Source organism: Streptomyces chattanoogensis (genome assembly GCF_001294335.1).
GTDB classification, from domain to species: Bacteria; Actinomycetota; Actinomycetes; order Streptomycetales; family Streptomycetaceae; genus Streptomyces; species Streptomyces chattanoogensis.
Genome location: NZ_LGKG01000001.1, coordinates 56,666 through 113,327, shown reverse-complemented (window position 1 = coordinate 113,327; position 56,662 = coordinate 56,666). Strand labels below are relative to the sequence as shown.

General features: G+C 71.2%; 48 protein-coding genes (2 of these 48 cut by a window edge). 9 read left to right on the top strand and 39 right to left on the bottom strand.

What is annotated here, in order from left to right; genetic code table 11:
• The 3 genes from ADL29_RS00475 to ADL29_RS00465 all read right to left on the bottom strand — a co-directional run.
• Window positions 1-1,355, bottom strand: the 5' portion of a protein-coding gene (locus ADL29_RS00475) for a CpaE/TadZ family protein (protein WP_053921826.1). It extends 85 nt beyond the left edge of the window; 1,355 of the gene's 1,440 nt are visible here — the first part of the coding sequence; its start codon is at window positions 1,353-1,355; its stop codon lies off the left edge, out of view.
• Between the two features lie 13 nt (window positions 1,356-1,368).
• The gene (gene cpaB / locus ADL29_RS00470) at window positions 1,369-2,085 is read right to left on the bottom strand and encodes a Flp pilus assembly protein CpaB (protein ID WP_211274223.1); all 717 of its coding nucleotides are present in this window, start codon (window positions 2,083-2,085) and stop codon (window positions 1,369-1,371) included.
• A 63-nt stretch (window positions 2,086-2,148) separates the two neighbouring features.
• Window positions 2,149-3,378: a hypothetical protein gene (locus ADL29_RS00465; protein WP_053921824.1), complete on the bottom strand. Its 1,230-nt coding sequence runs from the start codon at window positions 3,376-3,378 to the stop codon at window positions 2,149-2,151.
• 336 nt (window positions 3,379-3,714) lie between these two features.
• Here ADL29_RS00465 and ADL29_RS00460 point away from each other — a divergent pair, with 336 nt between their 5' ends.
• Window positions 3,715-4,731: a chitinase gene (locus tag ADL29_RS00460; protein WP_053921823.1), complete on the top strand. Its 1,017-nt coding sequence runs from the start codon at window positions 3,715-3,717 to the stop codon at window positions 4,729-4,731.
• 88 nt (window positions 4,732-4,819) lie between these two features.
• Here ADL29_RS00460 and ADL29_RS00455 read toward each other — a convergent pair whose 3' ends face one another.
• Window positions 4,820-5,716, bottom strand: coding sequence for a S1 family peptidase (locus ADL29_RS00455; protein WP_053921822.1), 897 nt, complete (start codon window positions 5,714-5,716; stop codon window positions 4,820-4,822).
• 247 nt (window positions 5,717-5,963) lie between these two features.
• Here ADL29_RS00455 and ADL29_RS00450 point away from each other — a divergent pair, with 247 nt between their 5' ends.
• On the top strand, window positions 5,964-7,307 hold the full coding sequence (locus ADL29_RS00450; protein ID WP_053921821.1) for a M14 family metallopeptidase: 1,344 nt from the start codon (window positions 5,964-5,966) through the stop codon (window positions 7,305-7,307).
• A gap of 73 nt (window positions 7,308-7,380) precedes the next feature.
• Here the strand turns inward: ADL29_RS00450 and ADL29_RS00445 are convergent, their stop codons facing one another.
• The 4 genes from ADL29_RS00445 to ADL29_RS00430 all read right to left on the bottom strand — a co-directional run bounded on the left by ADL29_RS00445 (window position 7,381) and on the right by ADL29_RS00430 (window position 11,324).
• Window positions 7,381-8,844, bottom strand: a complete 1,464-nt coding sequence (locus ADL29_RS00445) for a GntP family permease (protein ID WP_053921820.1) — start codon at window positions 8,842-8,844, stop codon at window positions 7,381-7,383.
• Window positions 8,845-8,983: 139 nt separating this feature from the next.
• Window positions 8,984-9,394, bottom strand: coding sequence for a RidA family protein (locus tag ADL29_RS00440; protein WP_053921819.1), 411 nt, complete (start codon window positions 9,392-9,394; stop codon window positions 8,984-8,986).
• On the bottom strand, window positions 9,391-10,152 hold the full coding sequence (locus tag ADL29_RS00435; protein ID WP_053921818.1) for an IclR family transcriptional regulator: 762 nt from the start codon (window positions 10,150-10,152) through the stop codon (window positions 9,391-9,393). Before ADL29_RS00435 ends, ADL29_RS00440 begins: the two co-directional genes overlap by 4 nt.
• Window positions 10,149-11,324, bottom strand: a complete 1,176-nt coding sequence (locus tag ADL29_RS00430) for a sugar kinase (protein WP_078970630.1) — start codon at window positions 11,322-11,324, stop codon at window positions 10,149-10,151. Before ADL29_RS00430 ends, ADL29_RS00435 begins: the two co-directional genes overlap by 4 nt.
• A 163-nt stretch (window positions 11,325-11,487) precedes the next feature.
• On the opposite strand from ADL29_RS00430, the gene ADL29_RS00425 reads away from it, so the two are divergent.
• Entirely contained in the window at window positions 11,488-12,777 is a 1,290-nt protein-coding gene (locus tag ADL29_RS00425) for an amino acid deaminase (RefSeq protein WP_053921817.1), read from the top strand.
• A gap of 119 nt (window positions 12,778-12,896) precedes the next feature.
• Window positions 12,897-14,528, top strand: coding sequence for an N-acyl-D-amino-acid deacylase family protein (locus ADL29_RS00420; protein ID WP_053921816.1), 1,632 nt, complete (start codon window positions 12,897-12,899; stop codon window positions 14,526-14,528).
• Here the strand turns inward: ADL29_RS00420 and ADL29_RS00415 are convergent.
• Complete coding sequence (locus ADL29_RS00415) at window positions 14,525-16,615, bottom strand: P-loop NTPase fold protein (RefSeq protein ID WP_078970689.1); 2,091 nt, start codon at window positions 16,613-16,615, stop codon at window positions 14,525-14,527. The two genes, ADL29_RS00420 and ADL29_RS00415, sit on opposite strands and share 4 nt — an antisense overlap.
• 190 nt (window positions 16,616-16,805) lie before the next feature.
• Here ADL29_RS00415 and ADL29_RS00410 point away from each other — a divergent pair, with 190 nt between their 5' ends.
• On the top strand, window positions 16,806-18,017 hold the full coding sequence (locus ADL29_RS00410) for a pyridoxal phosphate-dependent aminotransferase (RefSeq protein ID WP_046930828.1): 1,212 nt from the start codon (window positions 16,806-16,808) through the stop codon (window positions 18,015-18,017).
• Window positions 18,018-18,159: 142 nt separating this feature from the next.
• Window positions 18,160-18,597 carry an SCO4983 family protein gene (locus ADL29_RS00405; protein ID WP_053921815.1) on the top strand — a complete coding sequence of 146 codons (438 nt, stop codon included), beginning with the start codon at window positions 18,160-18,162 and terminating at the stop codon, window positions 18,595-18,597.
• A 66-nt stretch (window positions 18,598-18,663) separates the two neighbouring features.
• On the opposite strand, the gene ADL29_RS00400 is transcribed toward ADL29_RS00405, so the two are convergent.
• Entirely contained in the window at window positions 18,664-20,496 is a 1,833-nt protein-coding gene (locus tag ADL29_RS00400) for a phosphoenolpyruvate carboxykinase (GTP) (RefSeq protein WP_053921814.1), read from the bottom strand.
• Between the two features lie 251 nt (window positions 20,497-20,747).
• On the opposite strand from ADL29_RS00400, the gene trhA reads away from it, so the two are divergent.
• The gene (gene trhA, locus ADL29_RS00395) at window positions 20,748-21,449 is read left to right on the top strand and encodes a PAQR family membrane homeostasis protein TrhA (protein ID WP_078970688.1); all 702 of its coding nucleotides are present in this window, start codon (window positions 20,748-20,750) and stop codon (window positions 21,447-21,449) included.
• A gap of 346 nt (window positions 21,450-21,795) precedes the next feature.
• Window positions 21,796-22,437, top strand: coding sequence for a TetR/AcrR family transcriptional regulator (locus ADL29_RS00390; protein WP_053921813.1), 642 nt, complete (start codon window positions 21,796-21,798; stop codon window positions 22,435-22,437).
• Here the strand turns inward: ADL29_RS00390 and ADL29_RS00385 are convergent.
• The 18 genes from ADL29_RS00385 to ADL29_RS00300 all read right to left on the bottom strand — a co-directional run bounded on the left by ADL29_RS00385 (window position 22,427) and on the right by ADL29_RS00300 (window position 44,183).
• Entirely contained in the window at window positions 22,427-22,975 is a 549-nt protein-coding gene (locus ADL29_RS00385; protein ID WP_078970628.1) for a MerR family transcriptional regulator, read from the bottom strand. The two genes, ADL29_RS00390 and ADL29_RS00385, sit on opposite strands and share 11 nt — an antisense overlap.
• On the bottom strand, window positions 22,962-23,561 hold the full coding sequence (locus ADL29_RS00380) for an amidase family protein (RefSeq protein ID WP_053921812.1): 600 nt from the start codon (window positions 23,559-23,561) through the stop codon (window positions 22,962-22,964). The genes ADL29_RS00385 and ADL29_RS00380 overlap by 14 nt, the downstream gene beginning before the upstream one ends.
• A gap of 73 nt (window positions 23,562-23,634) precedes the next feature.
• Window positions 23,635-24,639 (bottom strand): MDR family NADP-dependent oxidoreductase, encoded by a 1,005-nt coding sequence (locus ADL29_RS00375; protein WP_053921811.1) that lies wholly within the window; start codon window positions 24,637-24,639, stop codon window positions 23,635-23,637.
• Between the two features lie 82 nt (window positions 24,640-24,721).
• Window positions 24,722-26,797: a thioredoxin domain-containing protein gene (locus tag ADL29_RS00370; RefSeq protein WP_053921810.1), complete on the bottom strand. Its 2,076-nt coding sequence runs from the start codon at window positions 26,795-26,797 to the stop codon at window positions 24,722-24,724.
• Window positions 26,798-27,013: 216 nt separating this feature from the next.
• The gene (locus ADL29_RS00365; RefSeq protein ID WP_053921809.1) at window positions 27,014-28,264 is read right to left on the bottom strand and encodes an activator-dependent family glycosyltransferase; all 1,251 of its coding nucleotides are present in this window, start codon (window positions 28,262-28,264) and stop codon (window positions 27,014-27,016) included.
• A gap of 162 nt (window positions 28,265-28,426) precedes the next feature.
• Window positions 28,427-29,365: an NAD-dependent epimerase/dehydratase family protein gene (locus tag ADL29_RS00360; protein ID WP_053921808.1), complete on the bottom strand. Its 939-nt coding sequence runs from the start codon at window positions 29,363-29,365 to the stop codon at window positions 28,427-28,429.
• Between the two features lie 697 nt (window positions 29,366-30,062).
• Window positions 30,063-30,824 (bottom strand): NAD-dependent epimerase/dehydratase family protein, encoded by a 762-nt coding sequence (locus ADL29_RS00355; RefSeq protein WP_063788364.1) that lies wholly within the window; start codon window positions 30,822-30,824, stop codon window positions 30,063-30,065.
• Window positions 30,825-31,002: 178 nt separating this feature from the next.
• The gene (gene rfbB / locus ADL29_RS00350; protein ID WP_053921807.1) at window positions 31,003-31,989 is read right to left on the bottom strand and encodes a dTDP-glucose 4,6-dehydratase; all 987 of its coding nucleotides are present in this window, start codon (window positions 31,987-31,989) and stop codon (window positions 31,003-31,005) included.
• Between the two features lie 75 nt (window positions 31,990-32,064).
• Window positions 32,065-32,841, bottom strand: coding sequence for a class I SAM-dependent methyltransferase (locus ADL29_RS00345; RefSeq protein WP_053921806.1), 777 nt, complete (start codon window positions 32,839-32,841; stop codon window positions 32,065-32,067).
• A gap of 195 nt (window positions 32,842-33,036) precedes the next feature.
• A complete protein-coding gene (locus tag ADL29_RS00340) occupies window positions 33,037-33,657 on the bottom strand; it encodes a dTDP-4-dehydrorhamnose 3,5-epimerase family protein (protein WP_053921805.1) in 621 nt (206 codons plus the stop codon).
• Between the two features lie 281 nt (window positions 33,658-33,938).
• A complete protein-coding gene (locus tag ADL29_RS00335) occupies window positions 33,939-35,087 on the bottom strand; it encodes a nucleotide disphospho-sugar-binding domain-containing protein (RefSeq protein ID WP_053922199.1) in 1,149 nt (382 codons plus the stop codon).
• Window positions 35,088-35,099: 12 nt separating this feature from the next.
• Window positions 35,100-36,245, bottom strand: coding sequence for a nucleotide disphospho-sugar-binding domain-containing protein (locus ADL29_RS00330; RefSeq protein ID WP_053921804.1), 1,146 nt, complete (start codon window positions 36,243-36,245; stop codon window positions 35,100-35,102).
• 88 nt (window positions 36,246-36,333) lie between these two features.
• Window positions 36,334-37,512, bottom strand: coding sequence for a nucleotide disphospho-sugar-binding domain-containing protein (locus tag ADL29_RS00325; protein ID WP_053921803.1), 1,179 nt, complete (start codon window positions 37,510-37,512; stop codon window positions 36,334-36,336).
• Between the two features lie 13 nt (window positions 37,513-37,525).
• Entirely contained in the window at window positions 37,526-38,599 is a 1,074-nt protein-coding gene (locus ADL29_RS00320; RefSeq protein WP_245689081.1) for a glycosyltransferase, read from the bottom strand.
• Between the two features lie 898 nt (window positions 38,600-39,497).
• Entirely contained in the window at window positions 39,498-40,493 is a 996-nt protein-coding gene (locus ADL29_RS00315) for an NAD-dependent epimerase/dehydratase family protein (RefSeq protein WP_053921802.1), read from the bottom strand.
• 71 nt (window positions 40,494-40,564) lie between these two features.
• Window positions 40,565-41,476, bottom strand: coding sequence for a glucose-1-phosphate thymidylyltransferase RfbA (rfbA, locus tag ADL29_RS00310; RefSeq protein ID WP_053921801.1), 912 nt, complete (start codon window positions 41,474-41,476; stop codon window positions 40,565-40,567).
• Window positions 41,477-41,712: 236 nt separating this feature from the next.
• The gene (locus ADL29_RS00305) at window positions 41,713-42,861 is read right to left on the bottom strand and encodes a nucleotide disphospho-sugar-binding domain-containing protein (RefSeq protein ID WP_053921800.1); all 1,149 of its coding nucleotides are present in this window, start codon (window positions 42,859-42,861) and stop codon (window positions 41,713-41,715) included.
• Between the two features lie 140 nt (window positions 42,862-43,001).
• Window positions 43,002-44,183, bottom strand: a complete 1,182-nt coding sequence (locus ADL29_RS00300; RefSeq protein WP_053921799.1) for a cytochrome P450 — start codon at window positions 44,181-44,183, stop codon at window positions 43,002-43,004.
• A 230-nt stretch (window positions 44,184-44,413) separates the two neighbouring features.
• Between ADL29_RS00300 and ADL29_RS00295 the strand changes: the two genes are divergently transcribed.
• Entirely contained in the window at window positions 44,414-44,995 is a 582-nt protein-coding gene (locus ADL29_RS00295; protein WP_053921798.1) for a TetR/AcrR family transcriptional regulator, read from the top strand.
• Between the two features lie 47 nt (window positions 44,996-45,042).
• Here the strand turns inward: ADL29_RS00295 and ADL29_RS00290 are convergent, their stop codons facing one another.
• The 11 genes from ADL29_RS00290 to ADL29_RS00240 form a co-directional block, all read right to left on the bottom strand.
• Window positions 45,043-45,846, bottom strand: coding sequence for an SAM-dependent methyltransferase (locus ADL29_RS00290; protein WP_053921797.1), 804 nt, complete (start codon window positions 45,844-45,846; stop codon window positions 45,043-45,045).
• Window positions 45,843-46,874 (bottom strand): Gfo/Idh/MocA family protein, encoded by a 1,032-nt coding sequence (locus tag ADL29_RS00285; protein WP_078970625.1) that lies wholly within the window; start codon window positions 46,872-46,874, stop codon window positions 45,843-45,845. Before ADL29_RS00285 ends, ADL29_RS00290 begins: the two co-directional genes overlap by 4 nt.
• Window positions 46,844-48,250, bottom strand: a complete 1,407-nt coding sequence (locus tag ADL29_RS00280) for an NDP-hexose 2,3-dehydratase family protein (RefSeq protein ID WP_053921795.1) — start codon at window positions 48,248-48,250, stop codon at window positions 46,844-46,846. The genes ADL29_RS00285 and ADL29_RS00280 overlap by 31 nt, the downstream gene beginning before the upstream one ends.
• 45 nt (window positions 48,251-48,295) lie before the next feature.
• On the bottom strand, window positions 48,296-49,270 hold the full coding sequence (gene rfbB / locus ADL29_RS00275) for a dTDP-glucose 4,6-dehydratase (RefSeq protein ID WP_053921794.1): 975 nt from the start codon (window positions 49,268-49,270) through the stop codon (window positions 48,296-48,298).
• 160 nt (window positions 49,271-49,430) lie between these two features.
• Complete coding sequence (locus tag ADL29_RS00270; protein ID WP_053921793.1) at window positions 49,431-50,483, bottom strand: aldo/keto reductase; 1,053 nt, start codon at window positions 50,481-50,483, stop codon at window positions 49,431-49,433.
• 52 nt (window positions 50,484-50,535) lie between these two features.
• A complete protein-coding gene (locus tag ADL29_RS00265; protein WP_053921792.1) occupies window positions 50,536-51,123 on the bottom strand; it encodes an NADPH-dependent FMN reductase in 588 nt (195 codons plus the stop codon).
• Window positions 51,124-51,186: 63 nt separating this feature from the next.
• Window positions 51,187-52,359, bottom strand: a complete 1,173-nt coding sequence (locus ADL29_RS00260; protein ID WP_245689080.1) for an acyltransferase family protein — start codon at window positions 52,357-52,359, stop codon at window positions 51,187-51,189.
• Window positions 52,360-52,392: 33 nt separating this feature from the next.
• Entirely contained in the window at window positions 52,393-53,688 is a 1,296-nt protein-coding gene (locus ADL29_RS00255) for an MFS transporter (RefSeq protein WP_078970685.1), read from the bottom strand.
• Window positions 53,689-53,798: 110 nt separating this feature from the next.
• Window positions 53,799-54,560 (bottom strand): SDR family oxidoreductase, encoded by a 762-nt coding sequence (locus ADL29_RS46435; protein ID WP_046929085.1) that lies wholly within the window; start codon window positions 54,558-54,560, stop codon window positions 53,799-53,801.
• Between the two features lie 75 nt (window positions 54,561-54,635).
• Window positions 54,636-56,174, bottom strand: coding sequence for an FAD-dependent monooxygenase (locus tag ADL29_RS46430; protein ID WP_053921790.1), 1,539 nt, complete (start codon window positions 56,172-56,174; stop codon window positions 54,636-54,638).
• A protein-coding gene (locus ADL29_RS00240) for an aromatase/cyclase (protein ID WP_053921789.1) crosses the window boundary here: on the bottom strand, window positions 56,171-56,662 show its 3' portion. 459 nt of this gene lie beyond the right edge of the window; only the last 492 of its 951 coding nucleotides appear in the window; its start codon lies beyond the right edge, outside the window; it ends in the stop codon at window positions 56,171-56,173. The genes ADL29_RS46430 and ADL29_RS00240 overlap by 4 nt, the downstream gene beginning before the upstream one ends.

The following is a 56,662-nucleotide window of genomic DNA, read 5'->3' as shown; positions in this document are numbered from 1 at the left end:
GGGCCCGGGCCGAACCCCGCTGCGGGGCCCTGGTGCGTCCCCGGTCCGGGAGGCGCCCCCGCCGTGATCGCCTTGCGTTTGCGTCCCGTCAGGGCCGTACGCGCCCGGGGGCCGCCCCGTCCCTGGCGGTCGGTGGGCGAGTCGACCAGGCCCAGCTCGCCGGCCAGCGCCCACAGGGCCTGCTTGACCGTCGAGCGGGAGTCCAGGTCCTGCATCCGGCCCGCGTCGACGCAGGGCTGGAGCTCCTTGAAGGCGGCCGGGACCGGGGTCCTGGCCATCCGGGTGCCGGTGGCCTTGGCGACCAGCGGCGGCTGGATCTCAGTACTGCGGGTGAGCCGGTTGACCAGCGTCGTGGTGTCCGCCGCCTTGCGGATCTGGAGCCGGTCCCACAGCCGCACCTGCCGTTTGGCGGCGCGTACGGCCACCACGTCCGGGGTGGTCACCAGCAGTGCCACATCGGCGAGTTCGACGGCCGCGGCGTTCGCGGACTGCATCTGCGAGCCGCAGTCGACGACCACCACTTCGTAGCGGGAGCGCAGCGCGGCGACGATGTGCCGGGCGGCCCGGTCGTCGACCTCCTCGCCCCGCTCGCCCTCCTCCGGGGCCAGCAGCAGCGCCAGCCCGGTGTGGTGCTCGTGCACCGCGTCCTGGAGGACCCGTACGGAGATGTCCTCGATCCCGGCGAGGTCCACGAGGGAGCGGCGGAACTGCACGTCCAGATAGGAGGCGACATCGCCGGACTGGAGGTCCATGTCCACCAGGGCGACGCTGCGGCCCGCGGCGAGCGCGGCGAGCGCCAGTTGGACGGCCGTGACGGTAGTCCCGACGCCGCCCTTGGCGCCCGTCACCGTCACCAGCGTCCCGGCGGGCCCGGGGGCCGCGTCCGGGCCTCCCCCGAGGTGGACCCGTACCCCCGCCGACCACTGTGCGGCGGCCTGCACCCGGGCGGCCAGTTCGTCGTAGCCGAGCGGCAGTCCGACGATGCCGCGGGCACCCGCGTCCATCGCCGCGGAGAACAGCGCGGGTCCCGCGTCCGTCGTCATCAGGACGACGCCGACGGCCGGGAAGCGCAGCGCCACCTCGCGGATCAGCTCCAGCGCCGGCATCGGGCCGATCCGCTCATGGACGAGGACGACCTCGGGCAGCCCCTCGACGGCGGGGGCCGGGCCGCGGCCGCCGGTGGGGCCCGCGGGCGGCTGGGCGGCCGGTTGGGCGGCCTGGGCCAGGGCGCCGAGCAGCGCGGCGGAGTCGGCGACCACCGGCTCGGGCTCGGCGTCCGGCAACTGGCTGAGCAGCGAGGACACGATGCGCGCGGCGTCCGGGTCGCCGACTGCGGGGAGGATGCGGATGGTCACCTGGGCCTCCGGGTCACTTGTCGCCGTCGAGGGTGTAGGTGCGCTGGCCGGGCGGGATGGTGGCCTCGCTGCCGGGGGCGAGCAGGGCGAGCCGGACGTGGGAGGCGAAGGACTCGGCGTAGGCGACCCGCTGGGCGTCCTGGGTGTCCAGGGCGAAGGTGATCGGCACGGCCTCGCTCGCCCGCCGGCTCGCGGTCGTGTCGCCCGGGTCCCTGGCCTCCAGGGGCGTCAGTTTGCCGACGTCGATGACCTGGGCACCGGCGACGATGACCTTGGAGACGGGCTTGTCCTCGGGGCGTTTGCCCTCGAAGGTGGCGTAGATGTTCACCCGGGAACCGGGGTTGATCTTTCCGGCCACACCGGTGGCGGCGTCGATCATGATGGCGATCTCCTGCTGCCCGGCCTTCAGCGCGGGCCGCTCGACGACCATGTCCTCCTGGAGCAGCGAGCCCTTCTTCAGCGGCGTGACCGCGATCTTGCCGCTGACCCGGTCGAGGTCGGTCACGGCGGTGGGCGGCAGCCACCGCTGAGGCATCTTCACCTTCTCGAACTGCCCCGGATCCAGCGCTTTATAGGCCGCGACATCCGCCTTCAGCCGGTACGCCGTCCTCTCCGGCCCGACCTTGGACTCGACGTTCTTGATCACCGACAGGACGCCGATGAACGCGCCGACCGCGCAGAGGGCCGACAGGAGCAGCAGGATCACTCCGCGGCGCTGGCGTGAGTTCATGGGGGTGGGACCTCGATCGGGGGACGGGGGGACGGGCAGGCGGTCGGAGGCGGCACGGTCGGGTCAGCGCACGCGGGCCACCGTCCGTGCGGTACCGGGGAAATCGGGGTGGCCGGGGAGGTCCCGGCGGCCCGGGGCGGCCGGTTCTGCGGTGACGCCCGGCCCTCGTACGTCCAACTGGCCGGGAGCGCCGCCCCGTACGTCCGGCATACCGGACGGGGACACCGGGGACAGGCCGCGCCGGCGGAGCGCGGACGGGGGTGGCGGCGGGTCGGCCGAGGGAGGAGCGGGGTCCCCCGGGTCGGGCGCCGGGGCGGGCGCGGGAGCCGGGTGGGGCTCGGGAGCCGGGGCCGCGCACGGTGTCGTACCGGGATCCGCCGCCGTACCGGATGGGGCGGCCGTACCGGGTGCCGCTGCCTGCGGCCCCGCTATCGCCGCAGGTGAGCGCCCCGCGCCGGCCGCCGTCCGGTCCCGCGCCACCGGCGTCGCACAGAACGCGCAGCGGTCGCCGAGGAGTTCCAGGCCGCACCAGCCGCACTCCTCGCGCCGTACGGACGACACCAGTTGGTGCAGCACCGACGGATCCGGAATGGCGGCCGCGAACTCGATCAGCTTCTGGGTGCCCCACCACCGGGCGGACTCGGCCGGCAGCCGGGCCTCGTAGGCGCCCTGCACCTGCCAGGCCGGGGCCAGCACACCGCCCACCCACTCGCCGGTGAGCTGCCCGCGGGCGACCGCGAGCTGAGTGGCGAACCCGGGCGCGGGCAGCCCGGCCCCGGTGCTGTGCCGGTCCAGATGCAGCAGCTGCGGTTCGGGATTGGCGAGCACCGCGAAATGCGCCCCCGGCAGCCAGGACTTCACATGGGACCGCAGATCCACCGCCACCCGGTCCAGGCCGCTGACGCTGCCCAGGAGCGCGCCCGCATGGACGTAGTGCGCCAGCAGCCGCGCCGCACAGGCCAGCACCCCCGGGCTGAAGCCGCACAGCGACAGCTGCCGCAGCTGGTGGGCGAGCACCGCGACGCCGAGCGGCGGCAGGGACAGCGGCAGGATGGCGATCCGGTCGCTCTCGAGGACGGCGCGCAGGGTGTGCAGCCGGCGGATGTGTTCCGGCGGACAGGCGGAGGTGTAGAGCACGACGAGATGGCCGTGGTGCTCCAGTACGGCAGCGGTCTCCGTCAACGCCTCGTCCAGCGGCTGCAGATGCGGGGCCTGCAGGACGACCGCGGCGGGGGTCTGCCGGTCGGCGGGCAGCGCGAGGTCAGGGCTGGTGACTGCAATCGCGGTCGGCACGTCGCTCCCCCACTCCTAGCGGCCGCCGGGGGTCCGGGACCGCGGATCGGCACAGCTCTGCGCCATCGGCGCCATACGCTCAGCACTTTATCCACGAGATACGCCCCAGAGAACACGTTCTGGGCTACTCGTCATGACGGCGGGCCCGCAGGGAAACGGCACATACCGGCCGGGCGGCCGATGCGGGAACTTCCGCTTCCGTCCGGCCCCTCGACCAACCCATGACCAACCTCTTGACAGGCGCAATGGTCTGGACCACGTTGTACGACAAGCCCAGGGGCCCCTGAGCGCGTACCGGCACCACTCCCCTCAACTACCCCCCACACGGAGGCAGTCGTGGTTCGCGCATCTTCAGGAACGGCGAAGCGAAGACTGACGGCAAGACTGGTGAAAGGGCTGCTGGCGGGGGTGTCCGCGGCGGCCCTGCTCTCGGCGGGGACCGTCGCGGACGCCCACGCGGCGGATGCCGCCGCCGTCCCCAAGCACGCCGTCACCGGCTACTGGCAGAACTTCAACAACGGCGCCACGGTCCAGAAACTCAAGGACGTCGACGACGCCTACGACATCATCGCGGTCTCCTTCGCCGACGCGACCGGTCAGCCAGGAGCCGTCACCTTCAACCTCGACCCGGCCGTCGGCTACGGCTCCGTGGACGACTTCAAGGCGGACATCAAGGCCAAACAGGCGGCCGGGAAGGCGGTCGTCCTCTCCGTGGGCGGCGAAAAGGGCTCCGTCTCGGTCAGTGACGAAGCCTCCGCCAAGAACTTCGCCGACTCCGTCAACAAGCTGATGGACGACTACGGCTTCAACGGTGTCGACATCGACCTCGAAAACGGCCTCAATTCGACGTACATGACCCAGGCCCTCAAGGCCGTCCACGCCGCGCACGGCGATGTCGTGGTGACGATGGCCCCGCAGACCATCGATATGCAGTCACCGCAGAACGAGTACTTCAAGACGGCGCTCGGCATCAAGGACTTCCTGACCGCCGTCAACATGCAGTACTACAACAGCGGTTCGATGAACGGCTGCGACGGCAAGGTCTACGCCCAGGGCTCGGTGGACTTCCTGACCTCGCTGGCCTGTATCCAGCTGGAGGGCGGACTCGATCCGTCCCAGGTCGGCATCGGCGTACCGGCCTCCTCCAGCGCGGCCGGCAGCGGCTATGTGTCCCCGTCCGTCGTCAATGCCGCGCTCGACTGCCTCACCCAGGGCAGCAACTGCGGCTCCTTCAAGCCGTCCAGGACCTATCCGGGGCTGCGCGGCGCGATGACCTGGTCCACCAACTGGGACGCGTCGAACGGGAACGCCTTCGCGAGCCAGGTGGGCGGGCACGTCCACGGGCTTCCGTAGCCCGTCCCTCGCGCCACCCCCACAGCCGGGGCCCGTGCACCGGGTGCACGGGCCCTGGCCGCTGGTGGCTTCTAGCTCACCCGGTACCTCAGCTGCGGACACCCGCCGGCTTGGGCAGCTCGCAGCCCTCCGCGTTCAGGTCCAGCTTGTTGCCGGTGCCGAAGCACTTGGGTATCCCGTACGTCTCCTGGGCGTAGTTGATGCCCTTGTGCACGGTGACATTGCCGTTCTCGTCGACCTCGCACGGGTTGTTCTCGGTGCACTTCTCACCGTTCTCATTGCCCGTGTTGTTGATCGCCGCGACCTTGCCGCTGCCGGTGTCGATCACCGGGGAACCGGAGGTCCCGCCGATGGTGTGGCAGTCCGGCGTGTAGCGGACCGAGTCCTTCCAGGTCCAGTCGCCCTCCTTGAGGGTGTTGACGAACCCGTCGATGTTGCAGGAGTAGATCTTCTTCCAGTAGCCGGAGACCACGCTGATCCCCGCACCCTTGGCCGGGTGGTCGGTGGCCAGCTCCAGCGGCTTGATGCCGTACTTCTGCTCGATCTCGGCGTAGGTCGAGCCGGTCTCGTACAGGGACACATCGGTGTCCGTCATCGTGGCGTACGCGATCTTGGTCGCCTTGATGGTGCCCAGGTCGCCCGCGGACTTGTCCAGCACGGTGAAGCTGCGGCTGGACGGCTGGTCGACGATGACCTCGCCCGCGCCCGGCATACCGCTCTCCAGACAGTGCCCGTTGGACATCACCAGGGCGGGGTCGTTCTCCTGCGAGTTCGGCATCTTGACGATCGAGCCGGAGCAGTTGTCCAGCGCGACGGTGCCGGCGAAGTCGACGGCCTTGGTCTTGTGGCCGGTCTTGTGCTTGCTGTGCGGGGCCTTGTGCTTGTGGTGGACCTGCGGGGCCGCACCGGCGCTGCCGGCACTGCCCACCAGGGCTGCGGCGCCCAGAACGGCCGTGGCCAGGGCGCCGACGAGAGGTCGGTTCATGTGGGGGTCCTCTCAGTTTCCGTACCGAAGGCCGGGTCGTGTCAGCGTCCCGGCTCTTCGGTTTTGACGTGCGCATTGTTGGCCGTCGAACGCCCCCAGGCAATGAATTTCCGTAAAACGATGCCAAGTTGCCGGGTTGGCCCCCGTTCGCGCGCCCTTCACATCTGGCCGTCGAACATCTTGACCCGACCATGCCAAGGCCCAAAACTGGCGCCGTCGCTTCGCCTCACACCCCACAGGAGACCGCATGCGACCCCGACGTATACGCGGCGGGCGGACCACCGCCCTCGCCGCCGCTCTCTCCCTCGCGCTCGCCGCTTCGATCGCCGCCGCACAGGCCCAGGCCTCCCCCGCCGGCACACCCCCCACCACCCGCGCCGCCGAGCCCCCTCACCAGTACGAGGTGTCCGGCCCCGCCACCCCCGCCCAGCGCACCGCGCTCACCGCAACCGGCGCCTCCGTCGACGAGGTCCACGCCCGCGCCGTCGTCATCACCGCGGACCGCGCCCAGGCCGCCCTCGTACGCCAACTCGGCTACCGGCTGAAGAAGCTGCCCGACCCGCCGCGCACCCCGGCGAGTTCCGGCCGCATCAAGGACTTCCCCGACGGCTACACGAAGTACCACAACTACGACGAGGCGACCAAGGAGATCGACACGCTCGTCGCCAAGCACCCGGACATCCTGTCCAAGCAGGTCATCGGCAAGTCCCACGAGGGCCGCGACATCCTCGCCCTGAAACTCAGCAAGAACGTCACCAAGGACGAGAAGGAACCCGAGGTCCTCTTCACCGCGCACCAGCACGCCCGGGAGCACCTCACCGTCGAGATGGCGCTCTACCTCCTCAACGAATTCACCTCGAAGTACGGCTCGGACGACCGCATCACCAAAATGCTCGACTCCCGGGAAATCTGGGTCATCCCGGATCTGAACCCGGACGGCGGCGAATTCGACATCTCCACCGGCGAGTTCCAGATGTGGCGCAAGAACCGCCAGCCCAACTCCGGCACCAACGAGGTCGGCACCGACCTCAACCGCAACTGGGACTTCAAATGGGGCTGCTGCAACGGCTCCTCCGACGACCCCGGCGACGAGACCTACCGCGGCCCGTCCGCCGCCTCGGCCCCCGAGGTGAAGGTCGTGTCCGACTTCGTCCGCGGGCGCAAGGTGGGCGGTAAGCAGCAGATCACCGCGGCCATCGACTTCCACACCTACAGCGAACTCGTCCTGTGGCCCTTCGGCTTCACCAACGACCCGACCGGGCCCGGTATGACGCAGGACGAACACGACACGTTCGCCGCCATCGGAAAGAAGATGGCCGCCAGCAACGGCTACACCCCGGAACAGTCCAGCGAGCTCTACATCACCGACGGGGCGATCGACGACTGGCTGTGGGGCGACCAGAGGATCTTCGCCTACACCTTCGAGATGTATCCGTCCTCGAACGGCGGTGGCGGCTTCTACCCGAAGGATTCGGTGATCCCGAAGGAGACCGCGCGGAACAAGGACGCGGTACTGCAGCTCCTGGAAACCGCCGACTGCCCGTACCGCGCCATCGGCAAGGAAGGCCAGTACTGCAAGAACAAGGGCTGACGCGCCCGGCGCAATGCAGCACGGTGGCCCCGCCCGAGGCGGGGCCACTGCCGTTCGGCCCCAGGGGGTGCCGTCACCTTCCCTGGACCACGGAACTCACCAGCAGAGCCACCGCGAAACCGGTGACGGACAGCACCGATTCCAGAACCGTCCAGGACTTCAGCGTGTCCCGCTCCGGAATCCCGAAGTATTTCGCGACCATCCAGAATCCGCCGTCGTTCACATGTGAGGCGAAAATCGACCCTGCCGAAATCGCCATGATGATCAGTGCCAGTGCTGCCTGGGACAGCCCCTGCCCCGCCACCAGCGGCAGCACGATGCCCGCCGTGGTCACGATGGCGACCGTCGCCGAACCCTGGGCCACCCGGAGCACCAGCGCCAGCAGATAGGCCAGGACGATGACCGGCAGGCCGACGTCGTGGAAGGTGTCGGAGAGGGCGGTGGCGACACCGCTGCCCTTGAGGACCGCGCCGAAGACCCCGCCGGCGCCGACCACCAGCAGGATGTTGCCCACCGGCCTCAACGACGCCGTGGCGACGGCCTCCAGGGACGCACGGGACCAGCCGCGGCGGATGCCCAGCAGGTAGGAGGCCATCAGCAGGGCGGCGGTCAGGGCGACAAAAGGGTGGCCGAGGAACTCGATGGCGGAGCGGGCGGGGGAAGCGGGCAGGGCTATGGAGGAGAAGGTCGCCAGGAGGATGAGGAGGAGGGGGGTGCCGATGATGGCGAGGACGGTGGCGAGGGAGACCGGTTTCTCGGCGGTCCTGACGGCGCGCCTGGCCTCCTCGGCGGCCTCGAGCACATCCTGCGGTACGGGGACGAAGATCCGCTTGCCGATCCAGGCGGCGTAGCCCCAGGCGGCCAGTACGGCGGGGATGCCGCAGACGAGGCCCATGAGGACGACCCAGCCGAGGCCGACCTGGAACAGACCGGCTGCGGCGACCGGGCCGGGGTGCGGCGGCAGGAAGGCGTGGGTCATGGACAGGCCGGCGAGCAGCGGCATACAGAAGAGGAGCACGGACCGGCCGCTTCGCTTCGCGGCCGCGTGGACGATCGGGGCGAGGACGAAGATGCCGACGTCGAAGAAGACCGGGATACCGAAGATCAGGCCCGTCATCCCCATGGCCAGCGGGGCGCGCCTCTCGCCGAAGAGACGCAGCAGCCGGCCGCTCAGCACCTCGGCGCCACCGGAGACTTCGAGAATCGCGCCGAGCATGGTGCCCAGGCCGATGATGATCGCGACATGGCCGAGGATGCCGCCCATGCCGGTCTCGATCACCGAGACGGCGTCGGACTTCTGGACGGTACCGAAGAGTTCGGTGACGGAGAGTCCGGCGGCGAGGCCGACGGCGAGGGAGACGCCGAGCAGCGCGACGAAGGGCTGGAGGCGGACCTTGATGATGAGGATCAGGAGCAGGGCGATGCCGAGTGCGGCGACCGTCAGGAGGCCCGCGGTGCCCGGTAGGAGGGCGAGCAGGCCGCCGGTGTGAGCGGGAGCGGGCGCGGGGGCAGCGAGCAGGGAGATACGGGGGGCCATGAGGGGGACCTCGTCATCCCATAGGTCTTCCGGGGCAGGGCGGATCGCGGCACGGCACCGGACGACCGGGTGCCGCGCCGTGACGACGGATGGCGTGCGGGGGTTTCAGGGCGGGGCTTCCAGGAGCGGCAGGGGCGCGTCAGCCCAGGACGGCCAGCGCGTCGATCTCGATGAGCAGGCCCTTGGGCAGACCGACATAGACGGTCGTGCGGGCGGCGGGGGCTTCCTTGAGGCCCTGCTCCTCGAAGTATTGGTTGTAGATCTCGTTCATCTCGGCGAAGTGGTCCACGTCGGTGAGGTAGACGCGGATCATCATCGCGTCGTCCCAGGTGGCGCCGCCTTCTTCGAGGACGGCCCGGACGTTGGCGAGGGTCTGGAGGGTCTGTTCGCGCAGGGTGGGGCCGGCCGGCGTCGGGGCCCGCCCCTCGACGGCGGGGAGGAAGCCGACCTGGCCGGCGACCTGCAGGATGTTGCCCTTCCTGACGCCGTGGGAGAACTTCGCGGGCGGGGTGGTGTGGGTGGCCGGGGTGAGGGCGGTCTTGTCCGTCATTCGGTCTCCTTTGCTGGGGTCTGGCCGGAGTACTCCCGGCTGATGGCGTCCGCGGTGCGGCGCACCAGGGGGAGCAGTGCGAGGAGTTCGTCGGCGGTGACGACGACGTTCGGTGCGGAGACCGACATCGCGGCGACCACCCGCCCGTCCACGCCGCGGACGGGGGCGCCGACGCAGTTGATGGACTCCTCGTGGCCGCCGAGGTCGGTGGCCCAGCCCTGTTCGCGGACCTTGGCCAGTTCGGCGAGGAAGGCCGTGGCGTCGGGTGTCGAACGGGCCGTGTAGCGGGGGTAGTCGAGCTTCACGGCGAGGGCGCGGCGCTCGGGTTCGGGGAGGTCGGCCAGCAGCAGCTTGGCGACGGCGGCGACGGTGATCGCGACGGGCTTGCCGATCCGGGAGTACATCCGCACGGGGTAGCGGCTCTCCACCTTGTCGATGTAGAGGACCTCGTTCTCCTCGTGGACCGCGAGGTGGACGGTGTGCCCGCACTTCTCGTTGAGGGCGACGAGGTGGGGGTGGGCGATCTCGCGGACGTCGAGGCTCTCGACGGCCTGCTGGGCGAGCGCGAAGAGCCGGGCGCCGAGGCGGTAGCGCTGGTCGGACTGGCGGTGGACGAGGCCGTGTTCGTGGAGGGTCCGCAGCAGCCGCAGCGCGGTGGATTTGTGGACGCCGAGGCGGTCGGCGACCTGTCCCAGGTCGGCGGGCCCTTCGGCGAGCAGCGGCAGGATGCTCAGCGCGCGGTCGACGGTCTGGCTCATGCTTGTGCCTCACTTCGCTCGGCCCTGCCTTCGCCAGGGGCGCACCTCTCGATGGCTCCCTCGCTTCGCTCGTTCACGGGATGCGCTACCTCCTGGTCCACGGCCGTGGCTCGTGTCCCGGCCTGTGTCTTGGCCTGTGTCCTGGCCTGTGTCCAGCCGGGGCCGAGGTGCAGTGTGCCCCAGGCGGCGGCGTCGAGGGCGGCGAGCCGGTCGGCGTGGGCGCGCCCCGGAGGCGGCGCGAGGTCACCGGTGACGGTGATGGCCGCGGCGGCCCACAGGTGGCCGTGGCGCAGGCGGGTGCGTACGGGCAGGCCGCGGAGGGTGGCGGAGAGAAACCCGGCGGCGAAGGCGTCGCCCGCGCCGACGGCGGCGACGACCTCGACGCGCGGGGCGGGCTCGGTGAACCGGCCGCCGTGGCGGTCGTAGGCGACCGCGCCCGTGGCCCCGCACTTGACGACGAGCACGCCGGGCTCGGGCAGCGCGTCCCGCACGGCGTCCGGGCCGCCGGTGACGCCCCAGGCCTCCGCCGCCTCGTCCTCGCCGACGAAGACCAGGTCGGCGCCGCGGGCGAGGTCGAGCAGCACCCGGGCGCCGGAGGTGTCACGCCACAGGCCTGGCCGGTGGTTGACGTCGAAGGAGAGGAGGGGGCGGCCGCTGCCGGGGGCGGTGAGCTCGCGCAGCAGGCCGAGGCAGTCGCCGGAGAGCGCGGCCGTGATGCCCGAGAGGTGCAGTACGCGGCCCGACCGGATCGCGTCCAGGTCCATGGTGGCGACGGCCATCGCGGAGGCGGCGGACCCGGCCCGGTAGTAGGCGACTTCATGGGCGCCGGTGGTGCGGTCGCCGGCCGTCCGGAAGTAGATGCCGGTGGGGCGGGCGGGGTCGCGTCGTACGGCCGCGGTGTCGACGCCGTACGCGCCGATGGCAGCCACCAGGTGGTCGCCGAACGGGTCGGCGCCCACCCGGCTGATCCACTTCGTACGGTGTCCGGCGGCGGCGAGCACACACGCCACATTGGACTCCGCGCCGCCGATGGCGCGCGCGAAGGCGGGGACATCGGCGAGCCGCCCCGGTGTGACGGGCAGGAAGGTGACCATGGACTCGCCGAGGCAGACGACCTCGGCACCGGGCGTGGCGCCGGTGCCGTCGCTGACGTCCGGGGACCTGGTCACCATCGGATGCGCTCCTTCGCACGGTGCAGGTTTCTCACCACTGATGCGGCCACTGAGCGGCGCTCGGGCGGCCATTGACCGCATGTTGGCCCGGATGTTAGACAGCGGTAAGCGTTATATGCAATGACTGTTGCAAGGAATGCAACACGACTTCCGAGGAGGCCCCATGGCCGACGAGCGGCTCGCGCAGGCACTCAAGGGACTCGCCGACGAACGCATCGATCACCGCTTCAAGGCGCTGCCCCCGGACGCCGAGGGCCGCACCGTCGGCGAGCTGGCCGCCGAACGGCGCAACCTCTTCACCGGCGGGTTCACCACACCCGTCCTGGCGCTCTCCGCCGAGTCGGTCGAGCACAACCTCGCCCTGCTGGAGACCTACGCCGAGCGGCACGGCCTCGCCTTCGCCCCGCACGGCAAGACTTGCATGGCCCCCCAGCTCTTCGCCCGCCAACTGGAGTACGGCGCCTGGGGCATCACCGCCGCCGTCCCCCACCAGGCCCGCGTGTACCGCCGTCACGGCATCCAGCGGATCTTCCTCGCCAATGAGGTGGTGGACGCGGTCGCGCTGCGCTGGCTCGCCGCCGAGCTGGCCGCCGACGCCGACTTCCGCTTCGTCTGCTACGTCGACTCGCTGCGCGGCATCGAGCTGATGGACACGGCCCTGCGCGAGGCGGGGGCGGTCCGTCCCGTGGACGTCGTCATCGAGCTCGGCGCCGGGGAGGGCGCCCGTACCGGCGTCCGCACCGAGGCCGAATGCCTGGAACTCGCCGATGCCATCGCGGGGGTGGACACCCTCCGCCTGGTCGGCGTCGCCGGCTACGAGGGCGAGGTGCCCGACGCCGACGCCGCGCGGGTGACCGCCTGGCTGCGCCGGCTGGTGGCGCTGGCCGTGGAGTTCGACAAGGCGGGCCGGTTCGCCGACCTCGACCAGATCATCGTCAGCGCGGGCGGCAGCGCCTGGTTCGACACCGTCGCCGAGGTCTTCGGCGAGATCCCCGGACTCTCCGCGCCGGTCCTCAAACTGCTCCGCTCGGGCGCGTATGTCTCGCACGACGACGGCCACTACCGCCGCCTCACCCCCTTCAACCGCATCCCGGAAGAGGGCGCCCTCCAGCCCGCGTTCCGCCTCTGGGCGCAGGTCGTCTCCCGCCCCACGCCGCAGCAGGCGTTCGTCAACGCGGGCAAGCGCGATGCGCCCTATGACCTCGGACTGCCGCAGGCCCAGGTCGTACGGTCCGGCCGGGACGGCAGCGAGCGCCGGGCGGACGGGGTGACCGTCACGGGCCTGTCCGACCAGCACGCCTGGCTGGCCACGGAGCACGCCGGTGACCTGGAGGTCGGCGACTGGGTCGGCCTGGGCCTGTCCCACCCGTGTACGTCCTTCGACAAGTGGCAGCTGATCCCGCTGGTGGAGGCGGACGGCACGGTCACGGATTACGTCCGCACCTTCTTCTGATCCCCGGGTTCCCCCCCCGACGGTACGCGCCCCCTCCCCCCGGCGGCGCGCACCGTCGGCCCGGAGGCCGTACGACCGGCACGCCGTGAGAAGGGCACATGAGAAGGGCGGGAGGCCCCATGGACACCGTCTTCCGCAATGTCCGCGTCATCGACGGTTCCGGTGGTCCGTCCTACCGCGCCGACGTCGCCCTGGACGGCGGCCGGATCGCCGGGATCGGACGGGAGACGGACGCCGGGCCGCGCCCGGGGGCCGCGCGCGTGGTCGACGCCGACGGGCTCGCCCTCTCCCCCGGCTTCATCGACATGCACGCCCACAGCGACCTCGCGCTGCTCCGCGACCCGGCGCACGAGGCCAAGGCCGCCCAGGGCGTCACCCTCGAAGTCATCGGCCAGGACGGCCTGTCGTACGCCCCGGTCGACGACCGCACCCTCGCCGAGATCCGCCGGGCCATCACCGGCTGGAACGGCGGGGGCCGTGACATCGACTTCTCCTGGCGCACGGTCGGCGGGTACCTCGACGCCCTGGACCGTGCCCACGGCGGCCGCGGCATCGCTGTCAATGCCGCCTACCTCGTCCCGCAGGGCACGGTCCGCATGGCCGCGGTCGGCTGGGACGACCGGGACGCCACCCCGGCCGAGCTCGACCGCATGAAGCGCCTCGTCGCCGAGGGGCTCGAGCAGGGGGCGGTCGGCATGTCGTCCGGCCTGACCTACACCCCCGGCATGTACGCCAAGGACGCCGAACTCACCGAGCTGTGCCGGGTCGTGGCCGCGTACGGCGGCTACTACTGCCCCCACCACCGCAGTTACGGAGCGGGCGCGCTCGACGCGTACCGGGAGATGGTGGAGCTGGCCCGCACCGCCGACTGCTCCCTCCATCTCGCCCACGCCACCATGAACTTCGGTGTGAACAGGGGCAGGGCGGGGGACCTGCTCGCCCTCCTCGACCGGGCCCTCGCCGACGGCGCCGACATCAGCCTCGACACGTACCCGTACACCCCCGGCTCGACAACTCTCGTGGCGCTGCTGCCCAGTTGGGCCAACGAAGGCGGCCCCGACGCGACCCTCGCCCGCCTGAAGGACGCCGCAACCGCCGGGCGCATCCGCCACCACATCGAGGAGCTCGGCTCCGACGGCTGCCACGGCGTCCCCGTCGAGTGGGACACCATCGAGATCTCCGGCGTCTCGGAACCGGCTCTGGGCGGCTTCGTCGGCCGTACCGTCCAGGAGTCGGCGGACCTGCGCGGCGAGGCCCCCTGGGACACGGCCCGCCGCCTCCTGGTCGACGACCGTCTCGGCTCGACGATCCTCCATCACGTAGGCCACGAGGAGAACGTGCGGGCCATCATGCGCCACCGTGTGCACACCGGCGGCAGCGACGGCATCCTCCAGGGCGCCAAGCCGCACCCGCGCGCGTACGGCACCTTCCCGCACTATCTCGGCCGGTACGTACGGGAGTTGGGCATCCTGTCCCTGGAGGAGTGCATCGCCCACCTCACCTCACGCCCGGCCGCCCGGCTCCGGCTGCCGGACCGGGGTCTGGTCCGCGAGGGGTACCGCGCCGACCTGGTCCTCTTCGACCCGGCCACGGTCGCCGCGGGCTCCACCTACGACGAGCCGCGCACCCTCCCGGCGGGCATTCCCCACGTCCTGATCGCCGGCCGCTTCGTGATCGAGGACGGGCGGCGGACCGACGTCCTGGCGGGGCGGGCGGTACGGCGGACGGGCGCCCAGGGGTGCACCCCCTAAGGCAGCAGATCCCACGGGTGATGATCCCAGGAGGGAGCCGGCCCCACGGGGTCGGCACGCTGCAGGGACGGGGCCTGGGACTCGCGCTGCTGGGGCGGGGCCTGGGGTGTGGCCGCGAGGCGTCCCCGGACCGCGTTCCGCTCCGCGGCCACCACCAGTTCCTGCAGCTCCTGCCCGTTGTTGGTGAGCGAGGCGCCGAGGGCGGCGGCCCGCTCCTCGCGTTCGGCGGTGCGGCGGATGGTGAAGAACACCGCCGGACCGGTGTAGTTCCCGTCCTCCTTGAACTGCTCCAGCATCCGGAAGCCCTCGGCGTGCCGCGACCCCCGGCTGATGTCGGAGATCAGCAGGTCGGGAGTGCTGCGGCGGAGCTCCTCGACGGCCTCGGAGCTCCCGGACACATGCGTCACTCCCACGCCGAGGTTCTCCAGCACCTCGCGCACCACGGCCTTGCGCTCCGGCTGGTCGTCGACCCAGAGGACGTGGAACGGGACGGGCCGGTACGGGGCCGACTGCTGGGGGGCGGGGTAGGAGCCCTGCGGCTGGGGGGCGGGCTGCTGCGGTGCAGGCGGCGTGCCGTACCCGCCGGCCCCCAGGGGCGGTTCGTTCCCCTGCCACGCCAGCGGCGGCCCGAACCCGGTGGCGTAGCCGTCCCTGCGTGCCCCCGGCAGTTCCCGCCAGACCGGGGCCCATTCCTGGGACATCCGGGTCGGCTCGCCAGCGGCGCCCAGCGGGCCCTCGCGCAGCCGCAGCAGCAGCCGGTCCGCGTCCGGGAGGGCGGTCAGCTCGTCGATCAGCGACGTGAAGGCCGAATTGGCCACCAGGTCGGGGAATTCGTTGGGCAGTTGGCGTTCCAGCGCGGTCAGCACCGCCTCGCCGGACCCGATGCGCGCATCCGGCGGCAGCAGGTCGTACGGCGCGAGGAAGCTCCGTACGGTCCCGAGCTGCTCCTCGGTCAGCCCGCCTCCGGCGGCCAGCAGCGTCCGGCGCACCTCCCGGTACGTGCGGAACTCCCGCACCACATCACCGTCCACGGTGCCGGACGGGCCGGTCAGCATCCGGTAGAAGTCCGGGTAGAAGTACTGCAGCAGCAGCGTCCTGATCACCGCGCCGGGGCCGAAGTCGCGCCACACCGGGTTCAGCGTGGCCTCCAGGACGAAGCCGTTGACCAGGCGCTTGATACGGCGGGGATTACGGTCCGAGCGCTGGGCCAGCAGGTCCACCAGGGCGTCGTCGAGCAGCGGCTCGACCCCGGCGGTCCGGGCGCACCAGCGGATGTAGTCCTTGACGCCCTGTCCGTCGGCGGCCGGGATCCGGTAGCTGGTCTGGAAGATCTTCTCCATGAACGCCGACCCGGCCGGTGACAGGTCCCGCAGCAGCCCGTTCGGCCCCAGCGCCGACCGGTCGCAGCCGACCACGAAGGCCAGCCCGGGTACGTCCAGATAGACCTTCACCGCCTCGCAGACCGCGAGCACCGTCTCCTCCGAGCAGCGGTCCAGGTCGTCGATGAAGACCACCAGGAGCCGCCGCGGCCGGAAGGCGCCGGTCTGGCCCCATTCCTGCACCAGCTCGCCGATGGCGGCGCGCATTGCGTTGCGGGCCTGGGAGTCGACGGACAGCTTCTTCCAGAGCTCGTCGACGAGACCGGCCACCCCGAGCGGCCCGGCGGCGACGGTGGTCAGGGCCCGTAAGACCCGGATCAGCGCGCGCCGCTCGGTGACCCGCTGGAGGCCGCGCCGCAGCACCCGCCGGTCGAAGCGCATCAGCACGGACTTGATCAGCCCTTCGAGGGCGTCGGCGCCGGTCGAGGTCCAGGCGTTGTACCAGACGGTGTGCACCTCGGGGTGGTCCGCGAGCTCCGCGTCGACCAGGCGCATCAGGCTGCTCTTGCCCATGCCCCATCCGGCGTCCACCGCGAGGGTGAAGGGGGTGGCGTCGCGGGAGGCGACCAGCAGCCCGGCGAGCTGGTGGGCGGCCCGGCCTGCGCCGAGCAGATCCGCGCCGGGCTCGGCCACCGGCTCGTCGTTGAGCAGGGCGAAGGGGCCGCGCGGGGGCTGCGGGGAGAACTCCGGCGGCAGGTCGGGCCTCATGCCGCCGGAGCGTACCGGCGCCGCGCCGCGCCCCGCCGGGAGTCCGACGAAATCGGCACCCGGCCGCGGCGGGCGCACCGGCTCCCGGCCATCCGATGATCACCCCGCGTGAGCAACCCCACACCAAGTGCTGATCAAGGTGGGGAAAAACACCCGGCGCCCGCCGATACACCGCCGTAAAGTGGCGGACATGCAGGTGATCCAGTCAACCAAGCTCGCAGGCGTCTGCTACGAAATCCGTGGCCCGGTGCTCGAGGAGGCGATGCGGCTGGAGGCGGCGGGTCACCGCATCCTCAAGCTCAACACCGGCAATCCCGCGGCATTCGGCTTCGAGTGCCCGCCCGAGATCCTGGAGGACATCCTCCGCTCGGTCGGCACGGCGCACGGCTACGGCGATGCCAAGGGCCTGCTCTCCGCCCGCCGCGCGGTGATGCAGCACTACCAGACCAAGGGCATCGAGCTGTCGGTCGACGACATCTATCTGGGCAACGGCGTCTCGGAGCTGATCCAGATGTCGATGCAGGCGCTCCTGGACGACGGCGACGAGGTCCTCGTGCCCGCCCCGGACTACCCCCTGTGGACGGCGTCGGTGTCCCTCTCCGGCGGTACGGCCGTGCACTACCGCTGCGACGAGCAGGCGGACTGGATGCCGGACCTCGCCGACATCGAGCGCAAGGTCACCGACCGCACCAAGGCCATCGTCGTCATCAACCCCAACAACCCCACGGGTGCCGTATACGACGACGAACTGCTGCGCGGCATAGCGGAGATCGCCCGGCGCCACAATCTGATCGTCTGCGCCGACGAGATCTACGACAAGATCCTCTACGACGACGCCACCCACACGCCGTTCGCCGCGCTCGCCCCGGACCTGCTGACGCTGACCTTCAACGGCATGTCCAAGGCGTACCGGGTCGCGGGCTACCGCAGCGGCTGGATGGCGGTCTGCGGTCCCAAGGCGCACGCCTCCTCGTACATCGAGGGCCTGACGATCCTGGCCAATATGCGGCTGTGCGCCAACATGCCGGCCCAGCACGCGGTCGCCACCGCGCTCGGCGGCCGGCAGTCGATCAACGACCTGGTCCTCCCCGGCGGCCGGCTGCGCGAGCAGCGCGATACGGCCTATGACCTGCTCACGCAGATCCCGGGCGTCAGCTGCGTCAAGCCGAAGGGCGCGCTGTACGCCTTCCCGCGACTGGACCCCAAGGTCTACAAGATCAAGGACGACCGGCAGATGGTCCTGGACCTGCTGCGCGCCGAGAAGATCATGATCGTGCACGGCACGGGCTTCAACTGGCCGGAGCCGGACCACTTCCGGCTGGTGACCCTGCCCAGCGCGGACGATCTGGCGGACGCCGTCACCCGGATCGGCACCTTCCTGGACGGTTACGGACAGTACTGACCCGGAGCGACTTCTCCGCTTCTTCTCCCCTTCTCATATACGGATCACAACTTTAGACAAGGTCTAAGCTAGGATGGCCTCCTAGACGTATTCGGCTGCCCCTGTGCGGCTGCTCGTTTCAGGTGCTTGCAGGAGGCCTCCCATGTACGAACCGATCCGCACGAAGTCGGTCCACACCATGGCCGCCGTCCCGGACGTACCGCACCGCTCCCGCGAGGAGGAGCTGGAGATCCGGCTCGCGGGACAGCTGACCGCGCTGCTCACCGTCACCGATGAGCTGCACGCCCTGGCGGTGCAGGCCGGCGACGCCCCGGAGGGCGCCGCGCTGGCGGCCGCCGCCGACCGGATCGCCGAGCAGGTGGCGCGGCTGAGTGGTGGCCGGCACCCGCTGCGCGCCGAGCCCAGCGACGGCGGCGATCCGTCCCGCGTCCCGGTCCTGCACCGGCGCGCCCGCACCCTCGCGGGGAACGCCCTGGCGGTGGCCACCTCCCGTAACGACAGCCCGGCGAAGGCGCTGGCGGCGGAGCGGATGGCGGCGCACGATGCGGCCACGGACGCCCGGGACCTCGCCACGGCCTGACGGCGAACCGTCCGGGGCCCCGCACCAAGTACGGGGCCCCGGACGGGCGTTCAGACGCTCCTGCGGCTAGCCGAGGCGCTGCACCAGCGCCCGGTATTCGTCCCACAGCTCCTTCGGCGTGTGGTCACCGAAGGTGTTGAGGTGCTCGGGGATCAGCGCCGCCTCCTCGCGCCAGACGTCCTTGTCGACGGTGAGCAGGAAGTCGAGGTCCGCGTCGTCCAGGTCGAGGCCCTCAGTGTCCAGCGCGTTCTTGGCGGGCAGCACGCCGATGGGGGTCTCGACGCCCTCGGCGGTGCCCTCCAGGCGCTCGACGATCCACTTGAGCACCCGGCTGTTCTCGCCGAAGCCCGGCCACACGAAGCGGCCCTTGTCGTCCTTGCGGAACCAGTTGACGTAGTAGATCTTCGGCAGCTTGGCGGGGTCCTTGTCCTTGCCGACCTTGACCCAGTGGCCCATGTAGTCGCCCATGTTGTAGCCGCAGAACGGCAGCATGGCGAACGGGTCGCGGCGCAGCTCGCCGACCTTGCCCTCGGCCGCGGCGGTCTTCTCGGACGCCACGTTCGCGCCGAGGAAGACACCGTGGTTCCAGTCGAGGGACTCGGTCACCAGCGGTACGGCGCTGGCGCGGCGGCCGCCGAAGAGGATCGCCGAGATCGGCACGCCCCGGGGGTCCTCCCACTCGGGCGCGATGGTCGGGCACTGGGCGGCCGGGACGGTGAAGCGGGCGTTGGGGTGGGCGGCCGGCACGCCGGACTCGGGCGTCCAGTCGTTGCCCTTCCAGTCGGTCAGGTGGGCCGGGGTCTCCTCCGTCATGCCCTCCCACCACACGTCGCCGTCGTCGGTGAGGGCGACGTTGGTGAAGACGGAGTTGCCCCACAGGGTCTTCATGGCGTTGGCGTTGGTGTGCTCGCCGGTGCCGGGCGCGACGCCGAAGAAGCCGGCCTCGGGGTTGATCGCGTAGAGCCGGCCGTCCTCGCCGAAGCGCATCCAGGCGATGTCGTCGCCGATGGTCTCCACGGTCCAGCCGGGGACCGTCGGCTCGAGCATGGCCAGGTTGGTCTTGCCGCAGGCGGACGGGAACGCGGCGGCGACGTACTTGGACTCACCGCTCGGCGGGGTCAGCTTCAGGATCAGCATGTGCTCGGCGAGCCAGCCCTCGTCGCGCGCCATGACGGAGGCGATGCGCAGCGCGTAGCACTTCTTGCCGAGCAGGGCGTTGCCGCCGTATCCGGAGCCGTACGACCAGATCTCGCGGTCCTCGGGGAAGTGCGAGATGTACTTGGTGCTGTTGCACGGCCAGGGCACGTCCGCCTCGCCCTCGGCCAGCGGGGCGCCGAGGGTGTGCACGGCCTTGACGAAGAAGCCGTCCTCGCCGAGCTCGTCGAGGACCGGCTGCCCCATGCGCGTCATGGTGCGCATCGAGACCGCGACATAGGCGGAGTCGGTGATCTCCACGCCGATGGCGGAGAGGGGCGAGCCGAGCGGGCCCATGCAGAAGGGGACGACGTACATCGTGCGGCCCTTCATGGCGCCGCGGAAGATCCCGCCCTCACCGTTCTCTCCGGTGAAGACGGCCCGCATCTCCGCCGGGGCCTTCCAGTGGTTGGTCGGGCCGGCGTCCTCCTCCTTCTCGGAGCAGATGAAGGTGCGGTCCTCGACCCGGGCCACGTCCGTGGGGTCGGAGGCGGCGTAGTACGAGTTGGGGCGCTTGATCGGGTCGAGCTTCTTGAACGTGCCCTTGTCGACGAGCTCCTCGCACAGACGCTCGTACTCCGCCTCCGAGCCGTCGCACCAGACGACCCGGTCGGGCTGGGTGATCGCTGCGATCTCGTCGACCCAGGAGATCAGGTCCTGGTGACGGGTCGGGACGGGGGAGGGAGCCGCGTTGTCGCGCGCCACGATCGCTCCTAGATGAGGGTGTGATGGACTACCACCCGGTTTGCCGGGGTTCATCCGTTTTTTGTTGGACCTCTTCGCTTACCTGCCCCTTGGGGGCCGCGACCCGGATGCTTCGTGACCGCTCATCCGGTGCCGACCGCACTCATTTGATCATCCGACCCCGACAGAGTTCTGTCCAGAGGGCACCTTCGTGACCGTCACCACTTCCGGACGGAGAGGTAACCTACGGTCGCGTAGGTAGCATGACCGCCATGAACTCCGCGCCCGACGCAGCCGAGAGCCCCACCGCCGCCTCCGCGGTCGCCGCAGTGGCCGCACCACTCAAGCCCAGACTCCGCGGCTGGCTGCACGCCGGAATGTTCCCCGCCGTGCTGCTGTCCGGCGTGATACTCACCGCCCTCGCCGACAGCCCCCGCGGCCGGCTGGCGTGCGCCATCTACACACTGAGCGCCTGCCTGCTCTTCGGGATCAGCGCGCTCTACCACCGCGGCAACTGGGGCCCCCGGGCCGACGGCATCCTGCGCCGCCTCGACCACGCCAACATCTTCCTGATCATCGCGGGCACCTACACACCGCTCACGATGCTGCTCGTACCGGGCACCCGCGGCCAAGTGCTCCTGTGGGCGGTCTGGGCGGCCGCCCTGGCCGGCATCCTCTTCCGCGTCTTCTGGGTCGGCGCCCCGCGCTGGCTCTACACCCCCTGCTACATCGCCATGGGCTGGGCCGCCGTCTTCTTCCTCCCCGACTTCCTGCGGACGGGCGGCATCGCGGTACTGGTGCTGGTGATCGTCGGCGGCCTCCTCTACAGCGCGGGCGGCGTGATCTACGGCATCAAGCGGCCCAACCCCTCACCCCGGTGGTTCGGCTTCCACGAGGTCTTCCACTCGTTCACGCTGGCGGCGTTCGTCGTGCACTACGTGGGGATCTCGCTGGTGGCGTACACACACGCGTAGGCGCCCCGGACCTCACGAAATAACAGATGGCCGCGACCTTCGGGTCGCGGCCATCCGCCGTACGGGCCGGCCCCCATCGGCGCATTCGTCATAATTGACAGCAAGCCCCTTTTGGTGGTTTCTGTCACTTCGGCTAGCCGGGTCACGGCGGATGCGGCGCTGGGGGCCCTGCCGCGGGACCGGGGAGGCGCTGCTCGGCAGCCTGCTCGTGGGGGCGTACACCGGCTGGCCGCGTCCGCGGACCGCGCCCATGTGCACGGGACGGGGCCGTGGCGGGCGGGAGGCACCGTGCTGCCGTGGGCGGAACCGTGGTCACCGGAACACCCGATGCCCGACAATGAGCGCCATGGTCACCGCACGTACCGCCGCCCCTGCCGGATCCGCGACCGAGCCGCCCGGGACCCCGAAGCCCGGGCTGCGGGAGCGGAAGAAGATGCAGACCCGGCAGGCGATCCGCCGGGCCGCCTACCGGCTCTTCGAGCAGCAGGGCTACGACGCGACCCCCATCGACCAGATCGCCGAGGCCGCGGATGTCTCGCCCAGCACCGTCTTCCGCTACTTCCCCACCAAGGAAGACATCGTCCTGACCGATGAGTACGACAGCGTCCTGGAGGAGGGGCTGCGCGCCCGTCCGGCAGACGAGCCGATGGTCGAGTCGATGCGGCAGGTCACCGTCGAGGCGCTGGGCAGGATCACGGCGGCGGAGCGTACGGAACTCGGCCAGCGCATGCGGCTGGTCCGCGAAGTGCCCGCCATCAGAGGCCGTACGGCGGAGAACACCGCCCGGGACGCCGCGATGATCTCCGCCGTGCTCGCCGAGCGCTCCGGCCGGCCGGCCGACGACCTGGAGGTGCGGGTGGTCGCCGCGGCGGTCCTGGCGGCCCTTCAGGAGGCCCTGCTGCGCTGGGTCGAGGCCGGTCCGGACGCCGATCTGGAGGCGCTGGTCCACCGGACGATGGACGTCCTGGCCCGCGGTCTCACGCTCTGAGGGGAGGGGCGTCCGGGGGCGGGGCCGCGTCTGGCGGGGCGTCGAGCGGGACGGCACCGTCGAGCCAGAAGACCGGCCCGCTGTCCGCTCCGGCCCGCGCCCCGGCCCCCGGTTCGTGCCCGCCCTCGGCCGTTACCGGCTCTCCCGGCTCTCCCGGCTCTCCCGGCTCGCCCAGCCGGGCCGCGAGCCGCCTCCGCAGTTGCGACAGCCGGGCGATACGGGCGTCCAGGTCGGCGAGACGGCGCCGGGCCACCTCCTCCGCGACCGCACACCGCTCCGAGCGGGGGTCCTTGGGTATCACCTCCGGCACCCCGCCGGCCGGCATCGTGGCCAGCAGATGCGCAAACGCCCGGACATCGCCGACGGTCAGCCCCGCCTCCCGCAGCTCACGGACGGCCCGCAGCCGGCGGATGTCCTCCGCGTCGTACTCCCGGTGCCCCGACGGCGTCCTCCGGAACGTCACCAGCCCCTGCTGCTCGTAATAGCGCACCGCCCGGGGCGTCAGCCCGGCGGCGGCCGCGGCGTCACCGATGCGCACGGATGTCCCCCTTGGCCAGTGTGCTCTCCAACCCCGCGGCCGCTTGCAGCAGTTGCTCGTCCGCACCCTGTGCGCCGACCACCTGGAGCCCGAGCGGCAGCCCGTTGGCGGCGCGACCGGCGGGCAGGCTGAGTGACGGCAGCCCGGCGTTGCTCCAGGGGAGGCACATGACCGACTTGCCGGTGTGGGTGAGGTCCGCCGTCACGGTCTTGCCCGCTATCAGGGCCCCAGCGGCGAGCAGCCGGTCCACGACGGTGGCCTGCGCGCCGCCCAGCACCTCGGGCGGTAGCGCGGACCCCGCACGCGTGGGCAGGCCGTCGGCGTGCACGATGTCCTTGAGGCCCACGGGTATGCCGTACAGCGGCGGCCGGTCCCCGGCTTCCCGTGGACCGGCCGCCACCCGCTCCCGCGCCGCCTCTGCCAGCCGCGTACGCCGCGCCGCCTCGGGTACGAAGGCCCGCACCCGCGCATCGACGGCGTCGATACGGTCGCAGGTGCGCAGCGCCGCGGCGACGGGGTCGTCCGCGCCGGACCGCAGCGCTTCGGCTTCCCGTACCAGGGATCGGTACCTCAGCAAGGTCTCCACGCTCGCAGGCTACAACCGGCCACTGACAGTCCCGCGGCGGACGTTCCTCGCCGCCTCGTTCACCGCGTGCGGCTCACAACTCCACCACCACAGCGCCCAGATGGCGCCCCTCGGTCAGCTCGCGAAGCGCCCGCGGCGCCTGCTCGATGCCGTGCAGCCGGGCGTGCGGGAAGGAGAGGGTGCCGTCGCGCAGGCCCTCGGCGAAGCGCCGGTTCCACTCCGGGATGAGGTCGAGGTGGTCGTGAAGGGCGATGCCGCGCATGGTGATGCCGCGGGCGAGGAACGAGAGGGTGTCGACCGGCGTCGGTGCCGGTCCGTCCGTGGAGAGCTGCGTGGCCAAGGCTCCCACGATCGCGAGCCGGGCACCCCTGTTGGCGAGGGCGATGGCGGCCTGCAGCTGCTCGCCGCCCACGTTGTCGAAGAGCGCGTCGATGCCGTCCGGGGCGGCCTTGCGCAGCTGCTCCTCGATGGGTCCCGCACCGCGGATCACCACCGCGTCATAGCCGAACTCCTCGACCAGCCGGTCGGCCTTCTGCCGGGAGCCGGTGCTGCCGATGACCCGGGCGGCGCCGTACTGCCGGGCGATCTGGCCCGCCAGGGAGCCCACGCCGCCCGCCGCCCCGGTGACGAACACCGTGTCCCCGGGGCGGACTTCGGCTCCGCGGGCGATGCCCATCAGGGCGGTGGGCCCCTGGGAGAGGCAGGCGGCGCGGTCGGGCATCAGGCCGGGGTCGAGGCGGTGCACCCCGGCGGCGTCCAGCAGCGCGTACTCGCGCCAGCCGAGACGGTGTTCCACCAGGTCACCTGGGGTGAATTCGCCCCCGGGCGCGGCCACCACCTCGCCGACCGCGGACCCGTGCAGCGGCGCCCCGATCTCGTACGACGGGATCGGCACCGTGCTGGTCTCCTCCATCAGGGTGCGCATCACGGCGGCGACCCCCATGTGGGTGTTGCGTACGAGCACCTGGCCGGGCCCCGGCTCGGGCAGCGGCACCTCCGCGATCTCGAAGAGATCATCGGTGACGGGCCCCTGGGGGCGGGCGGCCAGGCGGACTTCACGGTAGGTGCGGTTCGTCATGCGCCGAGGCTAGAACTTGACGCGCGCGTCAAGGTCAAACCGGCCGATGGTCCTAGGACTTGAGGCGGAAACGGCCGGTGCCTCACCCCCGCAGCCGCTCCTCCAGCTCCTCCGGATCCGTCGTCGGCCGCTCACAGGTGAAGTGGTGGCAGACGTATGCCGCCGGGCGGCCGTCGACCAGGGGGCGGTCCATGAGGAGCGGGATCTCCCCGGCGTCGTCCGAGCCGGGGGCGCCCAGCGCGACCACCGTGCCGGGGGCCGTGCCGAGCAGCGCGGCGCGGTGCAGGGCGGCGGTGGCGGGATCGTCCCGGGGGCCGACGACGGCGACCTCGCGGGGCCCGGCCAGGGCGGCCTCGGCGACCGCGAGGCCCCAGCCGATGAAGCGCGGGGCGCGGCCGCCGAGGGCGGTGACGATGCCCAGGGCGCGGTCGGCGGCGTCCCGGTGCAGGGTGCTGCCGGTCAGCGCCGCGTACGAGAGCAGCGCGCCGGCGGCGGCGGTCCAGCCGGAGGGGGTGGCGTTGTCGGTGGGGTCCTGGGGGCGGCGGATGAGCGTCTCGGCGTCGGCTGCGGTGTCGTAGAGGGCACCGTCCGGGGTGGTGAACTGGACGAGGACGGTGTCCAGGAAGAAGCCGGCGAACTCCACCCACACGCCCTCCCCGGTGACCGAGGCCAGCGTCAGGAATCCCTCGGCGACGTCGGCGTAGTCCTCCAGGACACCGGAGTTGGCGCCCGCGGTGCCGTCCCGGGAGGTGCGGTGCAGCCGGGCCTGCCAGTCCATGTGGACGCGGACCAGGAGGTCGGCGGCGTCGGTGGCGGCCTGGATCAGGTCGGGGCGGTCGAAGTAGGCGCCGGTCTCGGCGAGTGCGGCGATGGCCAGGCCGTTCCAGGAGGCGACGACCTTGTCGTCCCGGCCGGGCCGCGGCCGCTCGGCACGCGCCGCGAGCAGCCGCTCCTTGACAGAAGCCAACCGTTCGGCGTCCACCGGGCCATCGGTCACCTCGGGGAGCTGCAGGACCGAGGCCCCCTCCTCGAAGGTCCCGTCCTCCGTGACGCCGAAGTGGGTGGCGGCGAATTCCGCGTCCTTCTCGCCCAGTACGGAGCGGAGCTGGTCCGGTGTCCATACGTAGTAGGCGCCCTCGGCATGCCTGCCGGACCCGGTGCCGTCGTCGCTGTCCGCGTCCAGTGCGGAGGCGAATCCGCCCTGGTCGGTGCGGAGTTCGCGGACCATGAAGTCGGCGGTCTCCAGGGCGATCCGGCGGGCGAGGTCGCTGCATCCGTCAGCGGCTCCGCCGCGGGCGGTGGTGCGCCAGAGGTGCGCGTAGGTGCGGCAGAGGAGGGCGTTGTCGTAGAGCATCTTCTCGAAGTGCGGGACCGTCCACGTCGCGTCCACCGCATAGCGGGCGAACCCGCCGCCCAGCTGGTCGTAGATGCCGCCGCGGGCCATCGCCGTGCAGGTGGTCTGCACCATTTCCAGGGCCGCGGCCGAGCCCGTACGGGCGTGGTGGCGGAGCAGGAATTCCAGCACCATGGGCGGCGGGAATTTGGGCGCCCCGCCGAATCCGCCGTGCAGCGCGTCGAATTCGCGGGTCAGCGCCATCAGGGCGGTGTGCAGCTCCTCGGGGCGCGGCGGGCGGCGCTCCGCGGGCAGCGACTCGGCGAGCGAGCGGCCGGCCAGGTCGGCGACGATCCGGCCGGCGACCTCGTCGACCTCGTCGCGGCGGTCGGCCCAGGCACTGCGTACGCCTTCGAGGACCTGCCCGAAGGACGGCATGCCGTGGCGCGGCGCGGGCGGGAAGTAGGTGCCGAAGTAGAACGGCTCGGCGTCCGGGGTGAGGAAGACCGTCATCGGCCAGCCGCCCTGCCCGGTCGCGGCCTGTACGGCCTCCATGTAGACCGCGTCGACGTCCGGCCGCTCCTCACGGTCGACCTTGACGGCGACGAAGTGATCGTTGAGCAGGGCGGCGGTGGCGGGGTCCTCGAAGCTTTCGTGGGCCATCACATGGCACCAGTGGCACGAGCTGTATCCCACGCTGAGCAGCACCGGGACGCCGCGCCGTCGCGCTTCCTCGAACGCATCGGCGGACCACGGCCACCAGTCGACCGGGTTGTCGGCGTGCTGGAGCAGATAGGGCGACTGCTCGTTGGCCAGTCGGTTCATACCGGCATCGTCGCACAACTCAAGCGCGCTGATCAGCAGGGAGACGCCGAACCGATGCGGTGGGCCCGAAGCCCCGGCACCCGTGCCGGCCGGCGCGGTGGCCGCAGCGCCGCACCCTTCTCGGCGGGTGCCTGCCCCTTGCTCGATCAGGCCCAGAAACGGAAAAAGACCCCCTGCTCATCGAGCAGGGGGTCCGTTTGGTCGGCTCGCCCCCCCTCAGCGGCGGTGGCGGGCGGTCAGTTCCTCCAGTACCGGGACGAGGTCGGCAGGGGAGGGCGTCTCCTCCCACTCCCTGTGCAGCGCGGCGGCACCGTCCTGGAAGGACTGGTCCTCGAGCAGCCGGGTGAGCCCCTTCTGCAGGGCGTCCGCAGTGAACCGGTTGCTGTCGATCACCAGTCCGGCGCCGCTGTCGGCGACGTGCTTGGCGATGGTGGTCTCGCCCCAGAACAGCATCGGCGTGATCAGCTGCGGCACCCGATGAGCCACCGAGGCCGCGAAAGTGCCGCCGCCACCGTGGTAGATGACCGCCGAGCAGGTCGGCAGCAGGTAGCTGAGCGGTATGTACTCCACCAGGCGAACATTGTCCGGCACCGCGGCGATGGAGCTCCGCTGCGCGGCGCCCACCGTGGCCACCAGCTCCACGTCCAGCTCGGCCACTGCCTCGACGACCTCGGCGAACGAGACACCGCTCTGCCGGAAGAGCTGGCGGCCGCGCCCGCCGACACCGAGGGTGAGGCAGACCCGCGGGCGCTCGGGCCGCTCGTTGACCCAACTGGGCACGGAGGCCGTCCCGTTGAAGGGAATCCGGCGCATCGAGAGGAACGGCAGGTCGACCGGCAGCTGCATCCCCTTCGGCATGGGGTCGATGGTCCACTGCCCGAGCAGCAACTCCTCCTCGTACTCAAGACCGTAGGGCGTCAGCATGCCTTCCATCAGGGCGTGTACCGGGTCCTCCAGCGGCTGCGCCCCCCGCGCCGCCAGGTGCTCCCGAGACCGCGCGCGCAGCCAGCCGATGTTGTCACGGCCCCACAGCATGCGGGCCTGGGCCGCGCCGCTGACCCGCGCGGCCACCGCGGCCGGAACGCAGAACTGGTCCCACACCACCAGGTCTGGCTTCCAACTGCGGGTGAAGTCAACCAAGTCGGGCAGGACCTGGCGGTACAGCGACAGGACCTTGCACATCCTCTCCCACTGCTCCTCCCAGCCGGACGTATCCGCGGTGTCCAGGAACAGGGCGTCGTCAAGGCTGTCGGTCAGGTCGGGATTCGTGTTGAACTCGACCACTGAGGCGAGCTTGTCGCGGGAGCCGAGAGGCACGGCCGCGAGGCCCGCGCTGGTGACGAGGTCCACGGCGTCGGGATGAATGGCCACCCGTACCTCGTGGCCGGCGTTCTGCAGGGCCCAGGCCAGCGGAACGATCGGGTGCACATGTGCGGTGGCGGGAAAGACGGCGAACAGAACACGCATGGGTGCTTCTCCGTTGGGGTGTCGTGCAGGGAAGGCCGCAGGCCGGCCGCCTCACCCGGCAACGGGGCGGACGAACCGGCGGTGGGGGCGGACGAACCGGCGGTGGGGGCGGACGAACCGGCGGTGGAGGGGCGGAGCGCAGTGGTTCGGGGCCGGACGGGCTCACGCGGCCGCGAGGAGCGCGGTGAGTGAGGCGTCCAGGTCCCGGCGCGGTTCCCAGCCCAACAGCCGCCGCGCCAGGGAGATGTCCAGCATCTGGCAGTCCACGTCACTGCGGGAGGTGTCCGTCCGGGCCCGCTCGACCAGCCGGACCGGCAGTTCGCTGAGTTGGATCAGCCGCTCTGCCACTCGGCGCGCGCTGACCGCCGCTCCGCTGCCGATGTTGATAACGCGCCCCGACACGTCGGCCCGTGGCGCGCGCGCCACGGCAAGTATGGCGTCGGCGACATCGCGTACGTCGACGAAGTCACGCTCCGCGCTCAGTGGGCCGAGGACCAGCTCGCTGCCGGCGGTGTCGCCGTCCCGGGCAAACCGCTTCAGGTGCGCCGCGATGTCGCCGAGGAGACTGCCGGCCGGCAAGCCCGGGCCGATGATGTTGGCTATCCGCAGCACGACGCCGTTCAGCTCGGATGTGCCAGCCGCATCCAGTACGCGGCGTGCCGCCTCCAGTTTCGAGCGGCCGTAGGCGTTGACCGGAGCTGGTGTCCGCTCCTCGGTGATACCGGCGTCCCTGCTGCCGGGGCCGTACTCGTGGACGCTGCCGAGCTGGATCAGCAGGGGCCGGTGCGGCAGCTTCCGCACCGCCGCCACCAGGGCGCTCACCAACTCCGTGTTGGCTCCCCACATCTGCCCGCCTGTCATCTTCCAATAGCCGCCGGCGGCATTGACGATCACATCCGCCCCGGTGTCGGCGAGCATCGCGCCGAGTTCCGCGGGTCCGTCCGCGAGCAGGTCGAAGGCGATGGAGCGCTCGCCCTCCGGATCGTCGCCGCCGGTGCCGCCGGGCAGGGTCCGGGAGACGCTGACGACCCGGGCGCCCGACGACCGGAAGGCTGCGCGCAGGTTCCGGCCCACGAAACCGCTGCCTCCCAGTACCCCCACGCAAGGCTGCTCATGTGTCATGTCGAGATCTCCACACGCAGGTGATCGCCCCCGATGACGCGGTGTTCCGGCGAGTGCCGGCCGCTGGGGCAGGCACCCGCCGGCTGTCCCGCTTCCCGAACGTGGCGACAGGGAGGGCATACGGGCAGGACGCTTCTTCTCCGGCCACCTGCGCGGTGGACGCGTCGGCCACGGCGACCGGATCGACTGGATCCTGGGGAAGCAGGGTGTCGCCGCGGCGGAGCACGGAGTGGTCTTCGCCAGGGAGGGTGCGCGTGGAGGACGGCGCGCGGTCAGGACCGCGCGGAGAGCCTCGGGAACACAGATGGTGCGCCGGCGCGCTGCCGTTGTCCGTGCCGCCCGGCGCCACCCTGCTGACGGTGCTCCGCGGGGCGCCCAGGCGCCGGGAGAAGTCCGGCACGAGCTGCTCCGGGACGCCCTTGACCACCACGCCCGCAGGGCTGACCTGGACGTCCGGGGCGGTGGCCCGCCCGGTTCCCCGGCTCGGCCCCGTGCCCCATGCTGCCTTTGAGAGCTTGCCCATGATGTCTCCCCTGTCGGTGGTGAACGGTGTGCCCGGCCGGCTCGCGGGCCCTGGCGGCGTCGCGGCCGGCGATCGCGGCGCTCTCCACTCCGGCCTGCGCCGCCATCGCGCGGGCAGCATGCGGCGCCGTCCGAGGGATCGGTGGGAGGGCGATCAGGCGGCCGTGGAGGGATCAGCCGTGGCGATGAAGGCGTCGAGCACCCGCCGGTAGTAGCCGGGGCCGAAGCCCATGGCCGCCGTCTCCGGGACGAGGGCGCGCAACTTCTCGGTGGAGATGACGTGATGGGCGCCCGCCTCCTCGTACCGGCGGCGGACCGACAGACCCAGTCGGGTCTCGAGGTGGTCGACGATCCGCTCCACCGGTACGGCCGTACCGGAGGCCACGTTGACGGTCTCGCCGCAGAGCCCCTGGGCGAGCAGCCGGTCGATGACGGTGACCACGTCGCGGACGTCGATCAGGTCACGGGCGGCGGCGCGCTGGATGCGCACCGAGCCCTTGCGCATCTGCTGGATAAGGGCGGGGATCAGCTGGTGCGGGGGCTGTCCGGTGCCGACGAGGTGCCCCAGACGCAGGATCAGATGGTCGGCACCGGAATCCTGCAACTGGCGTTCCAGCGCGAGCTTGTGTGCACCGTACGGGGTGCAGGGGGTGATCGGGCTGTCCTCCCGGCCGGGCCCGTCCACCGCGCCGTACATGCCGGTGGCCGCGGTGGAGAAGAAGAGCAGCCGGCGCCCGGTGGCACGGCACCGGTCTGCGGCCTGTGTCAGCAGTGCGGCCTCCCGCGCGAAGTCGGCGTCCGAAGTGCCGCTGGCCCAGGAGACGCCCGCCGCCATGGCGACCGTGCCCGGGTGGCGGTGCGCGAGAGGGCTCAGGTTCCGGGCGAGGAATCCGTTGCCCAAGATCTCCATGGTCATCCGCGGGCCTCCACGAATTCCTTCATCGACGATGATGATGTAATCGAACATTCGATCGACCAGGGCCTGGGTGCACGCTGCCCCAGGAGCCGCACTCGGTGACGGTGCCGCTGTCGGCGAGGGTGCCCACGCCCGGTGCGGCCCGGCGCCGCCGGCCGGAGCCACGGGAGGAGGGGCCTCACGTCTGCGAACCGCCTCCCCGCGTGGCGCCTTTCCACCAGGCGGGGTTGTCCCTGTACCAGGCCACGGTGTCGGCGAGCCCCTGGTCGAAGGTGATCCGCGGGGCGTAGCCGAGCTCCTCGCGGATCTTCGTCTCGTCGAGGGAGTAGCGCAGGTCGTGCCCCTTGCGGTCGGCGACCCGGCGGACCCTGGACCAGTCCGAGCCGGTCAGTGCGAGCAGGCGTTCGGTGATGGCCCGGTTGGTCTGCTCGTTGCCGCCGCCGATGTTGTAGATCTCACCGGCCCGGCCCTTGTTCAGCACGAGGTCGATCGCACGGCAGTGGTCGTCCACATGGAGCCACTCGCGGATGTTGCCGCCGTCGCCGTAGAGCGGCACCTGCTGTCCTTCGAGCAGATTGGTGACGAACAGCGGGATGAGCTTCTCGGGGTGCTGGTACGGACCGTAGTTGTTGGAACAGCGGGTGATCGAGACGTTCAGCCCGTGGGTGCGCCAGTACGACCTCGCCAGCAGGTCCGATGCTGCCTTGGAGGCGGAGTACGGGGAGTTGGGCTCGAGTGGCCAGTCCTCCGTCCAGGACCCCTCGTCTATGGACCCGTAGACCTCGTCGGTGGAGACGTGGACGACGCGCCGCACACCGCTGGCGAGGACCGCGTCGAGCAGCCGCTGAGTGCCGGTCACATTGGTGTGGACGAACTCCTCGGCCGCTTCCAGGGAGCGGTCCACGTGCGACTCCGCGGCGAAGTGGACCACCGCGTCGTGCCCGGGCAGCAGTCGGCGCAGCAGATCGCTGTCGCAGATGTCGCCGCGGACGAAGGTCAGGCGCGGGTGCGTCTCGGGGAGGTTCGCGCGGTTCCCGGCGTAGGTGAGCTTGTCCAGGACGGTGACATGCGCACCCTCCCACTCCGGGTAGCCTCCGCCGAGAAGCGTGCGCACATAGTGCGAGCCGATGAAACCGGCGCCGCCGGTGACCAGGATCTTCCTCATGCCGCTCTCTCGATTCGCATATGGTCACCGGCGACGGGCCGGTGGTGGGGGTGCTGGAGCCTGCGCGGCGGCGGATCAGTTCTCCCCCCACTCCAGATAGATGATCGGGGATTCACGGTGGGGCAGCTGGCGCAGTTTCGCGTTGCCGAGCTCCATGAATTCGGCCAGCGCCTTGGTCTCGCCGGGCCATTTCGGGTGGGCAAGTTCATCGAATGCCAGAATGCTTCCCTTGACCATGTGCGGCCGGATGGCGTGAAGGATCTCCAGCGTGGGCTCATACAGATCAACATCGATGTAAGCCAGGGCGATGACAGTCTCCGGATTCTCTTCCAGATACTGGGGAAGCGTACTGCGGACATCCCCCTGCACCACGAAGCTGCGCTGGGTGTGGCCATAGGGTTCGCCCAGTTCGTGCGCGGCGAGCACTGCACGAAGGTGATCCACTTCGCCCTCGGGAACAGCGAACCGGCCGGCGACCGCGCTGGGCGTCGCACGGTCGATGTCAGCGATATCGGGAAATCCCGTAAAGGTGTCGAAGCCGACCACGCGACGGAGCGAGTTATAGGGCTCGTAGATGCTGCGAAGGGCAGTGAAGGAAGCGAGATGGCGCCCGTGGAGAACGCCGAACTCCATGATCACCCCTGGCACATCGGTGACCATCCGGTACAGCGCGTCCATGGCCAGCAGGTCGGCGAGTTGATGGCGACGCAGGTACACCGGAAGGTTGTCGATCAGGTACTCGGGCGGGATCGGCGTCTCGGCCAGGAGCTTGGTGAGGCGCAGGCGTGATTCCCGTTCCTGCTCCGACTCGTGCGGCACGACCTTGGGGTCTTTGTAGTCACTGTTCATCATGCTCTTCCTTTCTCGTTCTCTCTCGTTCTTCGCTCGGTTTCCGATGGCCGAAGAGCCGCGAAACTGGGCGGGCTTGCGGGCCACGACGTGGTGGCTCGCCGCGGCTCGCGCGCGGCGTGGTCGATGCTCAGGCCGAGGTGGGAGCCGTCGCCGAGGAGGCTGCGGAGGGTGATGCCTTTCACGAGCGGGGTCCGGTCAGCGCTCCGCCCTTGACGCGGTGCCCAGTTGGGCCTCCAGTTCCAGGCAGAGCTCGTAGTCGGGGAGCAGCCCGCGCTCCGCGGCCTGGGCGAGGGTGGGAGCGGCGGCGTCCCGCTCGGAGAGGATCGGGTCGATGTCTTCGGGGATCGGCAGGCCGAGCGCCGGATCAAGCGGCGAGAGGGCCAGCTCCTGCTCCGCGACGTACGGGGCCGAGGTCAGGTACGACATGACGGTGTGGTCGGTGAGCGCCACGAAGGCGTGACCGACGCCGATCGGCAGGTACACGGCACGGAAGCCGGACTGGTCCAGGAGGACGGCTTCCCACTTGCCGAACGTGGGCGAGCCGCGCCGGATGTCCACGGTGAAGTCCAGGCTCCGCCCGCTCGCGCAGTAGACGTACTTGGCGGCGCCCGGAGGTGCGACGGTGTAGTGAATGCCCCGGACGACGCCTCGTCGGGACAGGCTGTGGTTGCCCTGGGCGACCGCGAACAGCGGTCCCCCTCTGGCGGTTTCGAAGACCGACTGCTGAAAAGGAGCGACGAACACACCGCGTTCGTCGGAGAACGTCCGCGAGGTGAATTCCAGCGCGCCCTGCACAGCGAGCTTTCGCGCTTCCATGTATCTCTCCGAACAGGAGTTAAATGGGCAAGGAACATCTTCCGTGCATCACACGGCGGAGCCGGGGCATCGGTGGAGAAAGAAGCGATCAGGCGGGCCACGCGGGCCTGGCGCGGGATCGCGGACAACCGAAGCGCACGCGAGGTGAATACCCCTCTGCGGGCGCCTGGGATTCATCGGAGATGAAGCAATGCGAACACTGATAAGGGAATTTATCTTCGGCCCTGTTCAACGTCAACACCGCCACTTCAGAGCTTTTACAAGAAATGTCGGAGGAACGTTCAGCGGTGCGCCAGAGCCGCCAGCGCGCCCACCATCTGGTTCGGCGACGGCATGGCCGTGATCTCGTCGCGGAGCGCCTGGGCGCGGGTGACATAGGAGACGTCCGAGACGGCCTCGCGGCATGCCGCACCGACGGCGTCGGGCGCGTCCTCTCCGGTCTTCAGCGTCACGGCCGCGCCGTAGCCGGCCAGGCGCTCGGCCGCGTCGGCGAGCATCTCCGCGCCTGGGACGATGACTTGGGGCGTCCCGAAGTACATGCCCGTCAGGCTGGTCACGCCGCCCCCGTGGTGCACGAGCAGATCACACGTCGGGGCCACAACGTCCAGGGGGAACCACCCCGCGCGCACATCGCCGCAGGCCTCGCGCAGGTCGGCGGCAAGGCCGTCGGGAGCGGCGATCAGGACTTCGGCGTCGAGCGGGGCCAGCTCGGCCACCGTACGCGTCAGGAACTCGAAGAGCTTGTGGTGGCCGTCGCGGGTCACCTGGCTGCCGGCGGTGAGGCAGATCCGGCGGCGGTCCCCACGGGTGTACATCCACGGTTCGAGCTGCCGTTGCCGATTCGCGGGGACATACCGCATCGGCGATGCCGGGCGGGCGGCGGCAGGCCGCAGACTGGGCGGGCACACGTCGATGAACAGGTCGGGCTCGGGGAGGTGCGCCAGTCCCAGCTCGCTCAGCTCGGGTTGGAGTTCCTCGTCGGCGCCGGGGTGCACATGCGTCGCGTCGATCGCGTCCCACGCCAGCCGCACCCACGGGACCCCGAGATGCCGCGCCAGCAGCGGTGCCGCGTATGTCATGGTCCCGCCGACGACGACATCGGGGCGCCACGCCGCCGTGAACTCCTTGAGGACGCCCAGGCTCGCGGCGGCCATACGGCCGAACCAGCGGCCGGTGAACACGCCCTGCTCGGTCACCCCGGCGTCGAGTGGCGGAGGCACCGGCCGCCCCTGCCGGTCCTGGGAGATGAAGTGCCGGATCGGCAGGTCGGTCGTCGAGACCGCCGGGATCGCCGCCGCCTCGGTGGCGGACATCAGGTCGCTGTTGGCCGCCATGAAGATCTCGTGGCCCGCGCCGCGCAGGGCCGTGGCGAGCGGGGCCAGCGAGAACACGGTCGCCTGGCCGCCGCCGGTGACGAAGAGAACCCTCATCGACATGTCTCCCTAACGTGTGCGGGTTGCCAGGTCCTCGAGTACGCCGACCACTTCGCTGGGGGACGGCATGGCGGCGATCTCCCGGCCGAGAGCCTGGGACCTGTCCTTGTAAGCCGAGTCCTCAATGAGTGTCTGGAGGGCCTTCGCGACGCTGTCGGGGGTGACCTCGTCGGGCAGCAGGTTGATCGCGGCACCGTAGTCGGCGACGAGTTGCGCGGCGCGGCGGACCTTCTTCTCCTGGGGCAGGAGCAGTTGCGGCACTCCCGAGATCATTGCGGTCTGTCCGGTGAGGCCGCCGGCGTGGTGCACGATGAGGTCGCAGGTCGGCATCAGCACGTCCAGCGGAATCCAGCCCGCCCGGATGCCGTCGCACTGGTTGCGCAGTTCGGCGGCGACCTCCTCCGGCGCGGGGATGACGATCTCGGCGTCCAGGACGGCGAGGCTGTCCACCATGCTCCGGATGAGCTCGAAGTTGTTGTCCCGGGCGGCCATGCTTCCGCCCGTCACACACACCCTGCGCCGCTCGCCGCGGGTGTACATCCACGGTTCGACGGGATTCTGGGAGTTGATGGGGACCCACCGGAGCTGTTGGGCGGGGGCGGCGCCGGCCCACCGGACTCCGGGCGGGCAGTTGTCGATCAGCAGATCGGGCTGCGGGACGCCGTCCAGGCCCAACTGCCGTAGTTCCGGCTCGAGTTCCCCCTCGCTGCCCACGTGGATGCCCACGGTGTCCAGCGCGGCCCAGGTGTGCCGCACCCACGGCACCGACAGTTCGTGGGCCAGGAGCGCCGCCGCGTAGGCGTGCGGGCCTCCGATCACGACGTCCGGGCGCCAGCCGGCCGCCACCTCCCGCAGCTGTACCAGGCTTTCCGCCGCCACACGCCCGAACCAGCGGCCCGTGTACTGGATGAACTCGGGGTGGTCCACGTCGTCCGGGACGATCTCCCGCTCGCCGGAGCGCCGCGTGGCCTTGATGTCGGCTATCGGGGTGGTGGTGGCGGCGATGGCGGGCAGGCCGAGCCCGGCCACCACCGATGTCCGCTCCTTCAGTGTCGACATGAAAACCTGGTGCCCCTCATCACGTGCCGCGGTCGCGAGCGGGGCGAGAGCGAACGCGTTGGACGGGGTGGGGCCCGCGACGAACAGCATCTTCATGGGCGAACCGTTCTCTTCTCGTCTTGTCGGGGGGCTGCTTCCCGAACGGGAAGTGGGTCAGGTGAGCAGGTGCGCACTGACGCTCAATTCAGCTGTGGGCGCGGGAAAGAGCGAGCTGCTCCAGATCGGAGGCGATCTGCGCGGGGGACGGCATGCCCGCCATTTCCGTACGCAGGGATCCGGCCGCCTCGGCGTACCGGGGGTCTGTGAGCAGCTGTGTCAGCGCCTCGCGGAGAAGCCCCGCATCGTCTTGGGCGGTCACGGTGTCGAAGCTGATTCCCGCGCCGGTGGCCGCCAAGCGGTCGCCGTGCGCGAAACAATCGGCCATCTGCGGAAGTACGAGCTGCGGCAGCCCGAAGAGGGTGGCGGTCATGGTGGTGGCCGCACCGCCGTGGGTGATGATGGCATCGCAGGAGCCGAGGAGCAGATGGAGCGGGACAGGGTCGACCATCCGCACGTTGGCCGGCACCGGACCGATGCGCTCCCGGTACTCCGCGCCGACGGTGGCGATCAGTTCGACGTCCTGCATCTCCGCGAACGAGCGCAGCAGCGCCCGCACGAAGGGCACCCCGTTGTAGACCAGGGTTCTTCTGCCGAGAGAGACGGCGACCCGCTTGGAGCGCGAGTCTCGCCGGTCCCACTCCGCACGCAGCCAAGAAGGCAGCATCTCGCTGCCGTTGAACGGCACATAGCGCACCGGGGTCTCGGGCTTCAGTTCCGGGAGCTGCAGTGCGCCGGGGCAGGAATCAAGGACCACCGTGGGCTCGGGGAGAGTTTCAAGGCCCAGCGACTGGCAGGTCCCGCGCAGTTCTTCCCTGGCTGTGGGGAGCCGGGGCGTGCCGATCGGATCGACACCCCAACGATGGTGAACGACCGGGACCCTCAGCAAGGCTCCCAGAATGAGTGCGCTGTACTCCAGCGGATCGGAAATGATCAGTTCCGGACGGAAGGAGCGGGCAAAACCCAGGTAGTCCTCCACCATGGATTTCGCATGCTCGATCCACACACCTCCGAAGCCGCCCTTCGTACCGCGCGGCCGGGATTCCAGTGGGCGTTTCCCTGGTGCCAGGTCACTGAGCACCATCTGTTCGGTGTCGAACAGCCCGCCCAGGCTCACGAAGTTCAGCCCTGCCGTACGGGCCGGTTCCGCGCTGTCGGGTCTCCCCAGGACGAGCACCTCGTGGCCCGCGGTACGCAGAGCCCAGGCGACCGGCACCAAAGTCGCCAGGTGGCTCGGGTCAGGAGTCGTCATCACCAGGACGCGCATTCAGGTCTCCTACTCACTGAGCGAGGGCGGACAGCGAAGACACCAGCGCCGCCGGAGTGGGCTGGGACTCCATCTCGTCCCGCAGTTTCCGTGCGGCGATCGCATGGGCGGGATCCGTGAGGAGTGACGTGACGGCCGCACGAATCGCCCCCTCGTCCGCCTGAACATTGGACAGAGACCGGGCCGCACCGGCTCCGGCGATGCGGCCGGCGATCACTTCCTGATCCAGGCCTGTGTGGATGGCCAGCTGCGGCACTCCAGCGGTCAGAGCGGTCATGGCGCAGCCGGCGCCCCCGTGGTGGATGACCACATCGCAGCTGGGCAGCAGCAAATGCAACGGCGTGCGCTCCATCAGCCGCACACCGGGTGGAAGCGCTCCCACGCGCTCCATCCGCTCGCGGTCGGCACCCGCGAGCAGAACGAGGACCTCTGCGCCCAGCCCTGCGAGAGCGCTCACCACACGAGGCACCGCGAACGAAGCCGGCCCGTAAATGCCGCTGACGGAGGTCCCCCACACCACGCACACCCGCGGTCCGGCAGAGCCGCTCTCGCCGTGCGGCAGCCGCGCTCCAGGACCGTTGTACGGCACATGACGGATGGACAGCCGCTCGGCCTTCAGGGGTGGTCGCGCGCTTGTGGGAGAGGGGTCGATCACGTGCTCATAGACGTGCGGCCCCATCTGCCCCACGCCGTGCCGGGGGAACGCCCCACTGGGGTCCATGGGCACGAAGCTCGCCCCCGGCGGTGCTCCCGGCACGTCGTCCTCCGGACCGACGGGCCCCCACAGCTGCAACACGGCGGGAATGTCCAGGACTTTCCCGACGAGCGGCCCTTCGAAGCTCATGATGTCGTGGACCACGAGATCGGGACGCCACCAGCGCGCGAAATCCACCGCGGCGTCACTGCTCCGAGTCGTGACACCGATGGCCCAGTCATGGTTCTCCTGGGACCACGCACTCATATCGAATTCATCGAGCGAGTCAAGCGGTTTCCCGGTGAGCGGGTGCAGCGGGAGTTCCGAAAAGGGCCATGAGCCGAATTCGGCCATGCGGAAATTGTGCAGCCGGCCCCGCACCGTCATGTCCATAGCCTCGAGAATCGGAACCGGCATGAGCCCTGCGCCGCTTACCGGTTGCGTCTGGCATGGCGTACACATGACGTTCACTTCGTGCCCAGCCGCCTGCAACGCCCACCCCAGGGGCACCATAGAGGCCCAGTGCCCAGGCCAGTTGGACACGGCAAACAGAACCCGCACTCGAACTCCTTTCCCATGAGTGAATCGACCAGCCTTTCCGACGCTCACCCGCCGCACGGCCCGGGGTGCGTGGGACGAGATCCCGGCTAGCCACCACCAGCCCGCCCACCGCGACTTCCGTCATGAGAGACAGGGGGGCGGCGACCAGTACGCCGCGTCGATATCCACATCCGCCGCATGCGATATCCGCTGTACGGCGGTCCCGTACAGGGCGCTGTTGCCGCTCCTCGGCCGGCGGACGGGAGCGCGCTGCCTGCACGTTCAGCACCGCGACGGCAAAGACGAATCCCACCCCCGCCACGACCTGAAGCCGGAATGGCAGTACCGAAAATCTGTGATGACCGACCGAGACACTGCAGCGGAAGGTAATGACGAGTTTCTTCGCTCCGGCACACAGAAAGCAACCACGTCAGTGCGTGAATTTCATAAAGATAACCAGGAACAAGTCAGCAATCACAGAGGAATCCAAGAGGAATGCCAAGGAACCATAAATAGTGACACCGATCACAGCCCTGGGTGCAGCGGTCGAACTCGCGGTGGCGGGGCGGTCGCAAGGAAGCCTGCCGGCCGCCCAGGAACCCTCAACACGAGGATGCGGACCTCCAGTTCTGCGAGGCGGGAGAGACTGGAGCCGTCGTCGTAGCGGGCCGGCGGCCAAGACCGGTGGTTTGCAGGCGGCGGAGGCGCGGGCCAGGAAGACGGCGCGGCCGGCCGTCGCGGGAGGGGCGGATCAGCGGCTGGTGGCGCCCGCATCCCACATGTCCTGTAGTGACTGCCTGAGTCCGAAGCGCGGGGCGAAGCCCAGCAGGTCGCGGGCCAGTCGGATGTCGGCCTGGATCCAGTCGGCGCCCAGGCCGCGCACGCCGCCGTGCCCCGGGCGGTCCTCCTCCGTGACGCCGGAATCCGGCAGGCCGGCGGCGGAGAGGCAGTGGGCGACCAGTTCCCGCATCGGCACCGCGATCCCGCTGCCGATGTTGAACACCCGTCCGCTGACCGGCCGTTCGGCGGCCAGCACGCACGCTTCGGCGACGTCGCGCACATCGATCCAGTCGCGCCGTGCGTCGACGACGCGCACGGAGAGTTCGGCGCCCTGCCGCGCGGCGCGCAGCCTGGGGAGGAGCTTGCCCGGGAAACCCGCCGGGGTCGGGTAGGGGCCGCAGGTGTTGACGAGCCGGAGCGCGACGCCGTCGACGCGGCCCGCGCAGGCCGCGTCGAGGAGGGTCCTGGACGCGGCCAGCTTGGCGTCCGCGTAGGCGTTCGCGGGCCGCGGCTCGATCTCCTCGTGCAACGGGACCCCTGCCTGGCCGGGCCCGTATTCGTGGATGGTGCCGATGTGCACCAGCCGGGGCCTCCCCGGGTTGCCCTCCAGGGCCGCGACCAGCGTGCGGGCCAGCCCCTCGTTGGCGGCCAGCAGTTCGGCCGCGCGGCCCGCGCCGCCGTCCGCGGCGCTGGTCAGGTCGGTGGCACCCGCCATGTCGGTGGCGTTGACCACGACGCTCGCGCGTACGTCCGCGTCCCGGAACAGCGCGTCCAGCTCGGCGGCGGACGCCGTGAGCAGGTCCAGGGGACGGAACATGTGCTCCGCCACGTGCGGGGCGGGCCGGCGGGCCACGACGACGACGCGGTAGCCGTGCCGGGCGAAGGCGGTACAGACGTGCCGTCCGATGCAGCCGGTGCCTCCCAGCACGACCGCGGTCGGGGGCCGGGACGGTGCGGGGTCCTGCATGGGTCCTCCGGAGGTGGGTGGGCGAGGAGAAGAAGGGGTGCCGGGGCCGGTGCCGGTGCCGGTGCCCGGGCTCAGCCGGCCGGCGCGGTCCGGCGGGCCCGCGCCTCGTACACCCCGTCCCCCTCGACGAGGCTGACCAGGTAGGACCCGTATTCGGTGCTGGACTGCTCGGCACCGAGCCGGCGGCACTGCTCCGCGCTGATGTAGCCCATCCGGAAGGCGGTCTCCTCGACGCAGCCGATGCGTATGCCCTGGCGTTGTTCGAGGATCTGGACGTAGTGGCCGGCCTCCAGCAGGGAGTCGTGGGTGCCCATGTCGAGCCAGACGAACCCGCGGCCCAGCTCGGCCAGATGGGCCCGGCCTTGTGCCAGGTAGGCCTTGTTCAGATCGGTGATCTCCAGCTCGCCGCGGTCGGAGGGGACCAGTTCCTGGGCCATCCGGACCACGTCGTTGCTGTACATGTACAGGCCGGTGACCGCGATGTTGGAGACCGGTTCGGTGGGCTTCTCCGTCAGGGCCGTCAGCCTTCGGTCGGCGTCCAGTTCGGCGACGCCGTACCGCCAGGGGTCGTTGACCGGGTAGCCGAAGAGCGCGCAGCCGTCGAGGCGGGCGGCGGCGGTGCGCAGCAGCTCGGAGAAGCCGTGACCGTGGAAGACGTTGTCACCGAGGATCAGCGCCACATTGTCGTCGCCGATGTGGTCGGCGCCGATGACGAACGCCTCGGCGATGCCGTTGGGTTCCTTCTGCTCGGCGTACTCCAGCCGGATGCCGAGCCGGGAGCCGTCGCCGAGCAGGTCGCGGAACATGTCCAGGTGAGCCGGCGAGGAGATCACCAGGATGTCCCGGATGCCGGCGAGCATGAGGACGGACAGGGGGTAGTAGATCATCGGCTTGTTGTAGACCGGGAGGATCTGCTTCGAGACCACTCCGGTCAGCGGCCTGAGCCGGGTGCCGCTGCCACCAGCGAGGATGATGCCCTTCATATGCCTGTCTCCGTCGGTGTCTGTGCAGTGCCTGTGTCGGTGTCTGTGTCGGTGCCTGTGACTGTGACTGTGTCGGTTTCTGTGACTGTGGCTGTGGCTGTGGCTGTACCTGTGCCTGCGGCTGCCGATGCGGATGAGGTGACGTCAACTCCCTTTCCGCAGCCACCAGTTCGACCGCCGACTCTTCCCCGCACGTGGGCGAGCCACGGCGGGTCGGCGGATGGCGTCCGCGCGGTTCAGCGTCGTGCCAGGTGCTCGACGGTGCCCAGGACCTCGGCGGGTGACGGCATCCGGGCGATCTCCTGAGCCAGTGCCTGGGCCCGGTCGGCGTAGGACGGGGCGGAGAGCAGCTCGCGGATGCCCTTGCCGACGCTGTCGGTGCTCACCTCGTCCGGAAGCAGGGTGACCGCGGCGCCGTACTCGGCGACGAGCCGGGCGGCCGTGTGCACCCTCTTCTCCTGTGGCATCAGCAGCTGTGGGACGCCCGAGAGCGCGGCCGTCAGGCCGGTCAGGCCGGGCACGCCGCCGGCGTGGTGCACGATCAGGTCGCAGGTCGGCATCAGTACGTCCAGCGGGATCCAGCCCGCGCGGATGTCGCCGAACTCGGCGCGCAGCGCGTCAGCGGCCTTCCGCGGCGCCGGGATGACGACCTCGGCGTCCCACTCGGCCAGCTGCCGCACCGTGCCGCGGATCAGCTCGAAGTCGTCATCGAGGGCGGCCATGCGCCCGCCGGTGACGCACACCCGTCGGCGCTCGCCGCGGGTGTACATCCACGGCTCGGCCGGGCGCTGGGCATGGACGGGAACGTAGCGGATCTGCTGCGCGGGGGAAGCGTCCGCCGGGCGGATGCCGGGCGGACAGTTGTCGATCAGCAGGTCCGGTCCGGGAATCCGGTCGAGGCCCAGTTCGGCCAGCTCCGGCGCCAGTTCCCCCTCGCTGCCGACGTGGATGCCCACGGTGTCCAGCACGGTCCAGGTGTGCCGGATCCACGGTACGGACAGCTCGTGGGCGAGGAGCGCCCCCGCGTACGCGTGCGGGCCGGTGAGCACCACGTCCGGCCGCCAGGCCGCCGCCACCTCGCGCAGCCGGACGAGGGTTTCGGCGGCCAGCCGCCCGAACCAGCGCCCGGTGTACTGGATGAACTCGGGGTGGTCCACGTCATCGGGGACCACCTCACGCTCGCCGGAGCGGCGGGTGGCCCTGATGTCGGGGATCGGTGTGGTGGTCGTGGCGACGGTCGGCAGGCCGACGCCGGTGGCCACCGGGGTCAGTTCCTTCGGCGTGGACATCAGCACCTGGTGCCCGGCGGCGCGCGCGGCGGTGGCGAGGGGGGCGACGGCGTAGATGTCGGACGGGGCCGGGCCCGCGACGAACAGCAGCCTCATGGGTGTTCCGGTCTCCTCCGTCGCCCGGACGGGCGACGCGCGGACTTCGGGTGGTCAGGGCATGGCGCCGTGCCGGTGGGGACGGCGCGGGGGCCGCCCGGGGCGGCGCCCGCTCGCGAACGCTCGGGAGAGCCGGACGCTCAGGTGAGCAGGTGCAGCTTCTCCACGCCCGTCACATTGGCCCCCGGCATGAACTCCGGGTCCCGCGCCGGGTCGCGGCGCAGCGCCGGGAAGCGGTCGAAGAGGATGTTCAGGGCGAGCATGCCTTCAAGGCGGGCCAGCGGCGCACCCATGCAGAAGTGCGCGCCTCTGCCGAACGAGAGGTGCTGGATGTTCTCCCGGTCGAGGTCGAAGGTGTGCGGGTCACGGAACTGGCGCTCGTCGCGGGCCGCGGCGGCCGTCCACGTCATGACCACCGACCGCGGGGGGATCTCGGCGTCGCCGATCCGCGCCGCCGTAGTGGTCACCCGGTGCAGCGTGGACAGCGGGCTGAACAGCCGCAGCGACTCCTCGATCGCGGTGGGGATGCGGGCGCGGTCCCGGCGTACGGCCGCCATGGCCGAAGGGTGGGCGTCCAGGCACAGGATCGTGTTGCCCAGCAGCATCGTCGTGGTGATGTGCCCCGCCACCAGCAGGACCAGCGAGAAGTTGCCCACCTCGGCCGGGGACAGCCGCTCGCCGTCCACCTCGGCCTGGACGAGCCTGGTCAGCAGGTCGTCGCGCGGGGCGGCGCGGCGCTGCTCGACATGGCCGAGCAGGTAGTCGGAGAAGTTCCTGATCTGGGCGAGGGTCTCCTCGCGCTGCCGCTGCAGCTCCGGGGTGTCCTCGCCGGTGGAGAACGCCTGGTTGCTCTCCAGCAGCCTGCCGGCCCACTCCTTGAACAGCGGGCGGTCGCTGCTGGGAACCCCGAGCAGTTCGGCGATGACGATGACGGGCAACGGGTGCGCCAGCACCTCCACGAGGTCGAACGAGTCGCCCGGCTCGACCGCGTCGAGCAGTTCGTGGGTGATCTCCTTGATACGGGGTTCGAGGCCGGCGACCACGCCGCGGGTGAACACCCCGCTGACGATCTTGCGCATCTTGGTGTGCTCGGGCGCGTCCATCGTCGTGAGGTTGCCGGGGAAGATCTGCCGTTGGCCTTCCGGCGCCAGCACGCTGAGATCGGAGGAGAAGGTCTCCGGGTCGTTGAGCACCTGGAGCGCCTCCGCGTAGCCGTAGACGTTCCACAGCTGCTTGGCCTCGTCGTACGCGACGGGGGCCGGGGGGCGTTCACCGCGCATCCAGAACTGATCCGGGTGGAAGTTCCACTGCTGGGAGGACATGGGCACTTCGGTCCTTTCGGTTCGGAGGTGTGCGTGGCGGGTGCGCCGACCCGGTGTCGGCCGTCCTCGGCACGGAGCGAGCGCTTCGAGGTCGTCCGCGACCCGGGGCCGGAGGGACGCGCGGGCGATGCGCGACGCGCACACGTACACTGGGCGGCGGGTACTTGCCTGCCGACCGGTAAGTGGGTGTTCCGGCCCCAGCCGGGTGAGGACGGACCGAGGGAGAGAGCGTGGCCGGAAAAGGTACGAAGAAGGAGCGGGGGGACACCCGCAGGCGCATCCAGGACGTGGCCCTTGAGCTCTTTGTCCGAAACGGCTACGAGAAGACCTCGCTGCGTGAGATCGCGGAAATCCTGGAGGTCAGCAAACCCGCGATCTATTACCACTTCAAGTCGAAGGAGGACATTCTCCTCAGCATCTTCCAGGACCTGAGCCGCCCCGTCGACGACATCATCTCCTGGGGGCGCCAGCAGCCACGGAACCTCGAGACCAAGCAGGAGATCCTGCGCCGCTACAGCGCCGCACTCGAAGCCTCCGTCCCACTCGTCCGCTTCCTGCGGGAGAACGAGGCGACCCTGCGCGACCTCAAGGTCGGCAAGGAGTTCGGGCAGCAGATGACCAGCATCGGCGAGATGCTCACCGACTCGGACACCTCGCTCACCGACCAGCTGCGCTGCATGAGTGCCCTGCTGACCCTGCACTTCGGGACCTTCGCCCTGCCGAACATCCCCGGGGACGCCCAGGAGAAGCGGTCGGCGCTGCTGGAGATCACCATGGAGATGGTGGCGGCGGCGCACCCCGAAGAGGCCTGACGCGCCGGAAAGGCGGCGCGCCGGCCCGGTGGGCGCCGCCGCCCCGCTCAGGGCTTACGCGCGACGGCCGCGTACAGGTTGGAGCGCTCCTCAGCGGCGCCGGAGGCGCCGTCCGGGCGCCACTGGGGCGTGAACACCAGCCCGGGGTCGAGCAGTTCGAAGTCGCCGAGCAGCCTGCGGACCTCCTCGCCGGTGCGCGGCACGATCGGCGTGCGGCCGCTCCGCTGGAACATCTCGACCGTGTTCCGCATCGTCTCGGGGTCGTTGTCCCAGGTGAAGCAGGACAGCGCGAGACAGCTGCCGGAGGGCAGCGCCCGGCGGTAGGCCGCGGTGATGGCCCACGGGTCGTCCTCGTCGTGCAGGAACTGGGTCACGCCCAGCATCAGGAAGCCGACCGGCTGCGAGAAGTCGATCAGGCGGCGGGTGGCCTCGGCATTCAGGACGGCGTCCGGGTCACGCAGGTCCTCGCCCACCATGGCGGTGCGCTCGTCGCCGCGAAGGATCAGCTCGCTGTGCCCGATGGTGGCCCGCTCGTTGTCGACGTAGACCACCCGGCACTCGGGGGCGGCCTGCTGGGCGGTCTCGTGGACATTGCCCATCACCGGCAGCCCAGAGCCCAGGTCGAGGAACTGCCGGATGCCCCGGCCGACCATGAAGCGCACCACACGCTGGAGGAACTGCCGGTTGTGGCGGGACATGTCCCTGGCCGGCAGTACCGAGAGCACCTGGTCCCCCAGCTTCCGGTCGGCCTCGAAGTGGTGGGTGCCGCCCGCTATGTAGTCGTAGGCACGGGCTGCGCTGGGAACCTCACGGTCCAAGCCCTCGGGAATCCAGTTCACGGTCGCGCTCATCGCACACTCCTCGATGCGGTTTCTGCTCGGTCTGTGTCGTCCTCGGCGGCGCGCCGCCGGATGCCGTCCAGCAGCCGCGCCTGCCACAGCGGCGCGTCGTCGGCCGGCGCCCCGGCGCGCACGGCGGCGGCGAACGCCGCGACGGCGCTCGCCACCTGGTCCTCGGCGGGCAGCCGGATCCGCTCCGTCCCCGAGGCGCGCGTCAGGCACACCACCGGTTCGTGGTCCGCGGGCGGAGTGAAGGCACGGTCGATGCGGATCCGGCCCTCGCTGCCGCACAGTTCGTACGTGGACCGGTAGGCGTGCTCCATGCCGAAGCTCAGCTGGGCGGTCACGCCCCCGTCCGCGGTCAGCAGCGCCGCACCGGAGGTCTCCACGCGACGGCCGGGCCCCGCGGTCAGCACGGCACCGCGCACCGCGAGATCCGGCCCCAGGAAGTGCTGGGCGGCCCGCACGGGGTACACCCCCACGTCCGCCAGTGCTCCCCCGCCCAGGTCCGGGTCGTAGCGGATGTCGTCGTCGGGGAGCGGCGGGATGGTGAACGTCGCCTGGAAGGAGCGCAGTTGGCCGATCGCGCCGTCCTCGGCCAGTCCGCGGACGGCCGCGTGCTGCCCGTGGTGCACGAACATCACGTTCTCGCGCAGCACCAGGCCCGCCGACCGGGCCGACGCCAGCAGCGCGGCGGCGCGCCCGGCGTCGTCGGCGAGCGGCTTCTCGACGAGGACGTGTTTGCCCGCCCGCAGCGCGGCCTCGGTCCACCGCGCGTGCAGTGACGAGGGCAGTGGAACGTAGACGGCCTCCACGTCCGCGCGGTCGAGCAGCCGGTCGTAGCCGTGCACCGCCCGGCACCCGTAGGCGCGGGCCGCCTCCCGCGCACGGTCCGCGTCGCGGCTCGCCACCGCGACGATCTCGACGTCGGGGCAGGCCGCCATGGCGGGCAGCAGGCGCCGCCGGGCGATCGAGGCCAGGCCCATGACGGCGATCCGCACCGGATCCATCAGCCCTGCTCCCCCATCGCGTGGAGACATGCGAGCAGGGTGCGGGCCTGGACGTTGAGGTAGTGCCCGTGCGGTACCAGGGAGGTCAGCTGGCCGGGGGTGACCCACTGGTAGCCGGGCGGCGGGTCCAGGGGTGCCTGGGACTCGTCCGCCTCGATGACCAGGTAGCGGCTCTCGGCGTTCAGGAAGCGGCCGCCCTCCTCGGAGTGCACGGCCTCGTACCGGATCCGCGACGGGTCGGCGTCGAGCACCGCGTCGAGGTACGGCGGGCGGTCCTCGGCCGGCAGGTGCCGGTAGTTCTCCGGGGTGTACTGAACGGTCGGCCCCAGTTCGACGGTGTCGAGGAAGCCGCCCTCGACCCGGGCGTGCGCCAGGACGTGCGGCACCCCGCCGATGGTGCGCCACAGGAAGGCCGCCACGCCCCGGCCGACCGGCTCGAACAGTGGTTGGGTCCAGCCGGTCACCTCACGGTTGCCGGCCCGGACGGCCACCGCGACCACACGGAAGTAGCGGCCCTCGTCGTGCTCGATGGCATCCGGGCCGCGCTTCCAGCGCGTGATGCCGTTCAGCGGCACCCGCTCGGCGGTGACGGTGTGCCGCGAGCGCTCGCCGCAGAACCAGGACAGCAGTGCGGTGTCGGACAGACGGGCCTCGGTGCCGCCGGCGAGCGGGACACAGGACAGCACGGTCCGCGAGTCCATGTTCACCACGTTGTCCTGGTGCAGCAGTTGGTTGATCTGCCCCAGGGTCAGCCAGCAGAAGTCGTCCAGCAGCGGCACCTCTCCGACCGCTTCGACGATCATGTTGCGGTTGCTCTTGCGGTGGAACCACGAGCCGTGCTCGGACTGCAGGACGTCGGCGAGGACCCGGCCGCGGCCCGCCCGGGTGAAGTACTCGATGTACTTCACGGCGGCGCCGCGGTGGACTCCGGTGTAGTTGCTCCGCGTGGCCTGCACGGTCGGGGACAGCTGGAGCAGGTTGGGGTTCCCCGGCTCCATCTTGGCCTGCATCAGAAAGTGCGGTACGCCGTCGAACTCCTTGACCAGCAGCCCGAGGATGCCCACTTCGGGCTGCTTGATGATGGGCTGCTGCCACTGCCGGCGCCGGTCGCCGTCCACGGCGGTGACGGACAGGCCCTCGACGGTGAAGAACTTCCCGCTGCGGTGGACCAGGTTGCCGGTACCGCCCTGGAAGGACCAGCCGTCCAACGCGTCGAAGGGCACCCGGTCGACCTGGAAGACGTTGGCCCGGGCCCGCTCGTCGAGCCAGGCTCGGACCTCGCCGGTGCGCAGCATGGCGCCCTCGGTCGCCGCGGCCGAGCGGGCCATGCGCCCTGCGGCGTCGCCGTCCGCACGGGGCGTCAGGGTCCTGGAGTCATTGGGGGTGGCACTGGTGTGTGGCAGCATGAGCCAACTTTCCGTGTGGCACGGGCGATTGACGGTCGGACGGGCTTACGCGTTCGTGGCCGGCAGCTCTCGCCACCAGCCCGGGTTGTCCCGGTACCAGGCGACCGTGTCGGCCAGGCCCTGGTCGAAGGGGATCCGGGGTGTGTACCCCAGCTCCTCGCGGATCTTGGTCTCGTCGAGGGCGTAGCGCAGGTCGTGCCCCTTGCGGTCGGCGACCCGGCGCACCATCGACGCGTCGGCGCCGCACAGCTCGAGGAGCCGCTCGGTGAGGGCGAGGTTGGTGCGCTCGTTGCCGCCGCCGACGTTGTAGACCTCGCCGGCCCGGCCGTTGTTGAGGACGAGGTGGAGGGCCCGGCAGTGGTCGTCGACGTGCATCCACTCGCGGACGTTGCGGCCGTCCCCGTACAGCGGGACCGGCCTGCCCTCGAGCAGGTTGGTGATGAATAGCGGGATGAGCTTCTCCGGGTGCTGGTACGGCCCGTAGTTGTGGGAACACCGGGTGACGGAGACGTCCACGCCGTGGGTGCGCCAGTACGAGCGGGCGACCAGGTCGGAGCCCGCCTTGGAAGCGGCGTACGGGGTGTTGGGCAGCAGCGGCCGTTCCTCGGTCCAGGCGCCCTCCTCGATGGAGCCGTAGACCTCGTCCGTGGAGACGTGCACCACCCGCTCGACGCCGGTCGCCAGCACCGCGTCCAGCAGGGCCTGGGTGCCCAGCACATTGGTGCGGAAGAACTCGGCGGCCCCGGTGATGGAACGGTCGACGTGCGACTCGGCGGCGAAGTGCACCACCGCGTCGTGCCCGGGCAGCACCTCGCGCAGCAGGGCGCTGTCGCACACGTCGCCCTGGACGAACGTCAGGCGCGGGTGCGAGGCGGGGAGGCCGGCCCGGTTGCCCGCGTAGGTGAGCTTGTCCAGGACCGTGACCCTGGCCCCCTCCCAGCCGGCGTACCGGTCGTCGAGGAGGGAGCGGACGAAGTGCGAGCCTTTGAAGCCGGCCCCGCCGGTGATCAGGATTCTCATGCGGCCACCTCGGAAAGGGAGTTGCTCGCCGGCCGCGCGAGGGGCGTGCGGCCGGCCGACGGTAGGCGCCGGTGCGGGGGCCTGGGAGCCCGCACGGCGCAGCGCGCCCCGCGCCCGGCAGCACGTGCCGGGCGGGGGCCGGCACCCGTGGCGCGCCCGGTCATCCGAGGAAGTCGGCGACGGTACGGGCGGCGGGGCGGCGGTGCTCCAGGTCCTGCCAGCGGTCCGAGAAGGCGTTGCGGGTGAACTTGGGCACCCGCATCAGTTCGTTCGGGAAGCCCATCGGCACCTGGCTCAGCTCGTCCAGCCGCCTGGTCTGCGCCTCGTCGAGGCGGACGTCGAGGCAGGCCAGGGTGTCCGCGAGCTGGGACTCCCGGGTGGCGCCGAGGATGGGCAGCGGCTGTGCGGGGCGGCCGCGCAGCCAGGCCAGGGCGACCTGCGCCGGGGTCCAGCCGCCCTCCTCGGCGATCCTGACGACCTCGCGGACGACCGCGGTGTCCCGTTCACTGTCGCCGGCCCAGTTCTCCACGCTCAGGCGCCCGCTCTCGCTGCGGAGGTACTTGCCGGTCAGCCGGCCCTCCGCCAGCGGGCCCCAGGCGAACACGCTGACGTCGCACGCCCCGGCCATGGGAAGCAGCTCGCGTTCCGGGGTGCGCTCCAGGAGGTTGTAGCGCACCTGGATCCCGGCGAAGGCCGACCAGCCGCGCAGCTCGGCGAGCATGTTGGCCCGCGAGACCTCCCAGGCCGGCCAGTTGGAGGCGCCGACGTAGAGGATCTTGCCGGCCCGGATCTGGTCGTCGAGCGCCCGCATGACCTCCTCGACCGGGGTGAAGGGGTCGCGGGCGTGCAGCCAGAGCAGGTCGATCCGGTCGGTGCGCAGCCGGCGCAGGCTGGTCTCCAGCGAGCTGACCAGGTTCTTCCGGTGGTTTCCCGCGGAGTTGACGTCCCCCGGCCGGGTCATCGCGTTGTACTTCGTCGCCAGGACGAAGCGGTCGCGCCGCCCTGACAGCACCTCGCCGACGCAGCGCTCCGACAGCCCGCCGCCGTAGACGTTGGCGGTGTCGACGAAGTTGCCGCCGGCCTCGGCGTACTGGTCGACCAGCCGGGACGCCACCGGGGTGGCGGCCCCCCACTCGTCCTCGCCGAACGTCCCGGCGCCCAGGCACAGTTCCGACACCCGTAGCCCGGTCTTTCCCAACATCGTGTACTTCATCGTCGCGTGGCCCTCTCCCTCGGCGCTCCGGCTCCCGTTCCGTCGGCTGTGCTCAGGCCCCGTACGGGCGCTTGTCGCGGGCCTCGCGCAGGGCCAGCGCCCACCAGGTGAGCTGGTCCAGCAGGGTCTTGGCGGCCGCGGCGGCGCCCTCGGCGTCCCTGGGCGTGCCGTTCTCGTCGAAGGCAGCGGCACCGCCGTGGAAGCTGACGGTGTCCCGGATACCGACGGCGTGCAGCTCCGCGAAGACCAGCCGGAGCTGCTCGACGGCGCGCAGCCCGCCGGAGAAGCCGCCGTAGCAGACGAACCCGACCGGCTTGGCCCGCCACTCCACCAGGTGCCAGTCGATGGCGTTCTTCAGGACGGCCGGGAAGCTGTGGTTGTACTCCGGCGTCACCACGACGAAGGCGTCCGCCGCGGCGATGCGCGGACGGATCGTGTCCAGGACCGCGGTCATCTCGGGCGAGGGCTCACGGGTGGGGCCCGCCGTTCCCAGCGGGACGTCCGCGAGGTCGATGACGTCCACGTCGAGGTCGGTGCGGTGCGCCGTCTGGGCGGTGATCCAGTCGGTCACGGTGGGGCCGAACCGGCCGTCGCGGACACTGCCGGTGATGACGGCGAGGCGGATGGGCTGTTCGGACATGGCGTTGAATTCCTTCTGTAGTGAGACGAACCGGGAAGAGAACCGAGGGTGGGAAGGGGCGGGTCAGGCGTCCGCTGCCACGCCGGCGCGGGCGCCCGAGGCGGCCCGGGCCGGCCGCGACCAGCGGCGCATCGCGGGCCGCTCGAGGAGCGCGTACAGCCCCCACGCCAGGAGCACCGACACCGCGAAGCAGCCGGCGAGGAAGGCGAGGCCGGCCGGGGCGCCCCAGGCCGGGCCGGTGGGCTGCCCGAAGATGTTGGGCTGCGAGCCGAAGATCCGGTGCCCGTACGTCAGCACCAGGGAGTGGACGAGGTAGAAGGCGAAGGAGATCTCACCGAGCCAGACGAACGTCCGGGTGCTCAGCCAGGTCCGGCGCCCCCTGACGTCCGCCGCGGCGGCAGCCGGGATGAGCAGCGCGAGCGGGACGACCGTGACGGCAGCGTAGTTGTAGAGCTGGTTGAACGTCACGAAGACCGGCAGCAGGTAGGCGGCCACGGCCAGCAGCCCGGCCGGCAGCAGGCCGAGCCCGGGCCACCGGCCGGTCAGCAGGATGCGGGCCATGAACATCCCGAGCAGGAACTCCAGCAGGCGGCTGAGCGGGAAGACGTAGACGAACCAGACCTGCGTCCACGACACCGGCAGGAAGGAGTAGTGCGGGGTGCCGGGCAGCAGGTGCTGGGCGATGACCGGCAGGACCAGGACCAGCGCCGCGGCGCCCGCCGCCCCGTACCACAGCCGGTTCGGCCGGACCTTGTTCACCAGCCGGATCAGCAGCGGGAACGCCAGGTAGAAGAGCATCTCCACGGACAGAGACCAGCTGACCGTGTTGGCGGTCTCCACATAGGAGACGTCCGGCAGCCAGGCGTGCAGCAGGAACAGGTTGGCGAGCGTCTGCGGGAACGCGATCTGCGCGCTGACCAGGGACATCAGCACGAGGGCGGCGGCGAAGGTCACCACGTGGTTGGGGACGATCTTGAAGAAGCGGCGCCGCCAGAACCGCCGGGCGCTGTCCCCGGTCCGCGCCGACCAGGTGAGCACGAACCCGCTGAGGAGGAAGAAGAACGACACGCCGACGGCCCCCGCGTTCCCGAAGAACGTGAAGTAGTCCGCCGCCACGGCCTGGTCCTTGAAGACCCCGGTGCTCGCCCCGTGGACGGCGAACACCAGGGCAGCGGCGATGAACCGCAGTCCGGTGAGTGAGGGGAGCCTGGACGTGGTGATCGGTTGCGCGGTCACAGGGGCGCCTTCCATGGTCGGGGACGGTGCGGGTCAGCGTGGTGGGCGGCGGCGGGAGCCGGCCGCGACGAGGCCGCCCAGTGCGATCAGCAGGCCCGCGGCGGCGACCGCGGCGACCAGCAGCAGGGGCGGGCGGTACGCGGCGGCGAGCGCGTCGGCCCCGACCGCCCGCCCGGGGTGGCCGGCGGCCAGCAGCGCCGACACCGAACCCAGCATCAGCACCGCGCCGAACTGCACGGCGGTCTGGTACAGGGCGATGGCGGTACCCCGCTGCTCCGCCGGAACGCTCCCGCCCGCCTGCGTGTTCAGGGCCACGAACGCGAAGACAAAGCCCGCCCCGACCAGCGCCGTGACGGGCAGCAGACCGGTCGGGTACGGCGCGTCCAGGGCGGCCGTGCGCAGCGCCAGCACGTCGCCGGCGCACGCGGCGGCGGCGCCCAGCGCGATCAGCCGGGGTGTGCCGAAGCGCCGCACCAGCGGCCCCGAGCGCAGCGCGGAGACCGCGAGCGGAACGCAGGCCGGCAGGAAGGCCAGCGCGGTCCCCCACGGTGTCCAGCCCCGGACCGTCTGAAGCCGGAACGTGACGATGAACAGCAGCCCCAGGAACGTGCCGTTGAGCACCGCCGCGCCGAGCGCCGACCGCATCAGCCGCCCGTTGCGCAGCAGCCGGCGCAGCGGCACGGCGGGCGACGGGACGCGCCTGCCGTCGCGGGGGATGTACCGCACGCCGAGCAGGAGCAGCAGCAGCGCCACGGGGGCCGGGAAGAGGAAGACCCAGCGCCAGCCGGCCGGTGTCAGCAGGCCGGAGAGCAGGAGTCCGGCCGTGAAGCCGATGGCTCCGAAGAACGAGTAGACCGAGATCGCCCGGCTGCGCTCGGGGCCTTCGCGGAAGGTGGTGGTGATGATGGCCAGCCCGGTGGGGGCGGTGAGCGCGGCGCACACGCCCTTGACGACCCGGGTGACTGTCAGCACCACCGGGTCGGTGGCCAGGCCGCCCGCCAGGGAGGCGGCGGTGAACGCGAGCAGCGCGGTGAGGTAGACCGGTCGCCGTCCCAGCGCGGTGGTCAGCCGGGCGCCGGGGATCAGCGCCGCGCCGAAGCCGAGCGCGAAACCGCCCATCACCCACTGTGTGGCCCACGTCGAGAGGTGGAAGGCGTGGCCGATCGTCGGCAGGGTGACGAGGACGACCGAGACTTCGAGCGCGTCGATGAGCATGTTGCCCGCGAGGACGCTCAGCAGCAGCCACTGGCCCGGCCGCCAGCGGACGGGGCCCTGCCCCGCGTGGGTCGCCGGAGCCGAGGGTGAGGAGGAGGCCGAGGCCTGCGCCATGGAGATGCACCGCCAGGGGTTCGGTCGGGACAGGGCCGGCCGCGATGCGGGGATCACCGCGACCGGCCGGTCGGGGGCGCGGCGCACGGGTCGGGCGCCGCGGGCGGACGTCAGCCCAGCAACGTGCCACCGCTGGCGTCGATGAAGGCACCGGTGATCCAGCGGGCGTCGTCCGAGGCGAGGAAGGCCACCACGTCGCCGACGTCCCTGGGCTCGGCCACCCGGCCGAAGGTGGACATCTGGGCCATCTGCTCCACGGCCTCCGGGATGTCGAACACCGGGCTGCCGTTGTTGGTGATGCCCGGGGCGACGCTGTTGACGGTGATGCCGCGCGGGCCGAGGTGCTTGGCGAAGTGCAGCGCGAGCTGTTCGACGGCCCCCTTGGTCATCGAGTACGCCACTTCCTGCGGGTTGGCGAAGCGGGTGAGCCCGGAGGAGATGTTGATGACGCGGCCGCCGTCGGGCATGAGGGTGAGGGCACGCTGCAGGATGAAGAACGGCGCCTTGGCGTTGACGGCGACCAGCCGGTCGAAGAGTTCGGGGGTGACCTCTTCGGGGGCGACACCGCCCATGATCGCGGCGTTGTTGACCAGGATGTCCAGGGCGGTGCCGCCGGTACGTTCCTTCAGGCCGCTCTCCAGGGCCCCGAACAGCGTGTCGACATCGCCCGCGACGCCCAGTTCGGCCTGGACGGCGAACGCCTTGCCACCGGCCGCCTCGATGGCGGCGACGGTCTCCTGGGCGGCCTCGGCCCGGGAGGCGTAGTGCACGGCGACGAGCGCGCCCTCACGCGCCAGACGCTCGGCGGTCGCCCGCCCGATGCCCCGGCTCGAACCGGTCACGAGTGCCGTCTTGCCCGCAAGCTTGGTCACGGTGTCCTCCTGTAGGGGTGTGGTGTGGTGGGGCCTGGGGGAAGTCCCCGCCGGCCGCCCGAGGGGCGGACCGGTTCAGGCCCGGTGTCGTGGTGCCGGCGTGCCGGTGCCCGGGTTGGGCGCGCCGAACCAGCGGCGCAGGGCCGCGTCCAGGTCGGCCGGTGTGCCGTCGATCCAGGCGAGGTGGCCGTCCGGGCGGACCAGTGCCGCACCGAACTCCGGGCCCCGGCAGCCGGGTTCGGCCTCGGCCCGGACGTGGGTTACGCGGCCGTCCGCCCACCGCCGCGCGGCCGCGGCGAGCGCGGGGTCTTTGCCGAGATCCAGCAGGACGCCCCGGCCGGACCGCAGCAACCCGAGGGTGCCGGCCGGTCCGGCCGCCGTGTGCAGCCGGTACGCGGGCAACCGGGCGCCCAGCAGCGGGTGTTCGCCTTCGCCGCCACCCGCCATGTCGTAGCGGACGTCCAGTCCGCTGATCATGCCCGCCAGGTGGGCGCGCGCTTCCGGCAGCCCGATCAGCCCGCGGAAGACCGACCGCAGCTCCTCGACGTCCTGGCCGCCCAGGAGCAGCAGCGCCTGGGCGGCGATGTTGCCCAGTACCCGCCGCCCCACCGGGTGGCGCTCGGCGTGGTAGCTGTCGAGCAGTCCGGTGCCGCGCAGGTGCGCGGCGAGCTTCCAGCCGAGGTTGACGGCGTCCTGGAGGCCCAAGTTGAGCGCCTGGCCGCCCACGGGCATCTGCCGGTGGGCGGCGTCCCCGGCCAGCAGGACGCGGCCCATGCGGTACCGGGAGACCTGCCGGCGCGCGTTGCCGAAGGCGTTCAGCCACACCGGTGTGCCGCCGGAGATGTCCTCGCCGGTGATGTCCGCCCACAGGCGGGTCACCTCCTCGAAGGAGGGAGCCTCGGTGCGGGGCCGGGCGGGGGTGCCGTAGCCGTGGGCCATGACCCGGGTGATGCCCGTGGGGCCGCGGGAGGCGATGGCCAGGCCGCGGGGGTGCCGTTCGAAACGGCGGTTGGGAACGTCGATTCCGGCGATGTCGGCCCGCAGCAGCTCCTTGGTCGCGTCCTCCCCGGGGAACGGGAAGCCGGCCAGCCGCCGGACGATGCTCTCCTCGCCGTCGCACCCGACGACGTACTGCGCGCGGAGGCGGCGCGACGTCGGGCCACCGCCGCCCGCCGATGGCGGCGTCGCCGCCGCCACCTCCACCTCCACCTCGACGTGGTCCCCGCGGTCGGTGATGCCCACCACCCGGTGTCCACGGCGTAGCTCGGCGCCCAGCCCGGTGGCCCATCCGGCGAGGAGCTCCTCGGTCCGGGCCTGGGGCACCTTCCACTGCCCCGGGTAGGGGCCGGGCAGCGTGAGGTCCAGCGCGATGCCTCCGAAGTGACCGGGACCGCCGTTCGGCGGATCGCCCAACTCCTCGGCCAGGCCCCGCTGTTCGAGTATCTCCATGGTGCGGGCGTGGAGGGTGGACGCCCGGGATTCCGTGGTCGGCGCGGCCAGCTGTTCCAGCACGGTGACACCGGCCCCGCCGAGCCGCAGCTCGCCGGCGAGCATCAGCCCGACGGGGCCCGCGCCCACCACGAGGACCTGGGTGTCGATGCCCGGTGCCGTCATGGCCGGCGGCGCCGTTCGGCGTGGTCCTTGGCGTGGCCGAGGGTGGCCCGGCTGTTGGCGCCCAGCGCCCCGCGCAGGTACTCCCGGGCCTGAGCGACTCCGGCGTCCGGTCCGAGGACGGCGGAGATGTTGTCGGTGTTGACGGTCACCGTGTGCTGCGAGGTGGCGATGACGGTGCCGGCCTCCTCGTGGAACGTCCAGCGGCCGGTGTGCAGCGTCATCAGCGCGGGCAGCGTGGTCTGCTTGTAGGCGATCTTGTGGTGCGGGAGGCAGACCCGGTACGACCTGGTCGTGTGCGTGGAGCCGTCCTTGGCGCGGGTGTCCATCTCCAGGGTCTGCAGCCCGGGGGTGTCCTCCTCCAGGCGTACGGACGCCACGTGCGGCAGCCGCTCGGACCAGAGCTGGGCCTCGTCGATGAACGCGTAGACGTCCTCGGCGGAACCGTCGATGCGCACGCTGTCCTCGAACGAGAAGGTCAGCTCCCGGCG

What these genes read in the sequence shown, in the direction of transcription:
- ADL29_RS00405 (WP_053921815.1), top strand. Translation starts at nt 18,160, where the DNA reads ATGTACGAACCGATCCGCACGAAGTCGGTCCACACCATGGCCGCCGTC.
- ADL29_RS00320 (WP_245689081.1), bottom strand. Translation starts at nt 38,599, where the DNA reads ATGGACATGACGGTGCGGGGCCGGCTGCACAATTTCCGCATGGCCGAA.
- ADL29_RS00415 (WP_078970689.1), bottom strand. Translation starts at nt 16,615, where the DNA reads ATGAGGCCCGACCTGCCGCCGGAGTTCTCCCCGCAGCCCCCGCGCGGC.
- ADL29_RS00335 (WP_053922199.1), bottom strand. Translation starts at nt 35,087, where the DNA reads ATGAGGGTTCTCTTCGTCACCGGCGGCGGCCAGGCGACCGTGTTCTCG.
- rfbA (WP_053921801.1), bottom strand. Translation starts at nt 41,476, where the DNA reads ATGAAGGGCATCATCCTCGCTGGTGGCAGCGGCACCCGGCTCAGGCCG.
- ADL29_RS00435 (WP_053921818.1), bottom strand. Translation starts at nt 10,152, where the DNA reads ATGAGCCAGACCGTCGACCGCGCGCTGAGCATCCTGCCGCTGCTCGCC.
- ADL29_RS00345 (WP_053921806.1), bottom strand. Translation starts at nt 32,841, where the DNA reads ATGATGAACAGTGACTACAAAGACCCCAAGGTCGTGCCGCACGAGTCG.
- ADL29_RS00430 (WP_078970630.1), bottom strand. Translation starts at nt 11,324, where the DNA reads ATGGTGACCAGGTCCCCGGACGTCAGCGACGGCACCGGCGCCACGCCC.
- ADL29_RS00325 (WP_053921803.1), bottom strand. Translation starts at nt 37,512, where the DNA reads ATGCGCGTCCTGGTGATGACGACTCCTGACCCGAGCCACCTGGCGACT.
- ADL29_RS00450 (WP_053921821.1), top strand. Translation starts at nt 5,964, where the DNA reads ATGCGACCCCGACGTATACGCGGCGGGCGGACCACCGCCCTCGCCGCC.
- ADL29_RS00410 (WP_046930828.1), top strand. Translation starts at nt 16,806, where the DNA reads ATGCAGGTGATCCAGTCAACCAAGCTCGCAGGCGTCTGCTACGAAATC.
- cpaB (WP_211274223.1), bottom strand. Translation starts at nt 2,085, where the DNA reads ATGAACTCACGCCAGCGCCGCGGAGTGATCCTGCTGCTCCTGTCGGCC.
- ADL29_RS00445 (WP_053921820.1), bottom strand. Translation starts at nt 8,844, where the DNA reads ATGGCCCCCCGTATCTCCCTGCTCGCTGCCCCCGCGCCCGCTCCCGCT.
- ADL29_RS00285 (WP_078970625.1), bottom strand. Translation starts at nt 46,874, where the DNA reads ATGTCTCCACGCGATGGGGGAGCAGGGCTGATGGATCCGGTGCGGATC.
- ADL29_RS00270 (WP_053921793.1), bottom strand. Translation starts at nt 50,483, where the DNA reads ATGAAGTACACGATGTTGGGAAAGACCGGGCTACGGGTGTCGGAACTG.
- ADL29_RS00375 (WP_053921811.1), bottom strand. Translation starts at nt 24,639, where the DNA reads ATGACGAACCGCACCTACCGTGAAGTCCGCCTGGCCGCCCGCCCCCAG.
- rfbB (WP_053921794.1), bottom strand. Translation starts at nt 49,270, where the DNA reads ATGAGAATCCTGATCACCGGCGGGGCCGGCTTCAAAGGCTCGCACTTC.
- ADL29_RS00290 (WP_053921797.1), bottom strand. Translation starts at nt 45,846, where the DNA reads ATGAGCGCGACCGTGAACTGGATTCCCGAGGGCTTGGACCGTGAGGTT.
- ADL29_RS00300 (WP_053921799.1), bottom strand. Translation starts at nt 44,183, where the DNA reads ATGTCCTCCCAGCAGTGGAACTTCCACCCGGATCAGTTCTGGATGCGC.
- ADL29_RS00315 (WP_053921802.1), bottom strand. Translation starts at nt 40,493, where the DNA reads ATGCAGGACCCCGCACCGTCCCGGCCCCCGACCGCGGTCGTGCTGGGA.
- ADL29_RS00455 (WP_053921822.1), bottom strand. Translation starts at nt 5,716, where the DNA reads ATGAACCGACCTCTCGTCGGCGCCCTGGCCACGGCCGTTCTGGGCGCC.
- ADL29_RS00305 (WP_053921800.1), bottom strand. Translation starts at nt 42,861, where the DNA reads ATGAGGCTGCTGTTCGTCGCGGGCCCGGCCCCGTCCGACATCTACGCC.
- rfbB (WP_053921807.1), bottom strand. Translation starts at nt 31,989, where the DNA reads ATGAGGAAGATCCTGGTCACCGGCGGCGCCGGTTTCATCGGCTCGCAC.
- ADL29_RS00340 (WP_053921805.1), bottom strand. Translation starts at nt 33,657, where the DNA reads ATGGAAGCGCGAAAGCTCGCTGTGCAGGGCGCGCTGGAATTCACCTCG.
- ADL29_RS00365 (WP_053921809.1), bottom strand. Translation starts at nt 28,264, where the DNA reads ATGCGTGTTCTGTTCGCCGTCTTTCCCGCCACCGCACATGTGCACCCG.
- ADL29_RS46430 (WP_053921790.1), bottom strand. Translation starts at nt 56,174, where the DNA reads ATGACGGCACCGGGCATCGACACCCAGGTCCTCGTGGTGGGCGCGGGC.
- ADL29_RS00265 (WP_053921792.1), bottom strand. Translation starts at nt 51,123, where the DNA reads ATGTCCGAACAGCCCATCCGCCTCGCCGTCATCACCGGCAGTGTCCGC.
- ADL29_RS00440 (WP_053921819.1), bottom strand. Translation starts at nt 9,394, where the DNA reads ATGACGGACAAGACCGCCCTCACCCCGGCCACCCACACCACCCCGCCC.
- ADL29_RS00390 (WP_053921813.1), top strand. Translation starts at nt 21,796, where the DNA reads ATGGTCACCGCACGTACCGCCGCCCCTGCCGGATCCGCGACCGAGCCG.
- ADL29_RS00420 (WP_053921816.1), top strand. Translation starts at nt 12,897, where the DNA reads ATGGACACCGTCTTCCGCAATGTCCGCGTCATCGACGGTTCCGGTGGT.
- ADL29_RS00330 (WP_053921804.1), bottom strand. Translation starts at nt 36,245, where the DNA reads ATGAAGATGCTGTTCGTCGCGGGCCCCACCCCGTCCAACGCGTTCGCT.
- trhA (WP_078970688.1), top strand. Translation starts at nt 20,748, where the DNA reads ATGAACTCCGCGCCCGACGCAGCCGAGAGCCCCACCGCCGCCTCCGCG.
- ADL29_RS00255 (WP_078970685.1), bottom strand. Translation starts at nt 53,688, where the DNA reads ATGGCGCAGGCCTCGGCCTCCTCCTCACCCTCGGCTCCGGCGACCCAC.
- ADL29_RS00355 (WP_063788364.1), bottom strand. Translation starts at nt 30,824, where the DNA reads ATGACCATGGAGATCTTGGGCAACGGATTCCTCGCCCGGAACCTGAGC.
- ADL29_RS00280 (WP_053921795.1), bottom strand. Translation starts at nt 48,250, where the DNA reads ATGCTGCCACACACCAGTGCCACCCCCAATGACTCCAGGACCCTGACG.
- ADL29_RS00370 (WP_053921810.1), bottom strand. Translation starts at nt 26,797, where the DNA reads ATGAACCGACTGGCCAACGAGCAGTCGCCCTATCTGCTCCAGCACGCC.
- ADL29_RS00425 (WP_053921817.1), top strand. Translation starts at nt 11,488, where the DNA reads ATGGCCGACGAGCGGCTCGCGCAGGCACTCAAGGGACTCGCCGACGAA.